The organism is Shinella sumterensis (genome assembly GCF_004514425.2).
Classification (GTDB): Bacteria; Pseudomonadota; Alphaproteobacteria; order Rhizobiales; family Rhizobiaceae; genus Shinella; species Shinella sumterensis.
The window spans coordinates 1-57,671 of the sequence record NZ_MYFN02000011.1 but is presented as its reverse complement, the minus strand read 5'-3'; the positions used below and the strand labels follow the sequence as shown (position 1 = coordinate 57,671).

General features: G+C 62.6%; 48 protein-coding genes and 2 pseudogenes (1 of these 50 running past the window's edge). 22 read left to right on the top strand and 28 right to left on the bottom strand.

The features are described from left to right. The 3 genes from B5M41_RS19050 to B5M41_RS19040 form a co-directional block, all read left to right on the top strand. Window positions 1-454, top strand: partial view of a TIGR01459 family HAD-type hydrolase gene (locus tag B5M41_RS19050; protein WP_134650109.1) — the 3' portion only. Its footprint begins 389 nt before the window's first position; 454 of the gene's 843 nt are visible here — the last part of the coding sequence; its start codon lies off the left edge, out of view; its stop codon occupies window positions 452-454. 182 nt (window positions 455-636) lie between these two features. Beyond that, window positions 637-1,305, top strand: coding sequence for a YoaK family protein (locus B5M41_RS19045; RefSeq protein ID WP_167719185.1), 669 nt, complete (start codon window positions 637-639; stop codon window positions 1,303-1,305). Between the two features lie 80 nt (window positions 1,306-1,385). Continuing rightward, window positions 1,386-1,883, top strand: coding sequence for a hypothetical protein (locus tag B5M41_RS19040; RefSeq protein ID WP_134650107.1), 498 nt, complete (start codon window positions 1,386-1,388; stop codon window positions 1,881-1,883). 62 nt (window positions 1,884-1,945) lie between these two features. Here B5M41_RS19040 and B5M41_RS19035 read toward each other — a convergent pair whose 3' ends face one another. The 6 genes from B5M41_RS19035 to B5M41_RS19010 all read right to left on the bottom strand — a co-directional run bounded on the left by B5M41_RS19035 (window position 1,946) and on the right by B5M41_RS19010 (window position 8,178). Further along, complete coding sequence (locus tag B5M41_RS19035) at window positions 1,946-4,126, bottom strand: putative bifunctional diguanylate cyclase/phosphodiesterase (protein ID WP_134650106.1); 2,181 nt, start codon at window positions 4,124-4,126, stop codon at window positions 1,946-1,948. A 244-nt stretch (window positions 4,127-4,370) separates the two neighbouring features. Next, on the bottom strand, window positions 4,371-5,372 hold the full coding sequence (locus B5M41_RS19030) for a sensor histidine kinase (protein WP_134650105.1): 1,002 nt from the start codon (window positions 5,370-5,372) through the stop codon (window positions 4,371-4,373). Between the two features lie 85 nt (window positions 5,373-5,457). Further along, entirely contained in the window at window positions 5,458-6,099 is a 642-nt protein-coding gene (locus tag B5M41_RS19025; RefSeq protein ID WP_134650104.1) for an amino acid ABC transporter permease, read from the bottom strand. Window positions 6,100-6,110: 11 nt separating this feature from the next. Further along, the gene (locus B5M41_RS19020) at window positions 6,111-6,779 is read right to left on the bottom strand and encodes an amino acid ABC transporter permease (protein WP_134650103.1); all 669 of its coding nucleotides are present in this window, start codon (window positions 6,777-6,779) and stop codon (window positions 6,111-6,113) included. Between the two features lie 22 nt (window positions 6,780-6,801). Then, complete coding sequence (gene aroQ / locus B5M41_RS19015) at window positions 6,802-7,245, bottom strand: type II 3-dehydroquinate dehydratase (protein ID WP_134650102.1); 444 nt, start codon at window positions 7,243-7,245, stop codon at window positions 6,802-6,804. 102 nt (window positions 7,246-7,347) lie between these two features. Beyond that, complete coding sequence (locus B5M41_RS19010) at window positions 7,348-8,178, bottom strand: transporter substrate-binding domain-containing protein (protein ID WP_134650101.1); 831 nt, start codon at window positions 8,176-8,178, stop codon at window positions 7,348-7,350. A 421-nt stretch (window positions 8,179-8,599) separates the two neighbouring features. On the opposite strand from B5M41_RS19010, the gene B5M41_RS19005 reads away from it, so the two are divergent. From B5M41_RS19005 to B5M41_RS27160, 3 genes are all read left to right on the top strand, one after another. Next, window positions 8,600-9,274 carry a GntR family transcriptional regulator gene (locus B5M41_RS19005; protein WP_134650100.1) on the top strand — a complete coding sequence of 225 codons (675 nt, stop codon included), beginning with the start codon at window positions 8,600-8,602 and terminating at the stop codon, window positions 9,272-9,274. Between the two features lie 2 nt (window positions 9,275-9,276). Next, window positions 9,277-9,978, top strand: coding sequence for a GntR family transcriptional regulator (locus B5M41_RS19000; protein WP_134650099.1), 702 nt, complete (start codon window positions 9,277-9,279; stop codon window positions 9,976-9,978). Window positions 9,979-10,367: 389 nt separating this feature from the next. Beyond that, a complete protein-coding gene (locus B5M41_RS27160; protein ID WP_413713183.1) occupies window positions 10,368-10,589 on the top strand; it encodes a hypothetical protein in 222 nt (73 codons plus the stop codon). Here the strand turns inward: B5M41_RS27160 and treZ are convergent. Together treZ and B5M41_RS18985 are read right to left on the bottom strand one after the other, a co-directional pair. After that, window positions 10,567-12,591: a malto-oligosyltrehalose trehalohydrolase gene (treZ, locus tag B5M41_RS18990; RefSeq protein WP_134650098.1), complete on the bottom strand. Its 2,025-nt coding sequence runs from the start codon at window positions 12,589-12,591 to the stop codon at window positions 10,567-10,569. The two genes, B5M41_RS27160 and treZ, sit on opposite strands and share 23 nt — an antisense overlap. Before the next feature lie 200 nt (window positions 12,592-12,791). Further along, complete coding sequence (locus B5M41_RS18985) at window positions 12,792-13,493, bottom strand: GntR family transcriptional regulator (protein ID WP_167719181.1); 702 nt, start codon at window positions 13,491-13,493, stop codon at window positions 12,792-12,794. Between the two features lie 124 nt (window positions 13,494-13,617). On the opposite strand from B5M41_RS18985, the gene B5M41_RS18980 reads away from it, so the two are divergent. From B5M41_RS18980 to B5M41_RS18950, 7 genes are all read left to right on the top strand, one after another. Next, entirely contained in the window at window positions 13,618-15,132 is a 1,515-nt protein-coding gene (locus tag B5M41_RS18980; RefSeq protein ID WP_134650096.1) for an aldehyde dehydrogenase family protein, read from the top strand. A 123-nt stretch (window positions 15,133-15,255) separates the two neighbouring features. Further along, a complete protein-coding gene (locus B5M41_RS18975) occupies window positions 15,256-16,206 on the top strand; it encodes a sugar ABC transporter substrate-binding protein (protein ID WP_134650095.1) in 951 nt (316 codons plus the stop codon). Between the two features lie 68 nt (window positions 16,207-16,274). Next, on the top strand, window positions 16,275-17,294 hold the full coding sequence (locus tag B5M41_RS18970) for an ABC transporter permease (protein WP_134650094.1): 1,020 nt from the start codon (window positions 16,275-16,277) through the stop codon (window positions 17,292-17,294). Further along, window positions 17,294-18,025: an ATP-binding cassette domain-containing protein gene (locus tag B5M41_RS18965; RefSeq protein WP_134650093.1), complete on the top strand. Its 732-nt coding sequence runs from the start codon at window positions 17,294-17,296 to the stop codon at window positions 18,023-18,025. Before B5M41_RS18970 ends, B5M41_RS18965 begins: the two co-directional genes overlap by 1 nt. 31 nt (window positions 18,026-18,056) lie before the next feature. After that, window positions 18,057-18,899, top strand: coding sequence for a 5-dehydro-4-deoxy-D-glucuronate isomerase (gene kduI, locus B5M41_RS18960; RefSeq protein WP_134650092.1), 843 nt, complete (start codon window positions 18,057-18,059; stop codon window positions 18,897-18,899). Next, on the top strand, window positions 18,896-19,651 hold the full coding sequence (gene kduD / locus B5M41_RS18955; RefSeq protein ID WP_134650091.1) for a 2-dehydro-3-deoxy-D-gluconate 5-dehydrogenase KduD: 756 nt from the start codon (window positions 18,896-18,898) through the stop codon (window positions 19,649-19,651). Before kduI ends, kduD begins: the two co-directional genes overlap by 4 nt. A gap of 9 nt (window positions 19,652-19,660) precedes the next feature. Further along, window positions 19,661-19,987, top strand: coding sequence for a cupin domain-containing protein (locus tag B5M41_RS18950; protein WP_134650090.1), 327 nt, complete (start codon window positions 19,661-19,663; stop codon window positions 19,985-19,987). A 47-nt stretch (window positions 19,988-20,034) separates the two neighbouring features. Here the strand turns inward: B5M41_RS18950 and B5M41_RS18945 are convergent, their stop codons facing one another. After that, on the bottom strand, window positions 20,035-20,859 hold the full coding sequence (locus B5M41_RS18945; protein ID WP_134650089.1) for an alpha/beta fold hydrolase: 825 nt from the start codon (window positions 20,857-20,859) through the stop codon (window positions 20,035-20,037). Window positions 20,860-20,969: 110 nt separating this feature from the next. Next, entirely contained in the window at window positions 20,970-22,658 is a 1,689-nt protein-coding gene (locus B5M41_RS18940; RefSeq protein WP_134650088.1) for a GMC family oxidoreductase, read from the bottom strand. 160 nt (window positions 22,659-22,818) lie between these two features. Between B5M41_RS18940 and B5M41_RS18935 the strand changes: the two genes are divergently transcribed. The 3 genes from B5M41_RS18935 (at window position 22,819) to ggt (ending at window position 26,317) form a co-directional block, all read left to right on the top strand. Next, on the top strand, window positions 22,819-23,745 hold the full coding sequence (locus tag B5M41_RS18935; RefSeq protein ID WP_134650087.1) for a LysR family transcriptional regulator: 927 nt from the start codon (window positions 22,819-22,821) through the stop codon (window positions 23,743-23,745). 216 nt (window positions 23,746-23,961) lie between these two features. Beyond that, window positions 23,962-24,636 (top strand): GntR family transcriptional regulator, encoded by a 675-nt coding sequence (locus tag B5M41_RS18930; protein ID WP_134650086.1) that lies wholly within the window; start codon window positions 23,962-23,964, stop codon window positions 24,634-24,636. 88 nt (window positions 24,637-24,724) lie between these two features. Beyond that, the gene (ggt, locus tag B5M41_RS18925; RefSeq protein WP_134650085.1) at window positions 24,725-26,317 is read left to right on the top strand and encodes a gamma-glutamyltransferase; all 1,593 of its coding nucleotides are present in this window, start codon (window positions 24,725-24,727) and stop codon (window positions 26,315-26,317) included. A 94-nt stretch (window positions 26,318-26,411) separates the two neighbouring features. Here the strand turns inward: ggt and B5M41_RS18920 are convergent, their stop codons facing one another. Beyond that, window positions 26,412-27,350 carry an AraC family transcriptional regulator gene (locus B5M41_RS18920; protein ID WP_134650084.1) on the bottom strand — a complete coding sequence of 313 codons (939 nt, stop codon included), beginning with the start codon at window positions 27,348-27,350 and terminating at the stop codon, window positions 26,412-26,414. A gap of 107 nt (window positions 27,351-27,457) precedes the next feature. Between B5M41_RS18920 and B5M41_RS18915 the strand changes: the two genes are divergently transcribed. Beyond that, the gene (locus B5M41_RS18915; protein ID WP_134650083.1) at window positions 27,458-28,654 is read left to right on the top strand and encodes an MFS transporter; all 1,197 of its coding nucleotides are present in this window, start codon (window positions 27,458-27,460) and stop codon (window positions 28,652-28,654) included. Window positions 28,655-28,757: 103 nt separating this feature from the next. Here the strand turns inward: B5M41_RS18915 and B5M41_RS18910 are convergent, their stop codons facing one another. The 3 genes from B5M41_RS18910 to alr all read right to left on the bottom strand — a co-directional run bounded on the left by B5M41_RS18910 (window position 28,758) and on the right by alr (window position 31,739). After that, window positions 28,758-29,183: a hypothetical protein gene (locus B5M41_RS18910; RefSeq protein WP_134650082.1), complete on the bottom strand. Its 426-nt coding sequence runs from the start codon at window positions 29,181-29,183 to the stop codon at window positions 28,758-28,760. 154 nt (window positions 29,184-29,337) lie between these two features. Then, window positions 29,338-30,588: a D-amino acid dehydrogenase gene (locus B5M41_RS18905; RefSeq protein ID WP_134650081.1), complete on the bottom strand. Its 1,251-nt coding sequence runs from the start codon at window positions 30,586-30,588 to the stop codon at window positions 29,338-29,340. Between the two features lie 26 nt (window positions 30,589-30,614). Continuing rightward, window positions 30,615-31,739, bottom strand: a complete 1,125-nt coding sequence (gene alr, locus B5M41_RS18900; protein WP_134650080.1) for an alanine racemase — start codon at window positions 31,737-31,739, stop codon at window positions 30,615-30,617. 126 nt (window positions 31,740-31,865) lie between these two features. On the opposite strand from alr, the gene B5M41_RS18895 reads away from it, so the two are divergent. Then, complete coding sequence (locus B5M41_RS18895; protein ID WP_134650079.1) at window positions 31,866-32,330, top strand: Lrp/AsnC family transcriptional regulator; 465 nt, start codon at window positions 31,866-31,868, stop codon at window positions 32,328-32,330. Between the two features lie 46 nt (window positions 32,331-32,376). On the opposite strand, the gene B5M41_RS18890 is transcribed toward B5M41_RS18895, so the two are convergent. Beyond that, a complete protein-coding gene (locus B5M41_RS18890) occupies window positions 32,377-32,961 on the bottom strand; it encodes a tyrosine phosphatase family protein (RefSeq protein ID WP_134650078.1) in 585 nt (194 codons plus the stop codon). 219 nt (window positions 32,962-33,180) lie between these two features. Between B5M41_RS18890 and B5M41_RS18885 the strand changes: the two genes are divergently transcribed. After that, entirely contained in the window at window positions 33,181-33,792 is a 612-nt protein-coding gene (locus tag B5M41_RS18885) for a TerC family protein (protein WP_134650077.1), read from the top strand. 46 nt (window positions 33,793-33,838) lie between these two features. Here the strand turns inward: B5M41_RS18885 and B5M41_RS18880 are convergent, their stop codons facing one another. From B5M41_RS18880 to B5M41_RS18870, 3 genes are all read right to left on the bottom strand, one after another. After that, window positions 33,839-37,039 (bottom strand): efflux RND transporter permease subunit, encoded by a 3,201-nt coding sequence (locus tag B5M41_RS18880; RefSeq protein ID WP_134650076.1) that lies wholly within the window; start codon window positions 37,037-37,039, stop codon window positions 33,839-33,841. Between the two features lie 121 nt (window positions 37,040-37,160). After that, entirely contained in the window at window positions 37,161-38,351 is a 1,191-nt protein-coding gene (locus B5M41_RS18875) for an efflux RND transporter periplasmic adaptor subunit (RefSeq protein WP_134652516.1), read from the bottom strand. Window positions 38,352-38,398: 47 nt separating this feature from the next. After that, a complete protein-coding gene (locus tag B5M41_RS18870) occupies window positions 38,399-39,190 on the bottom strand; it encodes an alpha/beta hydrolase fold domain-containing protein (protein WP_134652514.1) in 792 nt (263 codons plus the stop codon). Window positions 39,191-39,333: 143 nt separating this feature from the next. On the opposite strand from B5M41_RS18870, the gene B5M41_RS18865 reads away from it, so the two are divergent. Then, window positions 39,334-40,248 (top strand): LysR family transcriptional regulator, encoded by a 915-nt coding sequence (locus B5M41_RS18865; protein ID WP_134652512.1) that lies wholly within the window; start codon window positions 39,334-39,336, stop codon window positions 40,246-40,248. A gap of 25 nt (window positions 40,249-40,273) precedes the next feature. On the opposite strand, the gene B5M41_RS18860 is transcribed toward B5M41_RS18865, so the two are convergent. From B5M41_RS18860 to B5M41_RS18845, 4 genes are all read right to left on the bottom strand, one after another. After that, entirely contained in the window at window positions 40,274-40,720 is a 447-nt protein-coding gene (locus B5M41_RS18860; RefSeq protein WP_134652510.1) for a VOC family protein, read from the bottom strand. Window positions 40,721-40,822: 102 nt separating this feature from the next. After that, complete coding sequence (locus B5M41_RS18855) at window positions 40,823-42,187, bottom strand: virulence factor family protein (RefSeq protein ID WP_134652508.1); 1,365 nt, start codon at window positions 42,185-42,187, stop codon at window positions 40,823-40,825. Further along, window positions 42,184-44,781, bottom strand: coding sequence for a bifunctional lysylphosphatidylglycerol flippase/synthetase MprF (gene mprF, locus B5M41_RS18850; protein WP_134652506.1), 2,598 nt, complete (start codon window positions 44,779-44,781; stop codon window positions 42,184-42,186). Before mprF ends, B5M41_RS18855 begins: the two co-directional genes overlap by 4 nt. A 978-nt stretch (window positions 44,782-45,759) precedes the next feature. Further along, window positions 45,760-46,428, bottom strand: a complete 669-nt coding sequence (locus B5M41_RS18845) for a ZinT family metal-binding protein (RefSeq protein ID WP_134652504.1) — start codon at window positions 46,426-46,428, stop codon at window positions 45,760-45,762. Between the two features lie 229 nt (window positions 46,429-46,657). On the opposite strand from B5M41_RS18845, the gene B5M41_RS18840 reads away from it, so the two are divergent. Then, window positions 46,658-46,966, top strand: coding sequence for a hypothetical protein (locus B5M41_RS18840; protein ID WP_134652502.1), 309 nt, complete (start codon window positions 46,658-46,660; stop codon window positions 46,964-46,966). Window positions 46,967-47,126: 160 nt separating this feature from the next. Beyond that, window positions 47,127-48,149 (top strand): LLM class flavin-dependent oxidoreductase, encoded by a 1,023-nt coding sequence (locus B5M41_RS18835; RefSeq protein ID WP_134652500.1) that lies wholly within the window; start codon window positions 47,127-47,129, stop codon window positions 48,147-48,149. Window positions 48,150-48,218: 69 nt separating this feature from the next. Here the strand turns inward: B5M41_RS18835 and repC are convergent, their stop codons facing one another. The 6 genes and pseudogenes from repC to B5M41_RS18805 form a co-directional block, all read right to left on the bottom strand. Beyond that, the gene (repC, locus tag B5M41_RS18830; protein ID WP_230640231.1) at window positions 48,219-49,430 is read right to left on the bottom strand and encodes a plasmid replication protein RepC; all 1,212 of its coding nucleotides are present in this window, start codon (window positions 49,428-49,430) and stop codon (window positions 48,219-48,221) included. A gap of 309 nt (window positions 49,431-49,739) precedes the next feature. Further along, on the bottom strand, window positions 49,740-50,825 hold the full coding sequence (gene repB, locus B5M41_RS18825; RefSeq protein ID WP_134652496.1) for a plasmid partitioning protein RepB: 1,086 nt from the start codon (window positions 50,823-50,825) through the stop codon (window positions 49,740-49,742). Beyond that, a complete protein-coding gene (gene repA, locus B5M41_RS18820) occupies window positions 50,825-52,054 on the bottom strand; it encodes a plasmid partitioning protein RepA (RefSeq protein WP_230640225.1) in 1,230 nt (409 codons plus the stop codon). The genes repB and repA overlap by 1 nt, the downstream gene beginning before the upstream one ends. Window positions 52,055-53,377: 1,323 nt before the next feature. Beyond that, window positions 53,378-55,210 (bottom strand): methyl-accepting chemotaxis protein, encoded by a 1,833-nt coding sequence (locus B5M41_RS18815; protein ID WP_134652492.1) that lies wholly within the window; start codon window positions 55,208-55,210, stop codon window positions 53,378-53,380. Window positions 55,211-56,357: 1,147 nt separating this feature from the next. Beyond that, window positions 56,358-57,272: pseudogene (locus B5M41_RS18810) on the bottom strand (site-specific integrase); the annotation flags it as partial. Window positions 57,273-57,475: 203 nt separating this feature from the next. After that, window positions 57,476-57,671 (bottom strand): annotated as a pseudogene (locus B5M41_RS18805) (IS6 family transposase); the annotation flags it as partial.

Below are 57,671 nucleotides of genomic sequence, written 5' to 3'. Positions count from 1 at the left end.
TGCGGATATCGTGATCATCTCGGGAAGCGAAGCGGAGCGCATTCCGCTGTCGGCCTATCGCGACCGGCTGAGGCCTGCGGCGGAGCGGGGCATCCCCTGCTACTGCACCAACCCCGACCGGCATAAGCTCGTGAAAGGCGGCGGGACCGCCCCGGGTGCCGGCAGCATCGCACTTGCCTATGAGGCGCTCGGCGGCCCGGTTCGCTGGTTCGGCAAGCCCCATCCCGCAATATACCGGCAGGCGCAATCCCTGCTTGGCAACATGGAAGCCGACCACATCGTCTGCGTCGGCGACAGCATCGAGCACGATATCGCCGGCGCCGCCGGCGCGGGACTGGCGTCGTGCCTCGTGCGAACCGGCATCCTCGCTTCCACGCCCGACAGCGCCCTTGCCCCGATCTGCGAAACGCACGGCGCGCGCCCGGACTTCGTGATGGCGCGTTTCACGATCTGAGCGCCGCCCGACGTTTGAACCGCAGGCGCTTTTAAATTCGAGAAGTCCGTCCCGCGCGACCCTTTGCTTGCCGCGGGCCTGCTTGAGCGCTACGCACGTCCTGTTATCCTGCCATTACATCGGGCCAGACGGGGACGCGAATTGCAATGCTCATTCATGAAGGCGACACGCGGACACCGGCCGTGGATCTGCTGCTGGCAACCATTCTTGCCTTCGTCGCGGGCGGCGTAAACAGCGTCGGCTTTCTGGCGTACGGCTACTTTTCCGCCAACATGACCGGCAACGTGTCCCTCGTGTCAGAGCTTCTGTCCGATTGGAAGCTGCGCGCTGCGGCTGCGTTTTTCACCATCGTCCTGATGTTCATTACGGGCGCCTTCCTGGCCTCCCTGTTCATTCAGATGGGCAAGCGCCACCGGCTCAAGACGGTTTACGCCCTGACCCTGGGTTTCGAGGGCGCCATCCTGATGCTCGTCGGGATCTACGTCTCGGTGCTGCCCGACACCGTCAACGGCTTCACCATCGTCAGCCTGCTTGCGCTATCCATGGGCATCCAGAACGCGGCCTCGACGCGCATATCGGGCGCCCGGGTGCGGACGACACATGTGTCGGGACTTGCAACCGATATCGGCGTCGGCCTCGCGCTGTTGTGGGGTGCGAAGGGAGATGTCCAGCGCGAGGAGATCGCCACGCGCCTTCGGCTTCACGCGGCGACGATTCTGGCCTTCGCTATCGGCGGGGTCGCCGGCGCGCTGATGTATACCAGCTTCCAGGGGCTCGCATTCTGCCTCCTTGCCGCCTTGCTGTTCGCGTTGTGCGCGATCTACTCGAGCGGCATTGTCGCGGCTGACTGAACGGTGCTCACAAATGCGTTTGCCATGTGCGAAGGCCATGGTAGGCAGGCCGCACCTGAGAGTAGAGCCGGATGGTGGCCATGACAGTTTCGTTTTATGCCGACTATATTGCGGAGTTGCGCACGCTTTTTGCGGAACTGAACAACGAGAGCGACCTCTTCCAGACCTTCGATGTGCATATCGAACTGATCGCCGCCGGAAGCCTTGTGGTCTATGAAACGAAGCGGCGAAAAGGCCAGACCGACACCCTCTTTTACGGCCGCCCGGCTGAGGCGACAGCCAACCGCCAGATTTCGCGGGAAACAGCGTCGGCCGCGATCACGCACTTCCTCTCGCTCGGTCAATTCATCGCCTTGACCGGCCAGACACGGCAGCTCCTCGAAATGCAGTATCCGCACTGTGCCGTCAATTTTTCCTATCGCAAGAAAGGGCAGCCGGCCGGACGTTCCATGTTGATGGTGTTCGTGGGCTTCAATGACGATGCGGACGCGTCCGCTTATGCCGCTTCCGCCAACGATCCGGCGGCCTTCGTTTCCGCACGGCCATATCACACGTCAAAGGCCTATGAATGGACGTGAGCGGGGCTCGCCGGGGCGAACTCTGCTTCGATATCCCATACGCCTTCCAGGCGTAGGGACGCTCAGGCGCGAATGCCCGATACCTTTTGATCGCCCGCGGCAAGCGTGATGGCGGTCGAGCGTGGCAGAGGTTTCGACAACAGGAAACCCTGCAGATGGTCACAGCCGAAATCCTGCAATGCGCTTCGCTGCTCGTCTGTTTCCACGCCCTCTGCCGTCACCAGCAGCCCCTTCGCTTTCGCCATGCTGATCATGGCGGAGACAACGGCCCTGCTGGCTCCTTGATGCATCTCGCCGATGAACGATTTGTCGATCTTAATGCGGTCGACCTCGATGCGTTGTATGCGGGAGAACGTCGAGTAACCGGTTCCGAAATCGTCGATCGCAAACCGGACGCCAGCCGAGCGCAGGGTCGATATCGTCGTTTCCAGCTCGCTCTTCTCCGGCGCCATGGCACTTTCCGTCAATTCGATTTCCAGCCTGTTCGGCTGGACCTGCCATCTGGCGAGGATGCCGAGAACGCGCAGGGCATAACCGGGCGAGGCTAGCTCGAGAGCCGACGCATTGACCGCGATGTGAATACCGGGAACTTCCGCAAGCATCCGGCACGCATCCTCAAGAACGAGCGCGCTGATCTCGTGGATCAGGCCGCTTTCCTCGGCAAGGGGGATGAACTGGTCAGGGCTGACATAACCCAATGTCGGATGCTTCCACCGTGCAAGCGCCTCAAGCGAACTCAAGGCACCGGTGTCGGCTGCATAAACGGGCTGGTAGAACGTTTCCAGCTGCGAATGGGTTTGAAGGGCGAGGCGCAGGTCCGCTTCCAATGCCCTTCGATTGCTCAGCAGCTCATCCATGTGGCTGCCGAAGATGGCGTGCGTATTTCTGCCCGCCGCTTTGGCGTGATACAGGGCTATGTCCGCTTTTCGGGTCAGCTCGACGGGATCGCAAGGCCCCGTTGTCACGGCAGCGCCGACACTGGCGCCGATCGCGATCTGGACGGTGTCGATTTCAAACGGCGCCCTGACCGCGGCCACGATGTTCCTGGCGATCTCGTCTACATTCAGCGCGTCGGCATCGCTCAGAAGTATGTTGAATTCGTCACCGCCGACACGCGCGATCAGCGACTTCGGCAACAGGTCCCGCATGCGAGCCGCTGCCATCATGATCAGCCTGTCGCCAACGGGATGGCCAAAGGTGTCATTGACCGTCTTGAACCGATCGAGATCGACAAAGAGAATGCAGTGGCGCTGATCCGCGGCCGCGTTGGCCAGCGTGGATGCGAGCCTGATGGCAAAGAAGTTCCTGTTGGCCAGTCCCGTCAGGGCGTCGTGCGATGCCTGATGTTCCAGTTCCGCGCGGCTTGCGGCCAGACGGACCGAGCGGCGGAACAGGGCATGACCGGCAAGGCTCGCGCCTGTAAACAAGGTCACGAATGCCAGCACGAGAGCGGGAGCGGTGGCGCGAAGAACGTAGTTTCCGGGTTGAAAGGGCTCCCAGCGAAAGAACCCCACAGGCGCGCCGTCGCGCGATGTCACCGGAATAAAGGTGGCGTTTCGTTCGCTCGGCTCATCTCGCGTGAAGCGAAGGTTGGTGAACGCGTATTCCTGACCGATATCCGCCGGCAGGTCTCCATCCAGAAACCGGATGGCGACGTGAAGGAATTCAGCGCCGGGCGCCTGCACGACATTTCCCGTGTCCGATATGAGCGGCTTGATGCTGACGATCGCGGACCGGTTCCCGATGCGCGCCAGATCCGACTCCCCGATTGAAAGGACCTGAGCGCTCGTGCCCTGCGTATCGCCGCGCGCGAGACGGGCCTGCAGTTTGGTCGCAAGCGGAAGGTAGGCGTCGCGGAACTGCTGCGCGTCAGGCGACCCTTCGCGATCTTCAATGAACTGATAAACGAGCGATAAATCAGGCGACAGCAGCAGGGATGCATCATGGCCAAAATAGGTGTGCATCCAGGATCCGAGGTTGGCGTCGATCCAGGCCATGTCGCCACGTTGGCTTTTGCCCACGGCGTCGTCCCAGACTGTGACGCTTTCCTGATCATGGGCAATCGCCGACTGTAGCTTCGTCACGGCACGCGTGATGAAACCCCGCTGGCGTGATGAAGCCCCCTCGTCCGCCTTGCCCGCCGCCCAGGTCAGTGTCAGGAACAGGATGCCGCAGATTGCGAGCGACGCGCTGGCCGGCAAGATCCATTTCAACAGAGATGAAGACTGGAACTTTAGGGTCATCGCCAGGTCCTGATTGTCTCTGGGATATTAGAGCAATCGAACTTAAGCCGATGGCAAGGAATGCGGTTAAGCAGCGGTTAAAACCGAAGCTGGGTCGTAGCTGCTTACAGTTCAGCGCGCCGCCTGAGCCATATGGTGATCTGCGGCGCAGCAACGCCGCCCGGCGGTGGTAAGAGCTCTTGGGCCGGACGGCGCCGTCACTGATTTTTCCCCAAGAAGATGCTTGCGAGGCGTTCTTGGCACTTCAGGTTGAAAGATGACTGCCCTTCATGCGGAGTGTCACGACAACGCCGCCATCGACCCAGTTGTAATTGATCGATCCACCGAGCTGCCCCGAGATCGTTCGCTGCAAGAGCTTGCTTCCGTAGCCTTCCATCGATTGTGGCGAGCGAGCATCCGCACCGCCATGTTCACTCCAGACGATCTCGACATCGTCCTCGACGAGCGCACCGGAGATATCGAGCAATCCCTTGTCATTCGACAATGCGCCGTATTTCAGCGAATTCGTTGCAAGCTCATGGATGACGAGCGCAAGGCTCGTGGCGGACTTTTCTCCCAAGCCCATGCGCGGAACGGCCACCCGGATGCGGCCGGCAAATGCGCCCACGTCGTCGTAGGGCGCCAACAGCACCGTGAAGAGGTCGCCCAGCAAGGCTGCTTCTCCCTGACCATCCGGCAGGGGGCGCACCAGTTCGTGGGCGCGCCCGAGCGCCGTCAGCCGCTGTGTCAGCTGCTTGGCCATCTCCTCCTTCGTGTCGGTCGACCGCGACGTGATATTCGTGAGGCCTGCTGCCAGCGCGAGCAGGTTCTTGACGCGATGGCTCATCTCGCCGGCAAGAAGCTCATGGCCCTCCTCGGCCTGCTTGCGTCCTGTGACATCGAGGAAGATGCCCGTCATTTTCTGGGTTGTGGCATCGCCCTCGTTGCCCTCGCCGCGGGCGGAAATCCATCGGACGTCGGAAGCGTTCGTCAGAATGCGAAAGTCGATTTCGAACGGGCCATCAACCGCCCGGGTCGCGACGAACGCCGCCCTCACGCGGTCCCGGTCGGCGGGATGGACCTTGGCGGAAAGATGTTCGAAGGTCAGGTCCGTCTCGTGAGAGATATCCCAGAGTTCGTACGCCTTGGCATCCATGACGAATGTGTCGTCATCGACGATCCAGGTCCACAGCGCCACTCCTGCCGACTTGATAGCACGCCTGAGTTCCTCAGCGCTCCACTCAGGCTGCGACTTGGCTTGGCTCATTGATCATCTCTTCCATTAGACGCGAAAACTGGCCTCGCCCCAAAATTAGCGGGTTGGTGCGCGTTATCAATGGCTGAGAGCCGGTCTAGCGGCTGGCGGTCAGGAACTTGCGCTCGAGATGGGCGCCATAGATCGTCAGCGGGCAGCACATCAGGAAGTAAAGCGCTCCGACGATGCCGAAGACGGTCAATGGCTGGAAGATCTGGTTCGAGATGATGTTTCCGGCACGGGTGAGTTCAGTGAAGCCGACGATCGAAGCGAGCGACGTTCCCTTGATGAGCTGCACCAGGAAGCCGATCGTGGCCGGCAGCGAAATCCGTATCGCCTGGGGAAGCACGACGTCCTTCATACGCGAGACATAACCGAGGCCAAGCGCCTTTGCCGCCTCCGTCTGTCCGCGCGGGACGGCCTCGATCGAGCCGCGCCAGATTTCTCCCAGGAAGGCGCTGGCGTGAAGCGTCAGGCCGACCGAGACCGCAGCCCAAGCATCCATCTGGATACCAATCAGGGCAAGGCCGTAATACACCACGAAAAGCTGCATCAGGAGCGGCGTGCCCTGGAAAACCGCGATATAGCCGGCCGTCAGACGCTCGACGATGGCGACGCCGGACGTGCGCAGCAAGGCCACCATCAGCCCGGCAACACAGCCGCACACGAAGGCGACCGCAGACAGCGCAACCGTCCATTTCAGGCCTGTCAGAAGAAAGAGGAATTCTTCGCGTCCCATTCGGTTTCCTCCTATCTGAGCGGATAGCTGAAGTAGCGGGCGGAGAAGAACGCGAAGATGCGCATCATCACCCAGGAAATGACGAGATAGAACGCCGTCACGGTGAAATAGACCTCGAAGCTGCGGAAGCTGTCGGACTCGATCCGCTGCGATACCGATGTCAGTTCGTAAGCCGAGATGGCGGACGCGATGCTCGTCGTCAGCGTCAGCAGGATGAACTGGCTCGTCAGCGAGGGATAGATCGTCCTCAACGCGGGCTTGAGGATGATCAGGCGGAAGACCTGGGCCTTGTGCAGCCCGAGCGCCAGTCCCGCCTCCGTCTGTCCCTTCGAAATGGATTGCACCCCGCCCCGGATGATCTCGATGGCATAGGCGCCGCCGTTGATGCCGAGCGCGATGATGGCGGTCGGCGTCGGATCGAGCCGGATACCCGCCAGCGGCAGCGCGAAGTAGATGAAGAAGATCTGCACCAGGAACGGCGTGTTGCGGATCAGTTCGACGAAGCCGATCACCAGCCAACGCAGCGGTTTGAACTGTGACTGTCGCAGGATGACGCCGCCGATCCCGATGACGATCGCCAAGAGCATGCCGCAGATGGCCAGCGTGAATGTCCCGAGGCAGGCCGAGAGAAGGTTGGGAAGGCCGTCGAGGACCGGGGTGAAATCAAGCGTGTAATTCATGACATCTCCTGCGGCGCACCCTTCAGGACGGCGTTGCCAGACCTGCCATGGCCTCGATGGCCAACTCGTATCCGGCCGCCCCGAAACCGAGCATGACCCCGGTCGCGGTGCGGGAAATCAGGGAATTGTGATAGATGCTCTCGCGCGCATGCACATTGGATATGTGCAGTTCGATCTTCGGGCCGTCGAAAGTCTTCAAGGCGTCAAGAAGAGCGATGGATGTGAATGTATAGGCCGCCGGATTGATGATGATGCCGCACGCATCCTTGCGCGCCTGGTGGACGAATTCCACCAGTTCACCCTCAAAATTCGTCTGGCGGAAATCGACCGCAAACCCGAGGGAGGCGGCTTTCGCGTCGCATCTGGCCTTGATGTCCCGCAGGGTCGTGGTGCCATAGATGGAAGGCTCCCGCTCACCCAGAAGGTTGAGATTGGGGCCGTTCAGGACAAAGATCGTCTTGGTCATGGACATACTCCAGGCAGCATCGGCGCACGGATGAACGGCGCCGATGCCCGCACCTTGGCCGGGTGCCGCCTCGCGGATTCAGGCTTTACGAAGAGCGGAAGCTCAGTTCGCGGTGAACGGAATGCCTTCGAGGCTGGTCGGGAATTCCGGCACCGGAACCTTCATCCACTTGTCGTAGATCGTCTTCAGCTCGCCATTGGCCTTGATCTTGTCGATGAACGCGTTCACTGCGGCATTCAGCTCTTTCTCGCCCAGGCGCGTGCATGCGCCATTGTACAGCTTCTGGAATTCCAGCTTGTTTTCGAACTTGCCGGGAACGGCCTTCTCGACACGGTCAAGATAGAAGATGTTGCCGCCAAGCGCGTCTGTCTGGCCGGAGATCAGCGCCTGGACACTCGCCGCGTCGCCGTCATAACGCCGGATGGTGGCGGTGGACGGCGCATTCTTCGTCACTTGCGTGTCCTGAGCCGCTCCCTTTGCGACGCTGATGGTCAAGCCGGCCATATCCTCGTTCGACTTGATGGATTTGTCCTTGGGGCCGATCAGGACGATGGCGTTCGCGTTGTATGGCTGGCTGAACTGCACGGCCTTGGCGCGATCCGGCAGCATGGCCATCGTCGCGAACAGGATGTCGACACGCCCGGAGGTCAATGCGGGAATACGATTGTTCACCTCGAGCGGAACGAATTCCACCTCGACGCCGAGCTCCTTGGCGAACAGGGCGCCCATATCCGCATCGAAACCGTCCTGTTTGCCGGCGCTGGTGACGAAGCCCCATGGCGGGTTATCGCCCTGAATGCCGACGACCAACTTGCCCCTTGCCTTGATTTCCTCAGGCGTGATCGCCGAAGCGGGTTGCGAAAATGATACCGCGGCGACAATTGCCGCAGCGCCCAGCAGGGCATGGCGCCGGTTCAACTTGAACTCAAACATAGGTTCTCCTCCTCTGATAGCGCAAAAGGCCGTCCAGCTCTCCTCCAGCTGGCACTGTAGCAAAGCTGACATAAGGCTATTTTCAAATCAACTGAGTTTTTCTAAAATCTCCGATAAAACATGTTTCAGCGTTTGCTTGTAAAATTGCGATATGAACCTTCTCGTCACGAAGGAAAGGAACAGGAACACCAATGGCAATGGGGTGAGTCCGGGGGGCACGTGTCCCCAAAAAGCGGGTGATCAAGCTCGATATGGCAGAATGGAGATCTTGAACGACATCTCAACCTGTCGATGGTTACCCCAGGCCGGGACGACATGTGAGACAGACAGCCCGCCGCCGGCCTCACCCGACTGCTTCAGACAGGTTTCAATCACCCGACAGAATATGTATGAGGAATTAGAAAATCTCCGAGATGCGTCCATGTACTCTGATCTAGCGACCGAAACCATTGCCGAAAGCAGCTACAAGCGCATTCGGGCCGATATCATTTTCGGACGCCTTGCTCCCGGCCAGAAGCTGAAGCTTGAAAAGCTCAAGGAAGCCTACGACACGAGCGTCAGCACGCTGAGGGAAATCCTGAGCCGCCTTGCCTCGGAAGGATTGGTCGTTGCCGAAGGCCAGCGCGGTTTTCACGTGGCGCCGATGTCGTCAACCGACCTGAAGGAGATTGCCGCTCTGCGCCTGCTGCTGGAAACGCACGCGCTGGAGCAATCCTTCGACCGGGGCGACGTCGACTGGGAGGCCCGGCTCGCCTCGGCCCATCACAAGCTGGCGCGCATGGAAGAGGTCATGGCAAGCGGAGACACCAGCCAGACGGAAGCCTGGAAGCGTTACGACTGGGAGTTCCATCAGGCGCTCATTTCGGCCTGCGGGTCGAGACTGCTGATGGAAACCCATGCCGCCGTCTTCGATAAATATCTCCGTTACCAGATGGTCGCCCTCTCCTATCGCGGCAAGATCGCCGAGGACGAGCACAGGCAGCTCCTCGACGCCGCCCTCAAGCGCGACCAGGAGACGGGGAAGAAGATCCTCGGCCTGCACATTCAGGGCGGCGTGGAACATGCATTGGCGGGGAAGTCGCCCCTTCGGGATTGATCATGCGGGAAGAACGCTCAGGCGAACATGAACGGATAAACGACAGCGAAACCGTCAGCGATGCGGTCTTCCGCCGGTTGCGACATGATATCATTATGGGAATCCTGCTGCCCGGCTCGAAGATCAAGCTTGAAAAGGCGCGCGAGCGATACTCGATCAGCATTTCCTCACTGCGCGAAATCCTTTCCAGGTTATCGGCAGAAAACCTCGTGCTTGCGGAAGGGCAGCGTGGTTTCGAGGTCAGCCCCGTGTCCAGGCAGGAACTGACGGAGCTGGCCGACCTGCGCACCGTGTTGGAATGCCATGCCATCGGTCTTTCCTTCGCCGCCGGCGATCTGGAATGGGAAGGCTCGATCGTTGCGGCCCACCATCGGCTGGCCGCCGTGGAGCGCAGGCTTCTTGCGGGAGATGTCGCCCGAACCATCGACTGGGTCCGATGCGATTGGGAATTCCACCGGGCGATCGTTGCCGCAAGCAATTCGGCGACACTTCTGCAGAGCCTGTCGTCCGTGTTCGACCGATTTCTTCGGTATCATATGCTCGCCGGAAGTTTCCGGGGCAAAGCGGTCGTCGATGATCACAAGTTGCTGTTCGAACGCGCGCTCGCACGCGATGCCGATGGCGCAAAAGAGATCATAACCAGCCACGTGCAGAAGGGTATCGACCACATAATGAAGGACCCGAAGTTCCTTTCAGGCCGGTGAGTTTCGCGCGTTGAGTTCCTGGGGCAGGAGCGACAAGCCCGGTAGCCCGGTGCGCAACTGCATGGTGCCGCCGATCACCGCATCAGCACAGTCTCCAGCCACTCTCAAATCGACAGCAGTCTGGAACAGTTTAGCGTGTTCGAGGTTAGCGAAGGCCGGTCCTGAAGTCCCGGCCGGCAAGCCGGCGCTCTCCTTGTGAACCGCCGGCTCCAGTAAGCGGCTGCTCGTTTTATTCGTGCTCCCAGCGAGCAGCCGCTCAAGGTCACCCGTTTGGTTGCGATGAGGCCCCCATGGAAATGCCACCCGAGCAAGGTTCCGGTTGAGTGGCCTCGGCCCACAACAGGAAGCCATACGGTGAGACAGACGCGAGCGGCGGTGAAGGAGTATCGATGCAAGATAGACATCATCAGACAGGTCATTGGACGCATCGGCATCCCTATGCCGCCTTCGCCGTCAATATGCTCTACATGGCGTTCACCATGGTGGCGCCGATGGGGATTCTCATGTTGGCCACAATGAGCGGCATGTATCCGAACCGGACAGCGAACGTTCTTCTCATTGCCGGATTCTTCGTTCTGTTACCTATCGCTATCGGTCGTCGGGAGCGCTGACCGGTGCTGATCGTTCACCGGCTCCGGCGATATCCAACCGGCACCCGTTGGAAATCTGGCTCTGCCATGCGACGAGCCGTTCGCGATCCGGCATTGCCCGCCGCTCGGCCACCACAGGCGCGAACCACAGCACGGTATCGGCGCCGAGCGTCCAGCGCCCTTGAAGGTCGACCGGGCGTATTCCGCCGCCGCCGTAGACAAGGTTCTCGCTTGACCAGACGAGTGCCCATTGCATGCCCTCCGGGGGAGCGTGCAACGGATCCGCTATGCTGTCGACCGCGATATCCGGCCCCAGATTGACCACCATAAGGCGTTCGTCTTTCGGATCGCGCGAAAAATGTCGGAGCAGGAACGCAGAGGGTTCGAGAACGCTGCCATCCACGCGGCCACATGTGCCCTGCGCGAGAACATAGGATTGGCGACGCAACGCGATCAGGTCCCTGTGAAGCGCGACGATGTGGGTATTCGTCTTGTATTGCGACCAGTCGAGCTTCGAGCGCTCGAATGTCGCGCGGTCGGCCGGCGCCGGCATCCAGCGGGCGAACGCATCATCGCTCAGGCTGGGAAACTGCTTGAGGAACTCGATCCGGCCCTCACGAACCGTCTCGGCAAGACCGCCGGCCTGGTCTGCGAAATAGAAGAATGGACTGGAGGCCCCAAACTCCTGTCCCTGGAACAGCAGAGGCGTCTGCGGTCCCAGAAGCAGGAGCGCGGTGATCGCTCTCACTCTCGCGGGCGAGGCCAGCCTGTCCATACGGCAGCCGCTTCCGGAATTTGCGATCTGATCGTGGTTCTGCAGGAAGTGGACGAAGGTCTCCGGCGCGAGGTCAAGGCCGGGCTGCCCGCGCGGCGCATCCTGCCAGTCGTAGCGCTGCCCCTGGAACAGATAGCCGTATTTCGCAGAGGACACGAACTCCTGCGCCCTGCCGCGGTGGTCATGGTAATAGGCCTCGCTTCTGCCCGTCAGCGCGACCATTGCAGAATGATGGAAGTCATCGTTCCAGAGCGCATCCAGTCCATAACCGGATTGGCCGTGCGGTCGCACGAGGCGCGTATCTTGCGGCTCGTTTTCAGCAACGAGGTAGATCGACCTGCTCCTTGCCGCCGCACGCGCCTCCCGCGCGACAAGAGCCATGATGTGCTCATCGCTTGCGTCGTTCAGCGCCTGTGTCGCATCGAGCCGCAGCCCGTCAAAATGATATTCATCGATCCAGTAAGCGGCATTTTTGGCGAAGAACGCGCGCACGCCGGCACTGTTCTCGCCGTCGAAATTAACCGAGCAACCCCACTCATTCCAGTAGCGTTCGGTAAAGTAATCCGGTGAGAAGGCCTTGAACCGCCCGCCGGCGCCGAGGTGGTTATAGACGACGTCGAGGATCACGCCCAATTCGAGCCTGTGCGCCGTATCGATGAAGGACCGGAGCTCATCGGGTGTGCCATAGAGCCGGGTGGGGGCATAGGGCAGAACCCCGTCGTAGCCCCAACCGAAGGCTCCGTAGAATTCGTTCAGCGGCATGACCTCGATGCAGGTGATACCGATGTCCTTGAGGATGCCGAGGCGCTCTGTGGCGGCCGCATAGGTGCCTTCCTGCGTGAAGGTCCCGATATGCATCTCGTAGAGAACCTGGCCTTGAGCCTTGAGGCCCCGCCATCCATCGTCCGTCCACGCGAACCGTTGCGGATCCACGACCGCCGAATATCCGTCGGGCCCTTCGGGCTGATAGCGGGAAGCCGGGTCGGCCACCGGTTCCGCCTCGCTTCCAAGACGCAGCCGATAGAGCGTGCCGGGACCGATGCCGTCGAGATCGATGCGGAAATACCCGCCCGGCTCGGCAAGCATCGCATGCATGCGCCCGTCGGCCAGAAGAATGCTGACGCTATCCTGCGCGAGCGCCCAGACACGGAAGGATACGCCAGCGCCCAGACACTCGGCTCCGACCGGATAACGCCGTTCCGGCCGTGGAGAAAAATTGGTGGTAGGGACATCGTCTGACGCGGGCATGGATCGTTCCAAGACCAGGATTGCGGCGCACGGATCGAAATATCAGCGCCGTCTGATACAAACCGCGGCTTCTTGCCTTTGTTCCCTCGTTCAATCCTGGACGGACACCCGGTATCGCGCCCGCATCGCTGACCCCGTCACATAGACGCCAGCGCGGCGAGCTGCTTCGCCATGTCCTGACCGCGGTCCAGCCGGGCCGCTCACTCGAAGAGATCGGGATTGTCGGCCTCGATCTGCGGCAGGTCGGCGAGGATGCCATTAAGATGACCGCGCATGGCGGCCTCGGCCGCATCGGCGTTGCGCGTGTCGATGGCGTTTATGATCGCCTCGTGCTCGGCAATCAGCCGGACCATGGAATCGGGATGGCGGAGCTGAAGATTGCAGACCCTGTCCATATGCGCCTTGATGTCGGATATGGCGCTCCAGGCAAGGCCGCAACCGGCACCCTCGGCGATCGCGATGTGGAACTGCTCATCCTCGCGGCGGAAGGCATTGTGGTCGTGCGCCGCCATTGCGGCCTTCTGGCGGTCGAGGACCGTATCGATCTTGCGGCGGGTCCAGCTGTCGAAGGCCTCGCTTGCGCGGCGGGCGACGGCGGTCTCTATCGCTTCTCTCACGAAGCGTGCCTCCATCATCTTACGCGCCGAAATCCGTACGACGACCGTGCCGCGATTGGGGCGGATATCCACCAGCTTCGATTTGCCAAGCGCGATCAGTGCCTCGCGCACGGGCTGACGTGAAACACCCATGCGTGTGGCGATTTCCTGTTCGGACAGGCGCATGCCCGGGGTGAGTTCAAGCTGGATGATGGATTCGCGCAGATCTCGTTCCACCTGCGCTGCGGCGGTTTCACCGGTGTCGATCTTCAGGGATTCAAGGTTCACGTCTTTTCCCGCCGTCATGCGTTGACATCCATTTTGAGCCACCATACAGTACCATACAATTCATGCGCAACAGAAATCCGGTGGCCTTAAAACCGGATCAACAGGGAGGGGCTGGCGCGCTGCCGCCGGCCGGAAGACGATATTGCTGTCCAATTTCATAGCACCCGATTCCCGTGACCCGCGGCTGAACAGTAAAGCCCGCTATCAGATGCTTGTCGATGGCAAGTCCGTCGATGCGGCATCCGGCAAGACGATCGAACGCGTGAGCCCGGGCCACGCGGGCGCAGTCGTCGGTATCTGGCCGGAAGCCTCGGCGGATGACGTGCGGCTGGCGGTTGCCGCCGCACGCCGTGCCTTTGATACCGGCCCGTGGCCGCGCATGTCGGGCGCCGAGCGCTCGCGCCTGATGTTCAAGGTGGCGGACCTCATCCTTGCGCATCAGGAAGAACTGGCGCTGGCCGAGAGCCTGGAGGTCGGCAAGCCGATCAATCAGGCGCGCGGCGAAATCGGCTTCTGCGCCGACCTCTGGTCGTATGCCGCAGGTCAGGCGCGGGCGCTGGAAGGCCAGAGCCACAACAATATCGGCGATGACCGTCTTGGCCTTGTGCTGCGCGAACCGGTCGGCGTCGTCGGCATCATCACACCGTGGAATTTCCCCTTCATCATTGCTTCCGAGCGCGTGCCGTGGGCGATTGGCGCAGGTTGCACGGTGGTGCTGAAACCATCGGAATTCACCTCCGGTACATCGATCCGCATGGCGGAACTGGCACGCGAGGCCGGCATCCCGGACGGCGTGTTCAACGTCGTCACCGGCTACGGCGATCCAGCCGGCCAGGTGCTGGCGGAAGACCCTGATATCGACATGGTGGCCTTCACCGGTTCCGTGCGTGTCGGCACCAAACTCGGCGAGATCGCGGCGCGCAGTGTCAAGCGCGTCGGGCTGGAACTCGGCGGCAAGGGGCCACAGATCGTCTTTGCCGATGCGGACCTCGAAGCCGCCGCCGACGGCATCGCGTACGGCGTTTATCACAATGCCGGCCAGTGCTGCATTTCCGGCAGCCGTCTGCTGGTCGAGGAAAGCGTCCGCGACGCGCTGATGGAACGCCTGCTCGAGATCTCGCGCAAGGTCACCTTCGGCGATCCGCTGAACGAGCGCACCAAGATCGGCGCGATGATATCGGAGGCACATGCGCAGAAGGTGCATTCCTATGTCGAGGCCGGCGTCGCCTCCGGTGCGAAACTTCTGCTCGGTGGCGAACGGGTCGGCAGGGAGGCCGGTCTCTATTACGCACCGACGGTTTTCGCGGGGGTTACGCCGGACATGTCGATCGCCCGCGAGGAAATTTTCGGGCCGGTGCTTTCGACGCTGACCTTCAAGACGGCGGATGAGGCCGTGGCGATGGCAAACGCCACCGAATTCGGCCTGTCGGCCTCTGTCTGGTCCACCAATCTCGAAAACGCGCTGCAAAGCATCCGCCGTATCCGCGCCGGCCGCTGCTGGATCAACAGCGTCATCGACGGCACACCGGAAATGCCGATCGGCGGCTACAAGAAGAGCGGCCTGGGGCGCGAGCTCGGCCGCTACGGCTTCGACGAATATTCGCAGTTCAAGGGCGTGCATGTCACGCTCGGGCGCCCGGCGCCCTGGTTCGGTTAGCAGGGCCGCATCCTGCGGTCATGAGGAGGAAAACCTCGGCTGGCGAAATCTTTGGTCGGAGCCCGCCAGCCGAGACTTGGGTCTTTTGGACCCGCATTGCACATCCAAAGGGAGGATACGCAAATGAAGTTGACCAGGTTGAAAGCCGCGGCAATGGCCGCCGGCGTTGCCACCATGATGGCATCGACGGCGCTCGCCGCAGACGTCAAGGCCACGATGATCATCTACCTCGATCCAAGTGTCCAGTTCTTTAATCCCGTGGTGAAGGGCGCACAAGACGCCGCCAGCCAGTTCGGCGTCGATCTCGACGTGCAATATGCCAACAACGATCCGGTGCGCCAGAACGACCTGATCGAAAGCGCGACCGCCAGCGGCGTCGATGGAATCGCGGTGGCGATCTCCTCTTCCGACGCGTTTGACGAAAGCATCTGCGCAGCCACAAAGGCCGGAATCATCGTGATCGGCTTCAACAATGACGACCTCGATGGCGCCAAGGGCAATTGCCGGCAGGCCTATGTCGGCATGGATGAGTTCGCTTCGGGCTACGAGCTCGGCAATCGCATGATCAAGGAGTTCGGCCTTAAGTCCGGCGACGTCGTCTTCAACCCGCGCGAAATCCCGGAGGCGAGCTTCGCCGTGGCGCGTGGCGGCGGTATCGAGAAGGCGATGACGGAGGCCGGCATCAAGGTCGAGACGGTGCGTGCCGGTCTCGACCCGGCCGAAGCGCAGAACATCATCGCGCAGTTCCTGATCGCCAATCCGAACGTGAAGGCGCTGTTCGGCACGGGCTCGGTCACCTCGACGGTCGGTGCGGGCGCCATCAAGGATGCCGGTGTCAACATCCCGTTCGGCGGCTTCGATCTCGCCGTCGAGATCGTCAATGCAGTCGAGTCCGGTGCGATGTTCGCGACCATGGACCAGCAGCCCTACCTTCAGGGCTACTATCCGATCGCCCAGATCGCGCTTGCCAAGAAGTACGGCCTGACGCCGACGGACGTCGACACCGGACAGGGCGCCTTCCTCGACAAGTCGCGCATCAGCTCGGTCAAGCCGCTCATCGGCAGCTACCGCTAACCGGATGTTGCGGGAGCCTGTCGAAGACCCCGGCCGGCTCCCCACGCCCCAAAATCGAGTGCCAGACCGTGACACCTATCCTTGCTGACAACGCCGTGCACCGCTCGCGCACGCAAAGACAATCCGTTCTCAAGCAGATCATGGCGATGCCCGCCGGAGCGATCTTCCTCGTCTTCATGACGTTGCAGATCGTCTGTATCGCCGGTGCGCTGCTTTATCCGAACGAGTTTCGCTATCTTTCACCGCAGAACCTGACGATCCTCATGAAGGCAATCCCCGTGCTTGGCTGCCTGGCGCTCGGCGCCGGCGTGCTGATGATCGCGGGTGAATTCGACCTGTCCATCGGCTCCGTCTACACCTTTACCGCCGTGCTTATGGCGAGCTTGGTCGGGGCCGGCGTCAGCGCCTTTCTTGCCGCCCCGCTCGGCATCGTCACCGGCCTGCTGATCGGGCTGCTCAACGGCCAGATCACGATCCGCTTCGGATTGCCGTCCTTTATCGTGACGCTCGGCGGCCTGCTGTTCTGGCGCGGCGCGGTGCTTCTCTACAATGGTGCGGTGCAGGTGCGTTTCGATCCCGAGCCGGTCTTCACCAGCCTGTTTTCCGGCACGCTGTTCGGCATCAATGCCGCCTTCATCTGGATCGTGCTGTTGGTGGTCGGCTTTCATTTTCTGCTGCATCGCCACCGCTTCGGCAACCACGTGTTCGCGACGGGCGGAAATCGCGCTGCGGCCGAGGCCATCGGCATCAATACCAGGCGCGTGAAACTGATTGCCTTTGCCGTCGCCGGCGGCATGGCGGCCATGGCCGGCATCCTCGCCACCGCACGCGTCGGCAGCGTCCAGCCGGGCCAAGGTGCCGGTCTCGAACTCCAGGCGATTGCCGCCTGCGTTATCGGCGGGCTTTCGCTGCGCGGCGGTCGTGGCTCGATCATCGGCATCTTTCTTGGTGTGCTGCTCATTCACACCATCACGGATGTTCTGCTTCTCCTGCGGGCGCCCGGCTTCTATCTCGACATGTTCATCGCGACGCTGATCGTGCTGGCCGCCATCTTCAATCATCTCATCGAGCGGCGAGGCGTGGCGTGATGTCCAATCTTCTCGAACTGCACAACATCTCCAAGAGCTTCGGCGCGCTGACGGCGCTGCGTAACCTCAGCTTCCACATTGGCGAGGGCGAGGTGGTCGGGCTGCTCGGCGACAACGGCGCGGGCAAGTCGACGACGGTCAATCTGATTTCCGGCATCCACAAGCCGACCGAGGGCTATCTCAGCGTCGACGGAAAGAAGACGCTCTTCACCTGCCGGTCCGATTCCGCCGATGCCGGCATCGAGACGATCTACCAGCACACCGCCCTGGTCGACAGTCTCTCGATCACCCGCAATATCTTCATGGGGCGCGAACTGACGGACCGTTTCGGTCTTCTCCGGCAGTCCGAAATGCGGGAAATCACCATGGAGGTCCTGCAGAACGCCGTGCATATCTCGGGCATCGACAGCCCGGACACCCTGGTCGGCAATCTCTCCGGCGGCCAGAAGCAGGCGGTCGCCATCGCGCGTGCCGTGCACTTCAAGAAGCGCATCCTGCTGCTTGACGAGCCAACCTCCGCACTCTCCGTGCGCGAAACCGAGGCGCTGTTGAACCAGGTGTTGAAGCTCAAGGCCGAGAACGTTTCGAGCGTCCTTGTGACGCACAATATCTATCACGCCTATCAGGTCTGTGACCGGTTCGTGATCATGAGCCACGGCACCAAGGTCTTCGATGTCGACAAGGCCGACACGACGATCAACCAGCTCACCGAATATGTCGTGCTCAACTGATGTTCATTCCCGAAAGAAAGAGGCAGACGCCGTGACACTCTCCGTATCCACTCGCCAGGTCGTCGGGCCTGAAGACGCCGCAAGGCGCAACACCCAGGGTCTGCGCGATGGCTTCGTCATCGAATCGATGTTCCATCCGGGCCGGATCAATCTCACCTATAGCCATCTCGACCGTATGATCGTCGGTGGCGTGGTGCCAGCCGGTGGCACGCTCACAATCGACCGTGTCGCCGAGACCGGCACTGACCAGTTTCTCGAACGCCGCGAGGCCGCGATCCTCAATATCGGTGGCGCGGGAACGATCAGCGTGGGCGGAAAGGACTACGCGCTCGGCTTTCAGGAAGCCATCTATGTGGGCAAGGGCTCGGGCGCGCTTAGCTTTGCGAGCGATAACGAGGCCGAGCCGGCGCTGTTCTATGTCCTGAGCGCGCCGGCCCACCGCGTCTGCCCGACCGTGCATATCACCCGCGACATGGCGAAGAAGGTGCATCTGGGTTCGGCGGAGGAATGCAACCACCGCACCATCAACCAGTATGTTCATCCCGATGTCTGCGAAAGCTGCCAGCTGGTGGTCGGGCTCACGACATTCGAGCCGGGTTCGGTGTGGAACACCATGCCGGCGCATGTGCACGACCGGCGCATGGAGGTCTATCTCTATTTCGGCATGCAGGAGGCAACGCGCATTTTCCATTTCATGGGCGAACCGGGCGAAACGCGCCATGTCGTTCTGAAGAACCACGAAGCGGTGCTATCGCCGGGCTGGTCGATCCATTCGGGCGCGGGGACCGGACGCTACGCCTTCATCTGGGCGATGGCCGGCGATAACATCAGCTTCACCGACATGGACAAGGTACCGATGGAAGCCCTGCGATGAACCCGTTCGATCTCTCCGGCCGATGGGCCATCGTCACCGGTGCGAATACCGGCATCGGGCAGGCCATCTCCATAGGGCTGGCGAAGGCCGGTGCGGATATCGTCGGTGTCGGCCGCTCCGCCATGACGGATACGGAAGCGGCGGTGAAGGCAGCAGGACGGACATTTGTCGCCGTATCGGCCGATCTTTCGCAGATCGGCAGTGCCGCAAGCGTCATGGCCGCCGCGCTGCAAGCCGGCGCGGCGCCGGATATTCTGGTCAACAATGCCGGCATCATCCGGCGTGCCGACTCGCTCGACTTTACCGAGGAGGACTGGGACGCGGTCCTCGACACCAATCTCAAATCCGTCTTCTTTCTTTGCCAGGCGTTTGCAAAGGCGGCGCTTGCCGCTGAACGCAAGGCCAAGATCATCAATATCGCCTCGATGCTGTCCTTTCAGGGAGGCATTCGCGTGCCGTCTTACACCGCGGCGAAGAGTGGTCTCGCCGGAATCACCAAGCTTCTGGCGAACGAATGGGCCGCGCGCGGCATCAACGTGAACGCCATCGCGCCCGGTTATGTCGAGACCAACAACACGGCGGCGCTGCGCGCGGATGCCGATCGCAACGCCGATATCCTGAAGCGGATACCCGCCGGCCGATGGGCGCGGCCGGAAGACATGGTGGGCGCCGCGGTCTTTCTTGCGAGTGCCGCATCCGATTACGTCCATGGAACCATCCTGCCGATCGATGGCGGCTGGCTTGCGCGATGAGAGGCTGAAATGTCCTTCTATTCCCTGCCCCAGCATACGACCTGGATCGAAGTCGCACCTGGAAATCGCCGCGCGGTCTTGAGCGAGCGTCCGGAAATGATGCTCGTCGCCTTCAGCTTCGAGGCAGGTGCGATCGGCGCGCCGCATTCCCACCCGCATACGCAGGTCAGCTATGTCGCCGAGGGCACGTTCGACGTCACCGTAGACGGCGCCACGGCGCGGCTAGGCGCGGGAAGCAGCTTCATCGTCGCCCCGAACCTCGTTCACGGCGTCGTCGCGGTGACGAAAGGCCTGCTGATCGACACATTCACACCGCGACGAGACGATTTCCTGTAACGCCGGCGGGCCGCCGCGATACCGAGGTTTCACGGCAGCCCGTCAGGTCACGGCTTGCCGAGGAACTCGATCAGATCACGATTGAGGCGATCCGGCGCGGTCGCGAAGAGACCGTGCGGTTCGCCTTCGTACTCAATCAGTTGCGCCCCGGAAATACCCTTCGCGGCAGCGCGGCCGGCGGGATCGATCGGTACAGTCTTGTCCGACGTGCCGTGAATAATAAGCGTCGGGACTGTGAAGGACTTGAGATCCGGCCGGAAGTCCGTGCGCCCGAATGCGTCGATGCAGTCGATCGTGGCCTTGGGGCTCGCCATCACGGCGAGGATGAACGACCAGTCCAGAACGCCTTGGCTGACGGGTTTGCTGACAAGGCCGACACCGTAGAATGTCTTGGCAAAGCTCTGAAGGAAGGCAAAGCGGTCTTCGCGCACCTGCTTCTTCATGTCGGCGAAAACACTGGAGTCGACACCGTCAGGGTTGGTGGAGTCCTTGAGAAGGTAAGGCACGACGGAGGCAATCAAAACGGCCTTGGAAACGCGACCTGCGCCATGACGCGTCAGATACCGGGCGATCTCCCCGCCCCCCATGGAAAAGCCGACCAGATGCGCCTTGTCGATGTCGAGGCCCTCCAGGACGGCGCCGAGATCGTCAGCGAAGACGTCATAGTTGTACGTGTCCGCCGGATGTCCGGACTGGCCGAAGCCGCGGCGATCATAGGTGATGACACGGTAGCCGGCCTCGAGAAGTGCCAGAGACTGGTACTCGAACATATCGCCTGTCAGCGGCCAGCCATGGATCAGCACCACGGGATGGCCCGATCCGATATCCTTCACATGAAGCTGCGTGCCGTCCTTTGCCTCGATATAAGCCATTCCTGAATCCTCGGTTTCGTGGAATGACCAAACGAAGGCAGCCGGGCGATCGTTCCCCGTGAAAGTGACGCGGATCGCGGGATCGATGTCATAGCGGTCCTCGGCTGTTTCTACGCGCGCGCGTCGGCGACGATCCAGCCGGCCGCCTTTTCGGCGATCATCAGCGTCGGCGCGTTGGTATTGCCGCTGGTGATCTTCGGCATGATGCCTGCATCGACGACCCGCAGGCCCTCGATACCGCGCACTTTCAGCCGGCTGTCCACCACCGCCATCGGATCGTCGTCGCGCCCCATCTTCGTCGTTCCGACGGGATGGAAAATGGTGTTGGCGATATCGCCCGCGAGGCGCGCCAGTTCCTCGTCGCTCTGGAACTGCACGCCGGGCTTCCATTCCTGCGGCTGATATTTCGCGAGCGCCGGCTGCGACACGATCTTGCGCACCTGCCGCAGGCTCTCGGCGGCAATTTTGCGATCGGCTTCCGTGCTGAGATAGTTCGGCGCAATGGCCGGGGCATCCGACGCCTTGTCGGAGCGGATGCGCACGCTTCCGACGCTGGTCGGGTTGAGATTGCACACGCTCGCGGTGAAGGCAGGTACGTCGTGCAAAGGCTCGCCGAAGGCGTCGAGGCTGAGCGGCTGGACGTGATATTCCAGGTTGGCGTGGGCCTGGCTGTCGTCCGACCGCGTGAAGGCACCAAGCTGCGAGGGAGACATGCTCATGGGACCGCTGCGCTTCAACGCATATTCGAGCCCGATCATCGCTTTGCCGACCAAGCTGTTGGCGAGAGTGTTGAGCGTCCTGGCATTGCCGACCTTGAAGACCGCGCGGATCTGCAGATGGTCCTGAAGGTTTTCTCCGACACCCGGCAGATCGTGCACAACCGGGACGCCATGACGCTTCAGCAGTCCGGCCGGACCGATACCCGACAGTTGCAGGATTTGCGGCGAGCCGATCGCGCCGGCGGAAAGAATGACTTCCCGGCGCGCCCGGACCTCCACGCGCTGCCCCTGGCGCTGGACCACGGCACCGGCGCATCGCGTGCCGCCGGATGCCCCGGTCTCAAGGACCAGCCGTTCGACATGGGCTTGTGTCCAGATCGTCAGGTTCGGACGGTTGCACGCCGGGCGCAGGAAAGCTTTCGACGTGTTCCAGCGCCAGCCGGAGCGCTGGTTGACCTCGAAATAGCCGACGCCTTCATTGTCGCCGCTGTTGAAATCGTCCGAGCGTGGAATGCCCGCCTCGACTGCGGCCTCGGCGAAAGATTCCAGGATATCCCATTTGAGCCGCTGCTTCTCGATCCGCCATTCGCCACCATGGCCGTGCATCTCGGAAAACCGGCTGTTGTCGCCAGTCTTCGGGTCCGCGCCTTTGTCCAGCCGGTAGTGATCTTCATGCGCCTTGAAATCGGGCAGGCAGTTCTGCCAGGACCAGACGTCATCACCAGTGGCCGCCGCCCAACCGTCGAAGTCGCGTGCCTGACCGCGCATATAGATCATGCCGTTGATCGAGGAGCAGCCACCGAGCGTCTTGCCACGCGGATAGCGCAGCGATCGCCCGTTCAGGCCGGCATCCGGCTCGGTTTTATAAAGCCAGTCGGTACGCGGATTGCCGATGCAGTAGAGATAGCCGACCGGGATGTGAATCCAGGGATAGTCGTCCTTGCGGCCGGCTTCCAGCAGCAGCACGCGCAGCGCGGGATCGCGGCTGAGGCGGTTGGCAAGCAGGCAGCCGGCGGAACCGCCGCCGACGATGATATAATCGAATGCATGATCGGACGGCGGGGACGGTGCGCGTGTCATCGGGCCACCCACCCCTTCCGGCGGACCGGCCTATGGACACAATATTCGCTGTCACCTTCAATCATTTCAGCCGTCTCCTCGTTTCCACATCAGGAAATTGCGGAGAAATGAAACGGAAATCCAATGACAAATCACATGATGCATTATAAGTGAAACTAATATGCTTCATACGGTCGATCTGAAAACATTGAGGGCATTCGTGACCGTCGCACGGGCCGGAAACGTCACGCGCGCCGCCGAGGAACTGTACGTCACCCAGCCCGCCGTGACGCTGCAGTTGAAGCGCCTCGCCAGGGAGACCGGGCTCACCTTGTTCCGGCGGACGTCGACCGGATTGGAAATGACGCAGGAAGGCGCCCTGCTTGCCGCCAAGGCGGAGCAGGTCCTCGCGGCACTCACGGACTTCGGGCAGACGGCCGGACATTTGGCGACCCGTGTGCGCGGAAAGCTCAGGATCGGCACGATCATCGACCCGGAATTTACCCGCCTGGGTGCGTTTCTGAACGCGCTGATCGAAAGCGGCCCGGGTATCGAGACGACGCTACGGCATGGCATGAGCGGAGATGTGGCGGAAGGCCTGCGGCGGAACGAGCTGGACGCCGGTTTCTATCTTGGCGATCCCAGAGATCACGACCCATCGTCGGACATGTCGGCAGAGGGTGCTGCACCCTTGTTTCACGCGCGCGAACTGGCTCAACTGACCTATCGCGTCGTCGCGCCACCATCCCTTGCCGGCTTCGTAAGGGAGGCTGACTGGACGCAGCTTGCATCCCTCCCCTGGATCGGAACGCCGCAAGCTTCCGTGCACAGCCGGTTGCTGACGCGCCTGTTCACCAATCTCGGCCTTCGGCAAAACATCGTCGCCGAAGTCGACCAGGAGGCATCGATGGTTGCCATGGTGCGGACCGGGATCGGTTTGAGCCTTTGTCGAGAGTCGATTGCCCTTCATGAGCAACAATCCCATGGCCTTGTCATCGCTGAAAACGTCAGGATCTCGACGAAACTGAGCTTCCTTTGCCTGGAGGCCCGCACGAAAGACCCCGCGATATCGGCCGCATTGGACGCAATCCGGCGGGTGTGGGGCTGACCGCGACGGCGCTTGGGCAGCAATTTCCGACATTCGCATCCGGCTGGAAGGGAGCTTCCGGCGAACGGCGCACATGTAAATCCCGGGGTGTTCCGCGTCGAAGCCCTACGGCGGCGCTACCGGCGGGATGAATCGCCAAGCTTCCACGCGACCATCTTGACGACATTTCGGTGCGGTGATTGGATAAGTGGATACAAAAATCCATGATGTGTTTCCATGACCTTCCTGAGCGCCTCTTTAGAGCAAAGCCCGTCCACAGCCGAAGAAGAAGCTTATCTCTACCTCCAGAGGGGCCTCAGGCTTTGCCGCTACAAGCCGGGTGATCGCCTGATACCGGAGGAAATCGCGGCTGAGATCGGCATGAGCCGGATGCCCGTGCGTGAAGCTTTCCGCCGTCTGGCTGCGGAAGGGCTTGTGACGCTTCGCCCGAACCGTGGATGCATTGTGGCGGGTCTCACGCTCGACGAGATCTACGAGACGTTCGAGATCAGGTCCGTTCTCGAGGGCCTGGCGGTGCGCCTGGCAGTGCCGAAAATGGACGCCGACGCCTTTCTCGATCTGGAACGGCTTTTGGATCGCATGGAACGCGCCGGCCAGACGGGCAGCAGCGACTGGGTCGTCCGGCACCAGGAGTTCCATGCACTCATCTACACGCTAAGCGGTCGGCCAAACCTGATCCGAAAGATCAACGCGCTGCATGTCGTGATCGAGCCCTACATGCGCTTCTGGTTCGACTATGTCGACAAGCCGCTGTCGGCGCGCGAGGAACATGAGCGCTTGATCCGTGCATTCGCACAGGGCGATGCGCTTCACGCAGATCAGATCATGCAGGAGCACATTCTCGGCACGGCGCCCTTGCTGGCCGAATTTGCAAGTCCCGTCCGGCGCTGAGCGTCGTGCGTCTACATGTACGAAGATGGTGAAACATCCGGCAAGGTGAAACGCGACGCGCCCCCGCCAACGAGGAGATAACGTAAGAATGCGCAACTTCGAGAAGCCGACACGCTCGGTTGCCGTTGCCCGCCATGCGATGGCGGCGACATCGCACCCCTCCGCAACGCTCGTCGCGCTGCAGATCCTGGCGGCCGGGGGCAATGCGATGGATGCGGCGATTGCGGCATCTGCCGTGCAATGCGTCGTCGAGCCGGGCTCGACCGGCATCGGCGGCGATTGCTTCGTGCTGTACGCAGCCGGCGGCTCCGACAAGGTCGTCGCCTATAACGGCTCCGGCCGCACGCCAGCGGCGTTGACGCTCGACTGGTTCACCGAACGCGGGCTTGCCGAAGTGCCGCGGCACTCGCCCTCGGCGGTGACCGTTCCAGGCGCCATCGATGCATGGACGAGGCTGCATGCCGATCACGGCCGCATGCCCTTCGCCGACGTCCTGGCGCCGGCCATCCGCTTTGCCGAGGAAGGCTATGGTATAAGCCCGCGGGTTCATCACGACTGGCAGCTGGAGGAGGAGCTGCTCTCCTCGGAGCCGACCGCGGCGCGCATCTTTCTGCCGAAGGGGCGAGCGCCCGGGATCGGCGAGGTACACCATCAGCCGGAACTTGCCGCGACGTTGAAGCGCATCGCGGCCGAGGGGCGTGACGGTTTCTACACGGGGGCGGTTGCGGAAGACATCGTGTCCTATCTGCGTTCTCTCGGCGGGCTGCACACGCTGGAGGATTTCGCCGCTGCGCAGGGCGACTATGTGACGCCCGTCACAACGGATTTTCGAGGCCATACCATCCACGAATGCCCGCCGAACGGCCAGGGCATCATCGCGTTGCTGATCCTCAACGTCCTCTCGCGCTTCGACGCCAAGGGCGATCCGCAGTCGCCCGACAGGCTCCATCTGGAAATCGAGGCGACACGGCTTGCCTATGCGGCGCGCGACGCCTGGATTGCGGACCCGGAGAAAGCGCACGTGCCCGTCGAGGAGCTGCTGTCGGACGCCCTCGCCGACCGGCTCGCCGGCATGATCGACCTGAAGCGCGCGATGACGGACCTGCCGGCCTTCGACATGCCGCTGCACCGTGACACGGTCTATATTTCCGTGGTGGACCGCGACCGCAACGCCGTCAGCTTCATCAACTCGGTCTTCGACAGCTTCGGCACCGGCCTTGTCGCGCCGCGGTCCGGTGTGGTGCTGCACAATCGTGGTCAGAGTTTCTCCCTGAAGCCGGGCCATCCCAATGTGGTGGCGCCTGGCAAGAGGCCGCTGCATACCATCATCCCCGGCATGGTCACGCGCGGCGGCCGGGTGGAAATGCCCTTCGGCGTCATGGGCGGCTACTATCAGGCGATGGGCCACGCCCATCTCATCTCCAAGGTCTTCGACTATGGCATGGACCTGCAGGAGGCGATCGACCTTCCGCGTCTCATTCCAAAGTCCGAAGGCACGCTCGTTGAAGCCGAACACACGCTGCCGGCGGCCACCGCAAGCGAACTCGAACGACGCGGCTTCTCGCTCGTTCCGGCCGAAGGACCGATCGGCGGGGCACAGGCAATCCGCATCGATTGGGAGAACGGCACGCTGATCGGCGGCTCGGAATCGCGCAAGGACGGCATCGCGCTGGGTCTGTAGGAACGCCGTGCCAAAGGCAGGATTCCGCGGTTCAGTCTATGCCTTTTGCAGGGAGCTGAAGACGTCCTACGGAGCCGCCGCGCCAGACGTGGTTTCAGCGCAGGACGGCATCGCCCATGGCAGGCTTGCTGCGATAATGGCTGGGTGGCGCTCCCATCATTTTGCGGAAGGCGCGGCTGAAGGAGGCCTCGGAATCGTAACCGAGACGATTGGCGACGGAGGCGACGCGCTGCCCCTCCTTCAGCCATTGATGCGCCTGATGCATGCGCATGCTTGCGATGTAACGCGCCGGCGTCTCGCCCACCACATCGACGAAACGCTGGGCAAAGCCGGAGCGCGACGCACCCATGAGTTTTGCCAGCTCGGCAATCGTCCAGCCGCGAGCCGGCTCCAGATGGATGGCGGCAAGGACACGGCCGATGTCCGGATTGCGCACCGCGGCCAGCCAACCCGTCGCTGTGCCGCAGCCATGTTCGACCCAGGTGCGAATGATCGTTGCCGTCAACACGTCGGCCAACCGCGCCAGAATGCCGCCGGAGCCGACGCGGTTCATCTCAACCTCTCGCATCATGGCGTCGAGAAGCGGTGGGATGGACGGCTCGCTCGATGAGAGGTCGCTGGTGCGCATGACCGAAGGCATAAGCTGCAGGAGCGGATGCATCCGGTCCACATTGAAGCGCATGACGGCAAAGAACAGGAGATTGTTCTTGTCGCTGCACGGACATTGCAGATCGATGATGCCGTCGCAAAGCTGGCGTTTCGGCAGGTCGTTGACAGGGACAGGCGGAACGCCCGGCTTGCTGGCCAGCACATGGGCATCGCCCTTCGGCAACAGGACCGCATCGCCGGCAGCAAGTTCCATCCACTCGCCATCCGGTGTCTGGAGATAGGCGGAGCCGGCGGCAAGAAAATGAAACCGGGCAGGTTCCTGCGAAGGATAGGCCGTTGCCCAAGGCGCCGAAGGCTGGCATCGGCCGTATTCCACACCGTCCAGGCGCAGGCCGCGCAAAATTTCGCTCAAGGCATCACTCAAGGCACACTCCGCAATTTGGAGAAACGGCATAGTTTTATGGATTTCTTAGCATAGAAACTCCGATCCGTCACGCCTACCTTTTTGCCACCTTCATTGGAGATGGAAAAATGGATTTTGTATCAACGCCCTCGCACACGAGCGGTGACGAGCGGGCGGCCCGTTGGGGAGCCGTGCTGTCCCTGTCGCTTGGCGTCTTCGGCCTGGTGACGGCGGAATTCCTGCCGGCGAGCCTTCTGACGCCGATGTCGGCGGACCTCGGTGTCAGCATCGGCGCGGCCGGACAATCCGTCACCACGACGGCCGTCGTCGGCGCATTCGCGGGACCGGCGATCGTCATCGGCACGGGGCGCTTCGACAGGCGCACCGTTCTGCTGGCGCTGACCGGCCTGCTCGTCATATCGAGCCTGATCGCAGGCTTTGCCTCCAGCCTGTTTGTCCTGCTGGTCGCGCGCGTCCTGCTGGGGATCGCACTCGGCGGCTTCTGGGCCATGTCACTGGCACTCGCCATGCGGCTCGTGCCCGACCGGCTGATGCCGCGCGCCATGGCGATCGTGATGTCCGGCGTATCGCTGGCCACCGTCTGCGCGGCACCGCTCGGCGCCTGGATCGGCGCCACCCTCGGCTGGCGGTATGCCTTTCTTCTGGCAGCCGCTGTCGGGGTCGTTACCTTCATCGCGCAGCTGCTGACCGTGCCGCCGCTGCCGCCGAAGGGGACGACGAGCCTCGGCACGATCCTGCGCGTCATCAAGCGGCCCGCCGTGCGGCTCGGGCTTGCCACCATCCTGCTGGTCGTTACCGGACACTTTGCCGGCTTCACCTACATCCGCCCCTACCTCGAACTCGTGCCGCACTTCGGCGTCGAAATGATCACCGCCATCCTGCTTGCCTTCGGCATTGGCGGCTTCTTCGGCAACATTGCCGGCGGCTTCATCGCCGAGCGCAGCACACGTCTGTCGATCACGCTTGCGGCAAGCGGCGTTGCGGTGACAGCGCTGATACTTGCCTTGTTCGGCGTATCACCGGTCATCGCTGCCGTCGCTACGGCGGCCTGGGGTTTCGCATTCGGCGCCCTGCCGGTCAGCGTCCAGTCCTTCATCAGCCGTGCTGCCGGTGACGAGGCGGAAGGCGCTGGTGCGGCAACCCTGACGACCTTCCAGATCGCCATCTCGACGGGGGCGATCCTCGGCGGCCTGATCGTCGAACTGCAAGGCCCTGCCGGCGTATTTCTCTTCTCGGCACTTGCCGCGCTGCTCGGCGCCTCGCTGGTCACCGTCTCTCGCAAGATGCTGGTTCAGGTCGGCTGAAACAACAAACGATATCCAGCTTCCGAGCCCGGCTTGAAAAGGCGCCGGGTTCGGATTGGCATTCGAGGGGCGTGGTTCAGACGATCACAGTCCCTGCCCGTCTTCACACCGCCGAGGCGTAAACGGCGCGAAGAAGGCTATCCCCATACCGTGCAAAGCACAGCTGGGCCCAATCGCCGATCAGCCGTTCTTCGGGTGTGACAGCGCGTCGGTACTCGACCGTCCTTACGACGCCCCCATCGTCTGCCTTGACGTCCGCAAGGGTCTTCTTCGGAGTTGCGTCGGAGAAATAAAGATACATGTACGCGAACACGATGAGGTGCCGCTTGCCCAGCGCGTTTGCGCGCCCGTCTATTGTCTTTACGGCGCGTTGCACGGCGTCGAAATCGGCAATCCTGACCGCGCGCTCAAGACGAACGAAGCCCAAAAAGAGGTGTTTGTTCTCAATCGCAACCCGCCCGTCCGGCGTCCGATCAACGCCATGGCTAATCAGCTTTCGCTTCACGAATATGTAGATCGAGCCCTGCATCACGCATGCTTACACCGCAAGAACGCGCGTCGCCAGCATCACTCGCCTCGATCCGCCCGCGTCATGGCGAGCAGCGCGCGTACGCGGTTCATCTTGGGTTCGTGGATCGACGCCGCCACCCGCGCCGGAAAGTGTGGTGGCGGCGTCGGCACCGTCAGGCGTAGCGCGCGACGGCGAGGTCGGTGGCGTCGATCTCCGGCTTTTTGCCGGAGACGAGATCGGCGATCACACGGGCCGAGCCGGAGCTCATCGTCCATCCGAGCGTGCCGTGGCCCGTGTTGAGGTAGAGGCCGGCGACCTTCGTCGGGCCGATGACGGGCGTGCCATCGGGGGTCATTGGGCGCAAACCCGACCAGAAGCTCGCCTTGGAAACGTCTCCGCCGGGGAAGAGATCGGTGACGGAATGCTGCAGCGTCAGGCGGCGCGGCTCACCGAGATCGTTGGTATAGCCAGAGATTTCCGCCATGCCGCCCACACGGATGCGGTCGCCGAGCCGCGTGATGGCGATCTTGTAGGTCTCGTCCATCACCGTGGAGACCGGCGCGCGCGTCTCGTCGGTGATCGGGATGGTCAGCGAATAGCCCTTGACCGGATAGACCGGCAGGCGGATGCCGTGCGGGCGCACGAGCAGGGGAGAGAAGCTGCCGAGCGCCACGACAACCGCATCGGCCTCGATGCGGCCATGCGCGGTAACGACGCCGGTCACGCGTCCCGCCTCCACATCGAGCCCGCGGATGATGCTGCCATAGTTGAAGCGAACGCCGAGTGCGGCGGCCTTGGCAGCAAGCGCATTGGCGAACTTGAAGCAGTCGCCGGTCTCGTCCTTCGGTGTCAGCAGTCCGCCCACGATCTTTTCGCGGACATGCCCGAGCGCCGGCTCGACGCGGATGCAGCCTGCGGGGTCGAGCACCTCATAGGGAATGCCATCGGCGGCGAGCGCCTTGACGTCCTTCGCCGACGCGTCGAGCTGGGCTTGCGTGCGGAAGAGCTGCAGCGTGCCCTGCATGCGCTCGTCATAGGAGATGCCCGTCTCCTCGCGCAGTGCGGCAAGCGCGACGCGGCTGTAATCGGCAAGGCGCAGCATGCGGCTCTTGTTGAGCGCGTAGCGGGCGGACGTGCAGTTGCGCAGCATCTGCGCCATCCAGGACAGCATGGCCATGTCGACCTTGGGGCGCAGGATAAGCGGTGCATGCTGCATGAACAGCCATTTCATCGCCTTCATCGGGATGCCCGGCGCGGCCCAGGGCGAGCAGTAGCCGAAGGAGACCTCGCCGGCATTGGCGAAACTGGTCTCGAGTGCCGGGCCGGGCTGGCGGTCGACGACCGTCACGTCGTGACCGGCGCGCGCAAGCTGGTAGGCGGATGTGACACCGACGATGCCGGCGCCGAGAACGATGACTTTCATGATGCCCTCGAAGGAAAGAGACGGTGTCAGCGATAGATGCGCTGGTAGCGGTTTCCGAGACCGGTCAGGATCTCGTAGGAAATGGTACCGGCGTCGCGGGCCACATCCTCCAGCGTCTGGTTGGGGCCGAGCAGTTCGACACGGCTGCCGAGCGTGAGGCGGCCCTGCGGCAGTGCGGAGATGTCGATGGTGATGCTGTCCATCGAGACGCGCCCCACGATGGGCAGCCGCATCCCGTCGCAATAGACGGCGCCGCGGCCCGAGAGACTGCGCGGCAGGCCATCCGCATAACCGGCGGCGATGGTGGCAAGACGCGTCTCGCCCGTCACGACATGGGTGCCGCTGTAGCCGACGCGCGCGCCGGCCTGCACCGTGCGGGTCTGCACGACCGCTACGTCGAGGCTGACGACGGGTTCCATCGGGTTCGCCCGGCCGGAAACGGGCGCACCGCCGTAAAGCGCGATACCGGGGCGGGCGAGCACGCCGTGATAGGGCTGGCCGAGGAAGATGCCGCCGGAATTGGCAAAGCACAGGTCGAATTGCGGGAAGGCGGCGGCGACGGCCTGCATCTCGGCAAGCTGGCTGGCATTCTGCGCGCTCTCGGCGTCGTCGGCGCTGGCAAGATGGCTCATCACGAACAGCATGGCGATCCCCGCTTCGGCTTTCACCAGAGCCGCGAGCACTTCGCGCTCCTCCGGCGGCACGCCGAGGCGCGACATGCCGGTGTCGAACTGGAGGACGGCGGGAAGGATGCGGCCCGCAGCCTTCGCCGCGTCGGCCCATCGCCGCCACTGCTCGAGCGAGTTGATGACAGGCACGATGCCGTGGCGGGCGCAGGCGCTTTCATTGCCGGGCAAGAGGCCGTTCAGGACGAAGATGCGGGCATCACCTGCCAGCAGAGGACGCAGCCGCAGCGCCTCGACGAACTGGGCGACGAAAAAGTGGCGGCAGCCTTCCGCATAGAGCCGAGGCGCGACCCGGTCGGCGCCGAGCCCATATGCGTCGGCCTTGACCACTGCCGCCGCGCCCGCCGGGGCGACGTCGCCCGCAAGCCGCGCGTAATTGCGGGCAAGCGCGGCCAGATCGATGGTGAGATAGCCGGAGGCGCCGTCGATCTCCGCGCTGATGTCTCGTGATGTCATGCCGTCCATACCCGTCCCCCGAGCTTTTTTCGAAGCCTAGTGAAACGATCGCAGAATTTCCGGTCGATCTGCGCTTGATTGTTGCGTGCGTGCATGATTGTTGGAAGGAACGGTGACTTTTCGGAACAATCTGCCATGGCCGCTCTTGATACGATCGATCGCAATATCCTGCGGCTTCTCCGGCTCGATGCCCGCATGAGCAACGCAGCACTCGCTGCCGAGGTCGGGCTGTCGCCCTCCGCCTGCCTGCGGCGCATCCGGCTGATGGAAAAGGCCGGCGTCATCAGGGGCTACACGGCGCTTGTCGATACCGGAAACGCCGAGGCGACCATCGCCGTCATCATCAATATCACGCTGGAGCGCCAGACGGAGGATCATCTGGATCGCTTCGAGGCAGCGGTGCGCCGCCACCCGGAAATCCGCGAATGTTTCCTGATGACGGGTGGTTCGGACTATCTCCTGCGCGTCGAGGTGGCCAATGCCGGCGACTTCGAGCGCATTCACAAGGAAATCCTGTCTGCGCTGCCCGGTGTTCAGCGCATCCATTCCAGCTTCTCGATCCGCAACGTGCTGGCCACGCGCCCACGGGGCCGGCGCTGAGGCATTTCCGGCCGAAGCGGGATCGCCTCGACTCATGGCGAGATGATCAGTCCGTGAGCGCCATGCGCAACTCCGCCTCCCGGCCGAGCATGGTCATCCATTCCGTATATTTCGGCTGGACGCGAAGCTGCCGTCCGTAGTGACGGCGCAGGGCGGCTGTCAGATCGCCGCCGCGGCCGAGCTGCTCGTCGGCAAAGCTGATCATCTGCGAATTCGGCCAGGCCTGCGGCCGGATCTCGACGAGCCGCCGGAACAGGTCCTCCGCTTCCTCATCCGGGTTCGCCTGCGCCATCAGGGTCAGCATGGCGGCCGTGGAGCGCGATATGCCCATATGGCAATGAACGAGGAGGTGGCTCTGCGCATCCTGTTCCTGCCGGGCGAGGAAATCGCTGCCGAAAGCGAGCACGGCCGCGACGTGATCGGGGTGTGGCATCACCCGGTCGGGTATCGCGGATATGATGTCGTGGAAGCGCAGCGTCGTGCGATGATGCTGCGCATAGCTCGCAAAAGCTTCAAGCTCCGGCAGATCGGGGTCGACGATGGACAGGACATGGGTGACGGCACGGTCGCGCTGCCCGGGCAGTTCATCGATGCCGCACACCGTCAGCACGGGTGAAAAGATCATGTCCATAGCCGTATCCTCGCAAATTCCTGCCGTGACCGACAAAGCGTCGGAGGACGATAGATAGTAAAATGCGGGCTGCGCGACAACGGAGCGTTTTGCCGATGAACGGCAATCTGCATGTCGCGGCCACGACCATCTTGCAAAATGCCGGTCCGGGGCGCACTGATCCGTCTTGCCCGGGCAGGGATGGCCCGGTGGCGAACCGCGACATTTGAGGTATGACGCATGGAAATTCTGACGGCAGCCGGGCTGACGGCGCTTTTGCAGGTGATTGCAATCGATCTCGTGCTGGCGGGGGACAACGCCGTGGTGATCGGTCTGGCGGCGGCGGGGCTTGATCCCGCCCAGCGCAAGAAGGCCATTCTCGTCGGCATCATCGCAGCGACGGTGCTGCGCATCATCTTCGCCACCGTGGCGGTGCATCTTCTGGCCATCATCGGCCTGCTTCTGGCCGGCGGGCTTCTTCTCCTGTGGGTCTGCTGGAAGATGTGGCGCGAACTGCGCAGCGGCCACACGGATGCCGAAGGCCTGCCGGCCGAAGGCGCGCCGAAGAAGACGTTCTTTCAGGCGGCGACGCAGATCGTCGTTGCGGATGTCTCGATGTCGCTGGACAATGTGCTGGCCGTCGCGGGTGCGGCCCGTGAACATCCAAGCGTTCTGATCGTCGGCCTTGCGCTCTCCATCGCGCTGATGGGCATTGCCGCCAACGTCATCGCCCGCCTGCTCAACAAGCATCGCTGGATCGCCTATGTCGGCCTGGCCATCATCCTCTATGTCTCGCTCGACATGATCTATCGCGGCGCGATCGAGGTGCTGCCCTACGTTCCGATCGACTGAGGCGGACGCAAAAAGGCCGGGATGAACCCGGCCTTTTCGTTTGCGCTCAGTGCTGGACCGCGGGCGTTCCTTCCGGTTCGTCCCCGGACATGGTCGATCGTCCGTGCTGGACAAGCGGGCGATTGCCCGCGATCCGGCGCAGCAGCACGTAGAAGACCGGCGTCATGAAGATGCCGAAGAAGGTGACGCCGATCATGCCGCAGAACACGGCAAGGCCCATGGCGGCGCGCATCTCCGCGCCCGCGCCGGTCGACAGGACCAGCGGCACGACACCCATGATGAAGGCCATGGACGTCATGAGGATCGGGCGAAGGCGAAGGCGGCTCGCCTCGATGGCCGCCTGCACCGGGGTTCGGCCCTCGAATTCCAGCTCGCGGGCGAATTCCACGATGAGGATGGCGTTCTTCGCCGATAGCCCCACCAGCACGACAAGGCCGATCTGGGTGAAGACGTTGTTGTCGCCGCCCGTGTACCAGACCCCGGCAAGCGCCGCGAGTACGCCCATCGGCACGATCATGATGATGGCGATCGGCAATGTCAGGCTCTCATACTGCGCTGCGAGCACGAGATAAACGAGCAGCAGCGCCAGCGGGAAGACGACGATGCTCGAATTGCCGGCCAGGATCTGCTGGTAGGTCAGGTCCGTCCATTCGAAGTCGATGCCCGCGGGAAGCGTTTCCGCCGCGATCTTCTCGATGGCAGCCTGCGCCTGGCCCGAGGAGAAGCCCGGCGCGGGTCCGCCGTTGATGTCGGCGGCGAGGAAGCCGTTGTACCGCGTCGTGCGTTCGGGCCCCGTCGTCGCGTCCACCTTCAGGAGGGCCGACAGCGGGATCATCTCGCCCGACTGCGACCGCACCTTCAACTGGCCGATATCTTCCGGCTTGGCGCGGAAGGCGGAATCCGCCTGTACGCGTACGCTGTAGGTCCGGCCGAAGGCGTTGAAGTCGTTGACATAGAGCGAGCCGAGATAGATCTGCAGCGTCTCGAACACATCCGTCACCCGCACGCCGAGCTGCTGGGCCTTGGCCCGGTCGAGATCGGCATAGAGCTGCGGCACGTTGATCTGGAAGCTGGAGAACAGGCCCGCCAGCTCCGGCGTCTGGTATGCCTTGCCGAGGAAGGCCTGCGTCGCTTCGTTCAGGGCCGCATAGCCGAGGCCTGCACGGTCCTCGATCTGCAGCTTGAAGCCGCCCGTCGTGCCGAGACCGTTGACCGGCGGCGGCGGGAACATGGCGATGAAGGCGTCCTGGATGCCGGCGAATTTCTGGTTCAGCTGCATGGCGATGGCGCCGCCGGAAAGATCCGGCGTCTTGCGCTTGTCGAAATCATCGAGAACCGCAAACACGATGCCGGAGTTCGAGCCGATGGTGAAGCCGTTGATCGACAGGCCCGGGAAGGCGATGGCATGCGCCACGCCCGGCTGTTCCAGCGCAATCGCGCTCATTCTCTTGATGACGTCTTCCGTGCGGTCGAGCGTCGCGCCGTCGGGCAACTGGGCGAAGCCGACGAGATACTGCTTGTCCTGCGCCGGCACGAAGCCGCCGGGCACGGCGTTGAACACGGTGTAGGTCGCGCCGACGAGGGCGAGATAGACCAGCATGACCACCGACTTGCGGTTCACCAGCGCGCCAACGCCGCGGCCATAGCCGTTGCCGGCCGCACCGAATGCCCGGTTGAAGCCGCGGAAGAACCAGCCGAACAGGCCGTCCATCACACGGGTCAGCCAATCCTTGGGCGCATGGTGATCCTTCAGGAGCAGCGCCGCAAGAGCGGGTGACAGCGTCAGCGAGTTGATGGCCGAGATGACCGTGGAGATGGCGATGGTCAGCGCGAACTGGCGGTAGAACTGGCCGGACAGGCCGCTGATGAACGCCAGCGGCACGAAGACGGCAACGAGCACCAGCGCAATCGCGATGATCGGGCCGGATACCTCGCGCATCGCCCGGTAGGTGGCGTCGCGCGGGCTCAGGCCGTTTTCGATGTTTCGCTCGACATTCTCGACGACGACGATCGCGTCGTCCACCACGATGCCGATCGCGAGAACCAGGCCGAACAGCGTCAGCGCGTTCACCGAAAAACCGAAGGCATACATGACGGCGAAGGTGCCGATGATCGAGACGGGTACGGCGAGCAGCGGGATGATCGAGGCGCGCCAGGTCTGGAGGAACAGAATGACGACGAGCACGACGAGCGCGATGGCCTCCAGCAGCGTATCCACGACCTTGTCGATGGAGGCACGCACGAATTCCGTCGTGTCGTAGACGATCTCGTACTTCACGCCGTCGGGCATGGCGAGCTGGAGCTGGTCCATCGTGGCACGCACGCTGTCGGCGATCTCGATGGCGTTGGACCCCGGCGCCTGAAGCACGGCGACGGCGACGGCCGGCTGCCCGTCGAGCAGCGAGCGCAACGTATAGTCGGCGGCACCGAGTTCGACGCGCGCGACATCCCTCAGGCGGGTGATCTGTCCCTCAGGCCCGGCCTTGACGATGATGTTGCCGAATTCCTCCGGGGTGCGCAGGCGGCCCTGGGCATTGACGTTGAGCTGGAGGTTGACGTCATTTGGCGTCGGGGAAGCGCCGATAATGCCGGCGGCCGCCTGCACATTCTGTTCGCGGATGGCGTTGCTGATATCGCTCGCAGCCAGCGCATGCTCAGCGGCCTTCTGCGGATCGATCCACACGCGCATCGCATAGTCGCCGGCGCCGAAAACCTGCACCTGCCCGACGCCCTCGATGCGCGCGAGCCGGTCCTTGATGTTCAGCGTGGCGTAGTTGCGCAGATAGGTCACATCATAGCGGTCGGTCGTCGAGACGAGGTTCACCACCATGATGAAGTCGGGCGAGCTCTTGACCGTGGTCACGCCGAGCGACCGGACCTCCGCGGGCAGGCGCGGCTCGGCCTGCGAAACGCGGTTCTGGACGAGCTGCTGGGCCTTGTCGGGATCGGTGCCGAGCTTGAAGGTGACCGTCAGCGTCAGCACGCCATCCGACGTCGCCTGGCTGTTCATGTACAGCATGTCCTCCACACCGTTGATCTGCTCTTCAAGCGGCGTGGCGACGGTTTCGGCGATGACGACGGGGTTTGCGCCCGGATAGACGGCGCGCACCACGATCGATGGCGGAACGACTTCCGGATACTCGGAAATCGGCAGGGCGCGCATGCCGATCAGGCCTGCGACCACGATGAGGATCGATAGAACCCCGGCAAAGACCGGGCGATCCACGAAGAAACGGGAGATGTTCATTTTGCACCCTCTCCAGGATGAATTCGGACGAACAAGCCTACCCGGCGGGCAAGGCACCGCCGGCGGACATGGATTTGCATGCAATCGAGGCGGGGCCTTTACGTCGCCCCGCCGGCCGCCGTTACTTCACGGCGGCGACGTTTTCCTGCACCTGCGGGTCGACCACGACACCAGGGCGCACGCGCTGCAGGCCGTTGACGACCACCTTGTCGCCATTGGAAAGGCCGCTTTCGACGATACGCTCGTTGCCCGACAGGCTGCCGAGCACGACCGGCCGGTAGGCGACCTTGTTTTCCTTGTCGACGACGAAGACGAACTTCTTGTCCTGGTCGGTTCCGACGGCCTTCTCGCTGACGAGGATCTTGCTCTCGGCCTTCGGCTCGCCCATGCGGATGCGCACGAACTGGCCGGGGATCAGCCGGTTGCCCGGATTGTCGAAGACGGCGCGCACGGCGATCGTGCCGCTGGCCGCGTCCACCTCGTTGCCGATGAGCTGGAGCTTGCCGTGAATGGGCGTGCCCTCATCGGCGAGCGTACCGACCTCTACCGGGATCTGCTCGATCGGCGGCAATGCGCCTTCGGAGGCAGGCAGAGCGGCGAGCGCGGCCGAGACCGTTTCCTCGCTGACATTGAAGCTGGCATAGATCGGATCGACGGAGACGAGCGTCGTCAGCGCCGGGGAGGCCGAGCCGCCCGCCACGAGGTTGCCCGTGGTGATCTCCACCTTGCCGACGCGGCCGGCGACCGGGGCGCGCACATTCGTGTAGCTGAGTTCCAGCTCAGCGGCATCGAGCGTGGCGCGCGCGGTGGTCAGCGCCGCTTCGGCCTCTGCCACCGCGTTCAGGCGCTGGTCGATGTCGCTTTGCGAGATGCTGTTGCTCTGGGCGAGGCGTTCACCGCGATCAAGCTGGGTCTTGGCAAGCTTCACCCGGGCCTCGGCGGACGCGAACTGGCCCTTTGCCTGCGTCACCGCGGTCTGGAAGGGTTGTGGATCGATGGTGAAGAGCAGGTCGCCGGCCTTCACCAGCGCCCCCTCGCGGAAGTGAACCGACTGGATGGCGCCCGAAACGCGCGAGCGAACCTGCACGCGATCGATGGCCTCCAGGCGGCCGGAGAATTCCTGCCATGTCACCACGTCGCGGTTCTCGACCACGGTAACGGTGACCGGTACCGCGGGAACCTCCGCGGCGGCGGTCGCCTCGGCCTTGGCGGCGGTGGCGGGAAGTTGGAAGATCAGGGCTGCGGCAGAAGCAGACACAGCCAGTCCCAGGCCGGCGCCCGTAAGGGCCCAGCGTTTGCGCTTCGATATCATTGTTTTCTCCAGTGCGGCTTGGGTCCGCGTTATATTTTCAATTCAAATCAGGCAGTGCTTATCGTGTGAACGAAACCGGCAAACTGGTCGGCGACGACGCCTGCCCAGTGCTCGGCCCCATTGGGTGTCCCGCTATAGATCGTTGGCCAGCCTGTTCCCGCGGGAAGGACATGCTGCTGTACTTTGACATCGGCCGCACGCAGGCTTGCGGCATAGCCCAGGCCCTCGTCGAGAAGCGGATCGTCTTCGGACGATATGATGAGCGCCGGTGCAAGGCCCGACAGGCGCGAGCACATGGACGGCGCGGCATAGGGATGGCAGACGCCACCGCTGAGATAGTGGTTCCAGCCGTCGGTCCAGCGGTCGTGCATGCCGATGGCGTCCGCCTTGCGGAAGGACGGCGTGGCCATGAAGGGATCGAGCAGCGGCGACAGCAGAACCTGGCCGTCCAGTTCGTCGGCGAAGTGGTCGCGCGCCTTCAGCGCAACGCCGGCCGCGACGTTGCCGCCGGCTTCCTCGCCGCCGATCAGGAGAAGCGACTTTCGGTCGCCAAGGCCCGCGCGCTTCTTGGCCAGATAGGAGAAGATGGAAAAGCCGGCTTCGAGCGGCCTGGGGAAGACGCCACCCTCGTTATAGTTCGGCACGGCGACGATGGCGCCGGTGCCGGCAATGCATTCGGCGAGCGGGCAATGGGTGAGGCCTGACTGCGTGAACGCACCGCCGTGGAAATACAACAGGACCGGTGCACCCTTGGCGTAGTCGGCTCCCTGATAGACGCGCACCGACACGGGGCCGGAGGCCACCTTGTCGAACGTCATATCCTTGATTTCCACCGGCATCGATTTTGTCCTGCAGCCCCGTTTGAAATAGGAGGGGCCCTCACCATTTATATCGTTAGTCATTGCACCCAGATAAGTGTGGTAAAATCGATTTCACTGTTCGATAACTCGAACAATCATAGCTTCCATAGCGGGAATGTTCCATGGATCAGCTTTCTGCGATGCGCGTTTTCCTTCGCGTCGTCGAGATGGGAAATTTCACCCGGGCGGCGGACGCCATGGGCATGCCCAAGGCCACCGTCAGCAATCTCATTCATAATCTGGAAGCGCATCTTCAAACCAAGTTGCTGAACCGCACGACCCGGCGCGTCATGGTGACCACGGATGGTGCGCTCTACTACGAACGGGCCAACCAGATCATCACCGAGATCGATGAGCTGGACGGCAGCCTTTCGCATTCCCGCACCAATCCAAGCGGCCGGCTGCGCGTGGAAATGTCCGGCGCCTTCGCGGATCTGGTCGTCATTCCGGCATTGAAGGATTTTCACGAGGCCTATCCCGATATCAGCATCGACCTGGGGGTCGGCGACCGGCCGGTGGATTATCTCGCGGAGAATGTCGACTGCGCGCTCAGGGCCGGCGCGCCGGGCAACACGTCGCTCATCGCACGGCGGGTCGGCGAGGTCGACCTGCTCGCCTGCGCGGCACCGGACTACATCGCGGCCTTCGGCACGCCGCAGCATCCGTCGGAGCTTGAGGCGGACCATCGCCTGGTGAACTACTTTTTCGCGCAGAACAACCGCATCATGCCCTTCGTGCTGACGCGGGGCGAGGAAAAGATGGAGATCAACGGCCGCTACACCGTATCGACCAACGATGCCCGCAGCTATTCCGCAGCCGCGCTTTCGGGATTGGGCATTGCCCTCCTCGCCCGCTTCATGGCGCGCGGGGCACTGGAAGACGGCCGGCTGGTTCCTGTGCTGACCGATTGGCAGGTCGAGCGCCTTCAGCTCTACATCGTTTATCCGCCCAACCGGCACCTGAGCAACAAGGTCCGGGTCTTCGTGGACTGGCTCGTGCGGCTCCTGGCGCGTTCGCAGCTGGCCCCGCCCGATTGAGCCTTTCGGTCGGCGCCGCGCGACCCTAACCCTGCCGCGGTTTCCAATCGGCCGACGGAATCGTATTGATCATCCACGGCACGCCGAACTTGTCGGTCAGGGAGCCAAACCCGGGGGACCAGAAGGTTTCTTCAAAAGGCATGCCCGGCCGTCCGCCGTCACAAAGCGCGTCATACCAGCGTTTCGCCTCGGCCTTGTCCGTTGTATGCAGGGTGACGTCGAAGCCGTTCTTGGGCTTGTCCACATTCGGCGCCCAGGCAACGTCCATGTCGGCGCCCATCAATGCCTGATCGCCGACTTGAAGCCAGCAATGCATCAGCCAGTCCTTGTACTTTTCGTCGCTGATGGGCATGTCCGGCGGCGCGGCACTATAGGGCATGGCAGCCGTGATGGTACCGCCGAGAACGTCGGCATAGAACTCGAAGGCTTCCCGGCACTGGCCCTGGAAACTCAGGCTGGTCACGATCTTCATGACGCTATCCCTCCTCCCTGGAGTGAGGCGTCACTATCCTCCCGATCGACATGGAGGTCAACCTGACGGCATCCCGGCACGCTCGCGGACACGCGGGGAAGCCTATTGCGCGCCAGCCGCCAGCCGCTTCTTCAGCCCGTCGATGATGCGGCCGGCAAGGGCCTCGTAGTCACCGTCGAAATGGTGGCCGCCCTCGATCGAGATGGCTTCCACGCCCGAAGCCTTCAGTGTCGGGCACGGATCGTCGTCCTCCTCGCTGCCGTAGATGCATTGCACCATCTTCGGATCGATCTTGGCGATGTCCTTGACGGGATCGCCGCCTGCGCCCTCCCCGGCCACGCCGAGCCAGCCTGTCACCGATATCTCGTAGTCCACCTGGTGCGACAGCGCCATCAGCGTCAGCTGCGGCACGCGCTTGCGGTCGTCGGCGGAGAGCAGGTTGTAGGTCGCCGGCAGCACATCTGCACCGAAGGAATAGCCGACGAGCAGCACATGCTTGACGTCCCATTCCTTGCTGAAGGCATCGATGATGCGCGAAAGATCGTCCGCCGTTTCCTGCGGCTTTCGCTCCGACCAGAAGTAGCGCAGCGAATCCACGCCGACGACGGGAATACCGCGCTCTTGCAGCGCGCCGGCCACCTGCTTGTCGATGTCGCGCCATCCGCCGTCGCCGGAATAGACCACCGCCATGGTGTCATAGGCCGGCGTCGCCTTCAGAACGCTGAGCGGCAGGCCAAGGGGCGTCTCGGTACCACCGGCCGCGTCGACGCGGTCGGCCAGAGCCTGGGAAAGGACATCGGCGGCGCTCGCCGTCTCGTCACGCACCTCGATATCGGGATGCGACGTCTGCAGCGTCGCCACATGGTCGCGGCCGGCCTGCGGGGCATCGGCGGTGAACAGCACCGTCACCGGCGCCGGCAACGGCCCGTCCGTCAGGCCATAGAGCGTGCGGTCGCCGGCCTTTGTCTTGCTGGCGGGAGTGCAGAGCACCTTGTCCAGCGCGATGCCGGCTTCCGGATCGACGGCGATCGCCTGGTCGAGCGTGGCGGCGGGGCTCTGGGCGATCATGGCGAGCGCCAGGGCACCCCCCTCCCCGATGCCGGCGACAATGGGCGGATTGTACTGCGTCGCCCCGCCGGCGCGCTGCATCTGGTGGGCGAGCGCTTCCACGTCGGAGATCATGTACACGCAGTCGCCGGTATCGGCCGAAAGCGTCTTGAGATAGGCCGGCAGGTCGATGCCGACGACGGCCGCCCCCTTAGCGGCCAGGTCCGCGGCCTGCTTGTCTTCCTGCGCGCCCCAGCCGTCCTTGCCGGAGATCAGGAACACGCTCGCCTCCGGCGCGCCATCGGGCATGGTGATATGATCGCCGGGGATCATGCCCGTATCGAAGTCCTGCGCCATGGCTGCGCATGGCAGGAGGCCGGCGAGCAGCGCGGCGGCTGTAAGACGGGACAGAACCTTCATTTCGAGATTACTCCTTTGACGCCGCCGCCGATCAGAAAGGTCACGTCCATCAGGGCCAGCACTGCCCCGGTACCGTTGGAGACCGCAAGATAGCGCGGTTCCCAGCGGGGATGAAACTTCGATTTGAAAGCCCGCAAGCCCTTGAAATTGTAGAACCGCTCGCCGTGTTCGAAGAGCGCGCCCCCGACGCGGTCCCAAACCGGTGCCGCCTCGCGCCGCGCCATGCCCGACAACGGCGCCATGCCGAGGTTGAACCGGGCATATTTTTCGTTGCGCAGATAGTCGAGAATGCTGGCAAAAAGGAAGTCCATCGTACCCTTGGGGGCGTCGGGCGCAAAGCGCATCAAATCGACCGTCGCCTCGGCTTTCGTATCCGTCACCATGAGCGTGGCGAAGGCCACGATGCGCTCGGCGAGCCGCACGACGGCAACGGGCTGGGACAGCACGTAATCGTCGGCGAAGGCCCCCAGCGAGAAGGTCTTTTCCTTGGCGTTGTGATGGTCCAGCCATCCATCCGAGACGGTACGAAGATCGTCCAGGATCGAGGCGACCTCGCCCGGCGGGACGACGCTGAACGTCAGGCCATCGCGCAGGCCCCGGTTATAGGACTGGCGCAGATTGGCGAAACGGCTGCCCTTGAGCTCGAACTCCGCGAGGTCGATGGTGGCGAGCTCGCCGAGCTTGAAGGCCCGCAGGCCGACATCCGCGCAGGCACCGAGCAAGGCCGGCGAAATCTGGTAGAAGGCGGCGCGTCCCCCGCCTGCCCGCGCCGCGCCGACGAATTGCCAGACGAGTTCGGGGAACTCCTCTTCGGCACCGATGGGATCGGCGAGCGCAATCCAGGAGCGGCCATGGATGCCGTACATGATATAGGAACGTCCCGAGGGCGAGAACATCAGCCGCTTGTCGCCCATGCGCACCAGATTGGCATCCGCCACATCCTGCTGCATCGTCACGGCGACGGCCTGCTTCAGTTCCTCCGGCGTCGGCCCCTCCGTTCGGTAATGCGCAGGCCGGAGCAGACTGGACAGCGCCAGCGTCGACGCGGCGATGGCAAGGCCGAGCAGCGCACGCAATCCGCGTGGCGCCTCTTCCGAGAATTCGAACTGCCACCACAGGTCATGCGCATAGTTCGTGTCGCGATAGACGAAGAGCAGGATGAAGGTGGCCGTCACGATGATGACGGCGATGGCCATCAGCCAGGATGGACCAAGCGCCTGGCGCAGCAGCGAACTGTGCCGGTCGAAGGCGCGCGCATTGGCAAGCAGCGCGACAATGAACAGCGCCAGGAGTGCCGCCTCGAACACGGCGATGGCCTTCAGGAAGGCGAAGGCGAAGGCGATAGCGGCGCCTGCGAGCGCCACCCACCACGCGCCGTCGAGCCGCTGGCCGAGCCCGCGCGCGGCAACGATCAGAAGCAGGCCGATCAGGCTCGAGAGGAAATGCGCGCCTTCGACGATCGGCAACGGCAGGTAGCCCGACAGCAAGTCCAGATCGGTGTCGGGCGTCGGCACCACGCTCGAGAAGATCAGCATCGCACCGAGCAGCAGCGACAGCGTGGCGATCAGCGCAGGGGCAAGCTTTCCGGCAAGCTGGGCCGCCTCGGCGACGCCGGGCCGCAGCGCCAGCTGGCGCATTTCGGTCAGGAGCAGGAGAAGCGTGGCCAAAAGCAGCGGCAGCACATAGTAGATCAGCCGGTAGAGCACGAGACTACCGAGCAGTTGATCGATGCCGATGGCGTTGGACAGGCCCGCCATGATGACGGCTTCGAAGACCCCCAGCCCGGCGGGAACATGGCTGAGTACGCCGAAACCGATCGCGACCGCATAGATCGCGAGGAAGGTCGGCCAGCCGACATGGGTTTCGGGCAGGAGCACATAGAGCACGGATGCGGCGGCGGCGATATCGAGTGCGGAGACGAGGAACTGGCGCGATGCAGTGCCGCTATCGGGCAGGCGAAGCCGAAAGCCCTTCATGGTGAGCACCCGGCCGTTGCGGCCGACATAGAAGACGGCGGCAAGCCCGGCCACCACTGCGCCGGCAATGACGCGCAACCAGAGCGCATCGACGCCGATGATGCCGGCGACGCGCGGCGCCACGGCAAGCGTGGCAAGGGCGCTGACGCCAAGCAGCCCGAGTCCGAAGGACAGCGTGACGAAGGCGATGATGCGGGCGATCTCGCCCGGCGTGAGCCCGAGCCTGGAATAGGCGCGGAAGCGGATCGCCCCGCCGCTGAGCGGGCCGAACCCTACCGTATTGCCGACTGCATAGGCCATGAAGGCGGTGACGGCGACGGAGGGGAACGGCGCCTTGCGCCCCACATGGTCCAGCGCGTTGACGTCGTAGAGGATGAGCGCAAAGAAGCTGAGGCCGGTGAACAGCGCCGCAAGCGCGATGGCGCTCCATGAGGTCGCCGAAAGCGCGGCGAGCACCTCGTCGTAGCGGACCTCCGCGGTCAGGTGGTACAGCGCGAACGCAACGAGCGCGAAAACGAAAAGGCTGGCCGCGCCGAGAATATAAAGTCTGTATGTAAGGAACAGCACAACGAGCCGGGACGACGTGTCCTCGGAAACCACACCTGTTTTATCCGACATGCTCAAGCCCGCGCTAATGTTACGGCGCCGCATCCTAGCCGCGTCTGTGGCAAATATCGGGCTGATTTTTCGCAATCGTGCGACAATGCCGGAGCAACGCGGCCTGTGCATGGCTGCATTGCACAATAAATGTTTTCCATCTGGTCAAAAAAGGGGCATAGTGCACCCAGCTGATGCACATGGCGGCTTTTTTCCTCCCAGTGCCGCCGCAGCAGCTGTTCCCCTCTGGAGGTTTTTTTGAACCTTCACACTTCATGGGCCGCGCAACTCGCCGGCCCATTTTTTTTGAGCTGATAGTCCCTGCCCTCGACGGCGGCATATTCAGGGCCCGGCGGGAAAGCCGGCAGCCGGCCTAGGCGGGCGCGAAGCGGGCAAGATCATCCAGCGGTTTCAAGGCAATGCCGGGCGCGAAGGGCGGCCAGCCCGCCGCGCGCACTATCCAGCGGGCAGGCAGCCCGCAAATGTTGTCACGGAAACGGCTGAACCGACGGGCAAATCGTTGTCCGCCAGCTCAAGCCATATGTGCGGATTTTTCGGTTTTTCCGCCAATAACCGCACGGCATGTCGGCGATAGACAATGTCCGATAATCTCGCATCATCGTCATTATACTCTCTAATGAAGAGAAATGCGCCGCAATTGCCACGTCGCCCCCGCCACCGCCGAAGGGGGGCGGCCCTGCCCAAGGATTCCATTGCCATGATGGATGCGATCGACAAGGTCCCGTTAGGGAAAAAAGCGGACGCCCCTTGTTCCGCCATTGATGGCCCGGGGCGCGTTTTGTGAGTTTGCCACGTGGTGGGGGCAGTCTTTGCGAGAAATCCGCTGTAGGACGGCGGCCAGCCATGATTTTGCCCGGGAGCCGCCCCGCTCAACCCGCTCCTGACGCAATCCAACCTGAGTAGCTCGATCGAGCTGGATACCGCGTCAGGCGGCGCGGTATCCCAAGACAAAGTCCCGGCCGGCAGGCCGCGCTCGGCTCAATGGGCGAGCATTTCCTCGAGGATCTGCTTGCCGTCGAGATTGGCCGGATAGTAGGTCGGCCAGTTCGTCAGTTCCTTCAGCACCGCAGCGCGGTCGTCGCCCCAGTAGAGATGGTAGTGGCCGGCCTTTTCAGGGGCGATGATGTGGTCGCTGAACTGGATGAAGGCGGGTGCTGCCTCGTCCCCCGCCACCTTCTTGAAAATGAAGCGAACGCCGCGATTGCCCTTCTTGTAGGTCAGGATCTCGTGGCCGTCGGTTTCATAATCGCCGTTGACGGCCGTCTCGCCGCGGAAGAAGGTAACCTTCGACCCGGCAATCAGGATGCGATCGACATCGGTCTTGTAGCCGACGTCGTAGTAGGCCCGGTAATCGGCCGCACTCTTGTCGCCATGCTTGGCCTTGTCCGCCATCACGGGGTCGAGTGTTCCGTCGACGAGATAGGGATAGACGGATTGCCAGTCGCCTTCCCAGTCCGAAAGCGGACGTGCCTTTACCTGGTCGTCCGCGAAATAACCCTCATGGACCTTCTTCTGCGCCTCGTCGGCATGGCTGTGGCTGTGGCTGTGTTTATGCTCCGATGCGGCATGGGCGCTGACCAGCCCCGTAAGCCCGAGCGCCGTGGATATCGCCGCCACATAGCTGAGTTTTTTCAACACCTTGGTCATTGCCTTTTCCTTCCATTGTCTATTCCGGCGCTAACGTCCGAGTCGAAACGTAATAACGTAACGTATCTCGATTAACTCGGCTCGAAGACGCTTTCAAGCGCAAAACGCCTCGAATTTTCACCCGTCCGCCACCAGCGCGCATCAGGCTGGCGCTAGCTTGGTCGGGATAATTGCGTGCAGGCTGCGGTTGTGCGGCAGCTTCCGGTTGGTGCGTGAAGAGAGAAACGAGATGAGCGAGATCCAGAACAAGGCTGTTGCCCTTGCCACGCAGAACGAAGGCGACCTCGCATCGCAATCAGCCGCCGGACGAGCCCTTCCCTATCTCGAGAGCGCGCTCAACCTGTATTTCGCTCTGGGCGGCGATCAGGCGCAGGCCGTGGTTCTTGCCGGAGCTGAGCGGTCGCAAACACGCTGCGTGGACGTCTCCGTGGCCGATGTGATGGTGGAAATCGCCGTCGCCAGCCATCTGAGCGATATCGACATGATCCAGGCCACCTATAATCGCCTCGACCTCGAGCTGCTGCCCCGCGACAGGTAGGCAAACCCCGTCCGACCGGCGTATCTGGCGGCAACGAACGCCATCCGCCTCAACCGGTGAACGCACCGTTCTCACTGCCGGCCTTTTCAAGCGGGCGGCGAGCCTCCATCTTGCGCATCAACTTCCCATAAACGGACGCATGGTTTCGAGGCGGACTTACATGAAGAAAATCGGCTTTCTTTCCTTCGGTCACTGGACCCCTTCCCCGCAGTCGCAGACCCGGTCTGCGGGCGACACGTTGCTGCAATCGATCGATCTGGCGGTTGCGGCGGAGGAGCTGGGCGCCGACGGCGCCTATTACCGGGTGCATCACTTCGCGCGGCAGCTCGCCTCGCCCTTTCCGCTGCTGGCAGCCGTCGGTGCGCGGACCAAGAGCATCGAGATCGGCACGGCCGTCATCGATATGCGCTACGAAAACCCGCTCTACATGGCGGAAGACGCCGGCGCGGCCGATCTCATTTCGCAGGGTCGGCTTCAGCTTGGCATCAGCCGCGGCTCGCCTGAGCAGGTCATCGATGGCTGGCGCCATTTCGGTTATGCGCCGGCGGAGGGCATGAACGATGCCGATATGGGTCGCCAGCACACGGAAGTCTTCCTGGAGGTGCTGAAGGGCGAAGGCTTTGCCCAGCCCAATCCGCGCCCGATGTTTCCCAACCCGCCGGGCCTGCTGCGACTTGAACCGCACTCGGAAGGCTTGCGTGAGCGCATCTGGTGGGGCGCCGGCTCCGATGCCACCGCCGTGTGGGCCGCCAAGCTCGGCATGAACCTGCAAAGCTCCACGCTCAAGAACGACGAAACCGGTGAACCCTTCCATGTCCAGCAGGCCAAGCAGATCCGGGCCTATCGCGAGGCCTGGAAGGAGGCCGGCCACACACGCACGCCACGCGTTTCGGTCAGCCGCAGCATCTTCGCCCTGGTCGATGACCGGGACCGCGCCTATTTCGGCCGCGGCGGCAAGGAAGAGGATTCCGTCGGTTTCATCGACGACAAGACGCGGGCGATCTTCGGGCGATCCTATGCCGACGAGCCTGACAGGCTGATCGCACAGCTTGCCGCCGACGAAGGCATTCAGGAGGCCGATACGCTGCTTCTGACCGTGCCGAACCAGCTTGGTGTGGATTACAACGCGCATGTCATCGAATCCATCCTGAAACATGTCGCTCCGGCGCTTGGTTGGCGCTGACACTGCATCGGGCGGGGGCAAATACCGCCATCCGCCCGGTCGTCCGGAGGTTTTTCCCGCGTCCGTCCATCATGCCCGTGACCGTTCCAGCGCCTGGAGCATCGGATAGATGCTGAAGGCCGCACGCTGGGCCTTTTCCGTCAGGTTTCGCAGATAGCCTCCGGGCGAGCGGACGGCCTCGCCCCGTTCCAGCAGCACCGTGATCACCACGGCCGCCGTCTGTTCACCCATCGCCGCTTTCGCCTTGCGCCAGGCATCGGGCGTGATGCCGAGCATCGACCGTGCGAGGTCCGCAGCAGCCAGGAAATCGTTCCATGACCGGATGCCATCCTTCGTGTAATCGGCAATCTGCGGGCAAATCCGCGTCAATCTGTCGAGACTGATCGCCATCTTCTGCTCCGGCACCGTCAAATTTGAGATCGTGACGCTGCCATCAGTGTTTTCCTGGCCGTTCAGTTCAAATGAGTGATCTGTATTTGTATTCTGAATATGCTGCTCATTTTGAAGCTCATTGCCGCTCATTTCTCGTTCGGAAAGGCTTGAAAGATAAGCATTTTCCACTTCGGCACGCAGGGTGATCAGTTTATCGCGCCGCCATGCCAGGAGATCGCGTCGCATGCGGCGGCCGAGGCCGGTGGTCATCGTTGCCAATCGGGCCTTGAAATCGAGCCAGTCGCCCGCCCTGCCCTCTTCCAATGCGCAGGCGATGATCTTGGTGATATCGCGCTGGTGCAGCGTCACCTCGCTCCGCAGCGCCCTGATTGCTCTTTCCTCGGCGCGTGCGGCTTCTGCCGCTTCCAGTATCTCTGTGGCCCGGAGCGCGAGCGGCGCAAGGTCGAAACCGAAGGCGTCCTCTATCACGCCGTTGTCGTCGCGCCGGCAGAAGCGCTTTCCGTTGGCGCTGTCGCGGCGGAAGATCATGCCGGCCTCGACCAGTGCTGCCAGGTGGCGTCGGATCGTCGCCGGCGAAATGCCGCGCGTGCGCACCGACAGTTCGCGATTTGACGGGAAGACAATGATCGGTGCCGAACCGTCGAGCTCCCGTGTGGTGGTAAAGGAGACGAGGGCTTCAAGCACGCTGATTGCGCGATCTCCGATGCCATAGGCCGCGCGTGCCTCGGTCAGGGCGCGCATCAGCTGCCACTTGTCGGCCCGGCCGGTATCGTTGCCGCCCTCGCCAGCCCGCAGTTTTTCCTGCCGACCGGCCGTCTCGCGCTGTCTCTGGAACTGGCGCGCAGTTATCCGTCCGCCGCCAAAAGGCGTCGTTGCAATATGCTCCATCATTCGGGTCCCCTTTTCCGAGGCAAGGAGGTCCCGTCGACGCCATCCATCCGTCCTGTCGCATGATCGAGCGGGGATTCCGCTCCTGAGACAGGCCATTTGGCAGACGAAGTTTCACATTCGCACGACGCTAGCGTCGCACGACTCTTGACTTTGACTGTAGGAAGTGATTCTCTCGAATTGCTACATAGAAGAGGGCTTCCGAAATGGTGACGTTTTGGGGGCCTTTTTTCTTGTCTCTGCGCTTCCTTTCGCTGGTTTCTCAGACGTTCTCCAACCGCTCACGCGGCCGAATCACAACAATATCCGTCAGGTCTTTCCCGCCTTCGCGTCTTTGCGCGCGGCTAGAAAGTCTGCGTAATCGTCCTTCATGCGTGCTGTTAAGGCCTCGATGAAGGCGGGATCGACTTCCGGGGCAAAGGCAATGCGCACGGCCTTGCCCTTTCGTTCGACATGGGCGAGTACGCCGCCGTCGGGACGGATAATCGCCTCGGTCGCTGGCGCCGCCTTGGGCGCGCGCCGCATCAGCCGGTCGAACAGCATCTGAAAACGCTCGTCGCTCGTCGCCGACCGGAAACGCTCGGAATGGACCTCGTCCTCCGATTTCTCGATCTCCGCGCCATTGCCGTTCTCGAAAAGCGCGCCAAGCGCCATCCAGCGCTCACGGCCGGCCTTCGGCGCCGGACCGATCTCGCGCACGAAGCGGAAGGGCACGGCGTCTGCGACCTGGAGCAGGCGTGACAGCTCGCTCTTCTGCACCGCCAAGGCATCGCAGACGAGCTTGCGCTCGAAACCGCGCCGAACGAGCGTATGCGCAAACAGCGCGCGCTCGATGAAGCTCAGGTTACGGCGTTCGGCATTTTCCTTGCCCTGTGCCAGAACAAGTTCGTCGTCGCTCAGTGTCTTGACGATCGCCTTTACGGGCTGGCCGAGGCGGCGAGCGGCGCGCAGGCGGCGGTGACCATAGGCTACCTGATATCGGTCGCCTTCGCCTGTGTCGGCGCTTCCGGTGGGCGAGGGCCGCACGAGGATCGGAACCTGCTGTCCGCTCTCGCGGATGCTGTCGACAAGTGCGAGGAAATCCGGATCGTCACGCTCCTCGTCGCTCAGGCGGTCGTTGACGAAGGAGACGTCGATCTTGTCGGTATCGAGTGAAACGATGCGTTCGCCGTCCTGCAGCGCCTGTCGAAGCGCCCGTGCCTCCTCCGCCTCGCGGGTAATCGAGGTCAGCGAGAGGCCCATCGCCTTGACGGCACCGGATGACGTCCGCACGGGGGCGGCGGCCGGCTCGTTTGCCGTCGGCGCGGCTTTCGTTTCGGGTGCCGCCTCTCCGGCCGGCAGGATATCGCCTCCGAACAGCGCCTTGATGGAGTTCTTTCGATCGCGGCCGGCCATCACGTGCGTCCCCATGCGGTATGAATAAGCTGTTCGATCTCGTTGTTGACGGCGTCCAGCGCATCCATCGCGCGGTCGTAGGTGCCGCGCGAGAAGTTCTCGCGGCCGACTTCGTAGAGCGTCTGCTTCGTCAGGCCGGCATCCGAGACGGCGGTGGATTTCAGCATCGGTGCCGTCAGAACGCGGCTGCCGAACAGCGAGCGGAGAAAGCCCGCGATCTGCGCCTGCGGCGCGTCATGCGGCTCATAACGTGTCACGAGGTAGCGCAGGAAATCGAAATTGAGCTGCCCGCCCGCCTCACGCACCACACCCAGCAGATCCGCCGTCATGAAGAGGAACTGGCTCATGGAAGCGACATCCAGCATCTGCGGATGCACCGTCACGATGACGGACGTCGAGGCGCAGAGTGCAGACAGCGTCAGATAACCGAGCTGCGGTGGGCAATCGATGACGACGACGTCATAGTTGTCGGCCACCGTGGCAAGGGCCGCCTGGACGCGTGTGAAAAAGAAGCCATGCGCGTCGCCGGGGCGACGCTCGGCGAGCGCGCGGGGCGTAGCATGCTCGAACTCCTGGAGTTCGAGATTGCCGGGGACCAGGTCCAGATTATGGAAGTAGGTCTTGCGGATGATGGCCGAAAGCGGTCGCGCCTCGTCATCGTAGCGGATTGCACCATAGATCGTGTCGTTGCCAACCAGATCAAGTTCCGGCTGGTAGCCGAAGAGTGCGGAAAGCGAAGCCTGCGGATCGAGATCGATCGCCAGCACGCGATGGCCGGTCATGGCCAGGTGCTGGGCGAGGTGGACGGCCGATGTCGTCTTGCCCGAGCCGCCCTTGAAGTTGGTCACGGAGATGATCTGGAGATGCTCGCCGCGCGCCTCGTCACGCCATTTCAGATAGGAGCGGGCCTTGGCGATATTGCCCTTGGCGCGTGCCTGCTCGGCGAGGTGATGGCGAAGCGCATCGATATCGGAGAGCGAATACATGCGACGGCCACCGGGACCGGTGGCGAGTTCCGGTCCTTCTCCCGCCAGCGAAATCTGCCGAAGATAACCGTCGGACACGCCGATCAGCCGCGCGGCTTCTCCTGAGGTGAAGCTGCGCAAGGACTTTCGCGACGTCGGCGAGAACAACCGGTCGCGCATCGACTGGAGCTGCGTGGAGAGTGCCTGCGCATCTTCTGCAATGGTTTCGTCCGCCGGGCGAAGCGGCTCTTTATGTTCTTCCATGGCGGTATCCGAAGGCAAGGCCATCAAAGTCTCCGATTGTTATCCGGTCGAACCAGCGCCTCATGCGCAACCGACCGTGATGCTATTATCGTCCGATTCTCGGCACCGTGGATATGCGGCAGCCTGAGAATCTACAGATACGTCTAGCAGTTACGGCGAACTAACAATCCTTCGCCTTATTCCGTAGGAACGGTGGGCCAAGCTCTGAGTCGCGTCAAGCCTTTACGAGAAAGAAAAACGGCGGTTGACGAGGATGGAAATGCTGGAAAATGAATCGTTTGCGGGGATTTTTGGCGACGGGGTTGGCGCGAGTTGACAGCTGTCAACGAGTGACCCAGGAGCACGTGAGCCGTTCGGCGTGGACCTGTTCAGAACGGTCGATGGAGTCGGCTCGTCGTTTGGCCGCTTCCACGCATGTACCAGAGCCACCACAAGAGAACATATTCCGACGCGACCCTATGCGCACCGTGGTCCGTCTCTTTTGCTATGGAAATCCTCTGACTGAGACGTGCTCGCTCGTGAGCAAGGAAACTCGGCTCGGACGTCACGCGTGACGCGAGAGCCTCCGCCGATATAAACAGGTGCCACCCCGAGATGTGGTTGGCGAGTGGCCTGTTGACAGCTGTCAACAGCGACAGTGACGCTCATCGGAGCGTGCCGGTGCGTGTGTCGTACCAGTCATCCATCTGCCAGCCATTTAGCGCGCTCGTTGCCTCAACCTTCGCCGCAAATTGGTCGTGCCGCGAAAGCGGTCGCATGTGGATGACCCAAGCGTGCCAACCACCGAATATCTCGGCGCGCAGCGGCGACATGCCTGGACCGGTCAAAACCACGACCCAACCGGACATCGCCACGGGACCTCGTCGCGATGGCGCTCAAATTTCCGGACTGGGCTGCGATCTGGTTCAAGTGGGGTGTTAGACGGCATCGACTTGGGTCGGCTCGATATCTGCGGCGAGCTGGTTCTCGCGTCCCACGCCCTTGCTCATCGACAGGTTCTCAACATTTCAGCAAGTGCTGGGGGGAGGGTAGGGGCGGCGGCGGGCACTCTCGTCAAACCGCCTTTGACGATGTCTTCGTTGAGCTCTAGGCGAGTGCGAATGATCGTGAGCGCGACCGCTCGCTGTTTCCGTTATCCAACATCGGGGGCCTTGCGGCGCGTCTGCGGGCTTTTGCGAAAGGGGTCTGCCGATTGGCAAACAGGTCCCGCAGGACGGTCGGTTCGGGCGCAGGCGCAGAGATCGAAACGTCTTTTTGCCGTTGGAGGGTTTGCCTCAAAGATATCGCGCCGCTTGGCGCGATATCCACTCGATTGCAGAAAGACTATGCGGCTCGCATCGCCCGAAGGCCATGCTCCGAGCCCTTTGAGCCACCAAGATTGAATTGCGCCAGGAGTTGGTTGAGCGCAGCGGCTTCCCGGGCAAGGCCATGGCTGGCCGCCGTCGACTGCTCGACCATCGCCGCGTTCTGCTGCGTGCCCTGGTCCATCACGTTCACGGCGGTGTTGATCTCCTGAAGGCCGGTCGCCTGTTCCCGGGACGATTCCACGATGGCGTTCACGTGCAGGCTTATCTCCCGGACTTCCGCCACGATCGTCTCGAGCGAAACGCCGGTCTGCTTGACGAGCTCGACGCCCGTTTGAACCTGCGAGCCGGACGCCGCGATCAACGCCTTGATCTCCTTGGCGGCGTTCGCCGAGCGTTGGGCAAGCTCCCGAACCTCCTGCGCAACCACCGCAAAGCCTTTCCCCGCCTCGCCGGCGCGCGCCGCTTCCACGCCCGCATTCAATGCCAAGAGATTGGTCTGGAACGCGATTTCATCGATGACGGAGATGATGTTGCCCATCTCACCCGCAGATTTCTCAATCGCCATCATCGCTTCGACAGCATTCTGCATCAAGGCACCGGACTGTTCCGCGCCTGTTCGTGCCTTCGATACGAGGCGGCCTGCATCGTCCGCACGCTTGGCCGAATCCTTGACCGTCGTAGTGATCTGCTCCAGAGCTGCTGCGGTTTCCTCGACGGAGGCGGCCTGTTGTTCGGTACGTCTTGAAAGATCGTCGGCCGCCGCGCGGATCTCATTCGCACCGGCGTCGATCCCTTCCGCATTCTGCCCGACCGAGCGAAGCACGGAGTGAAGCTTCTCCACGGAACTGTTGAAGTTCGAGCGCAGTTCGTCGAGCGTGCCGGTAAAGGGCGTCAGGATGCGGTGGGAGACGTTGCCATTGGCGAGAGCTTCCAACCCGTCGCGCAGCGAATCGACGGCAAACTTGGTGTTGGCGGCGTCGGCGGCCTTCTGTTTTTCCCGCTCCAGTCTCTCATGTTCCGAAAGCGCCCGATCGGCGTCACTCTGCTTTTCCAGGCGATCCTTTTCGATGGCGTTATCCCGGAAAACGGAGACGGCCGAAGCCATGCTTCCGAGCTCGTCCCGGCGGTCGACACCGGGCACAGCCTCATCCACCTGCCCGGAGGCAAGCGACATCATCCTGAGGCGAAGCCGTTCGATCGGATTGGAAATCTCGCGCTTCGTGACGATCACGGCGAGAAGCAGCAGGGACGAAAAAACAGCGGCCAGTGCCAGAAGGGTATACAGGATCGTGTTGTTGGTTTTCTCGGAAAGGACTGCGGCCTTCTCCTTGAGCCTGTCGCTCGTATTGTTGATCCATGCGCGCATCGCCTTGATCGTCTCAGCAGCCTTTTCATCGGCCTGGACGAGAAGGGCTTTGGCTTCCTCGTTACGGTCGGCGGATCCCGCAGCGACGGCTTTATCCGTGATCTCGATGACACTGTTGGATTGCGCCTGGAGAGATGCCAGCGCCTCGCGGTCTGCCGGCATCAACGTCCTCGCGTTATCGATCAGATCGTTGAGCCGCGTCTTGCTGGCCGCGTAGTCGCCCTCCGCTCGTTTCATGCCTTCGGTTCCGGCGTCATAGAGAAACACTTGATAGGCGTCATAAACGATCGAAACGAGACGCTGGCTGGCAATGGCCATGTCTATCTCGGCGTTCCCGTCATTGGTGACGAAATCCGAATACTCGGTGTCCGCAGACTTGAATTTTCCCGAGACATAGAGCGTTCCGCCGATGCCGATAAGACAGGCGGGAAGGACGAGGGACAGGACCTTTGTTCTGATCCGCAGGTTTTGCAAGAGCGACATAGTATTTTCCGTAGAGGGAGTGGAACAAACGCTAAGACAGGGGGTGAACATGATCGTTCGCGTTATGGACCGAATACAATCGGCGCGCCTCTACCCCGGGATCTGCCACTTAATACTTTAGAAGAAAGCTTAAGGTCCTGTTAAGCTTATTGTGAGTTGCGTTCGCTGCGCGTTCTGGCGCAAAAATACAACCTCTATTCTGCGTCACATCGAACTTCCCTGGAATCGCAGCATTTAAAAGTTGCGTTCACTTCGCTCAGTTCGCCCCGAAGGTATGGGGCCTACGGAAAAGCAAACGCCGAGTGCGTGGTGAGACAAGTCCAGGCGGTCATGGGGAAACTGGCTTCCGGCGAACCTCGGCCGATCTCCACCTCCCGCCACGCGGTATCGCTGCGAAGCGTCGCAAGCGCCCCCTTGTCGGAGATCTTCATCTGCGAGCATGCTGCCGTGCCAGCCGATGAGCGACCGTGGCGCGCGATTTGTAGATCACGCAGGGCACTGCGCTCCAACGTCTTAGGCAGGGCGTTCAGATTTTAAGACAGGTCCGCCGTCTTCTGGTGCGGCGGGGCGGTTTGCGAGAAGTGGATGACGGCCAGTGGGAGCGTCGCGCGGCTGACCGGCTTGGGCATGGCGCTCGGAACGTAAACAGTGCGGCCGTTCGATGGTCGGAGCCGTATTGGACCGAGGCGTTACGCGCCCTGATGATGCCGCCTCGCTGTTCGCAACCAAACTAGCAAGGCATAGTCCCGGCAATCAAAAAGTAAAAACGTCGAATTTTTCGACCCTCACAGATGGCCGTACAGAGGATTTCTCGCATGAGAATGACCCGTGACATGGAAAACGCAAAAAACGCGTCCTGGGCCATCTGCGGCCGAAAGAGAGGTGGTTGGCTTTTTCCGCCTAACGGCCAGTCGATCTCCTCTCCAGTATGGAATGCTGATCCTCAGGCAGGGTCTTTCTTCGGGGCAGCGGGGTTAAGTGGCTATTGCGGGAAAGCGGCGGCGATGATGGCCATCGAGCGATCCCTACAGCCACAAGGCCGTTTGTATATGTCGCCAAGGGTTAAGTCCGTCACTCATCGGTCGGACACGGCGTTGGGCTTGCCGTCGCGCGCTTCAGGTATTCGGTCCCCTTGTCGATTTCAGACGGCTGAGGCGGGTCCGGCGCGCAAGGAGTGCCCGGCGAACTTCGCGCCACGCTCCGTTTCGGACAGGTCACCCCGCACGCCGGCGGCCAGCGCCGTCTTCTTGACCAGGCGGGCTACCTCCTGGTCGTTCAACCGGTCCGGTCCGACGTCCTTGCCCCGGCCGGTCACGCGACGGAAAAGCGGCCCTCTCGCCAGCCTGGCGAACCGGATCCATGCATTCACGGCGGCAACAGGGCAGCTAGCCTCCGACGAGCCGCGGCCGATCTCCACCTCGCGCCAGCCGGTCTTGCCGCGCAGCGTAACAAGCATGCCCTTGTCAGAGATCTCGACCCAGCCGCGGCCGTCTTGCGTTTGGTCGCGACCGAGATCGAGCCCCGTGATTTCCGAGCGCCGCAGGCCGCCAGCAAAGCCGATGAGCAGCATGGCGCGGTCGCGCAGGCCGCGGAGCGTGCCGCGCTCCAGCGTCTCGATCATGGCGACCAACTCGTCGGGCAGGACCGCCTCCTTCTGGCGCGGCGGAGCGGCTCGGGTGTTGCGGATGTCGGCCATGACACTGGCAATCGCCGGGTCACTGCGGTCAAGCGGCAGACCTGCCTGGGAGTAACTCGAGGAGAGCGCTGAGAGCCGCCGCTCGATCGTCGAGACCGTATTGGGCTTGCCGCCCCGCGCACCGGCACCGTTGCTGCTGCCGGAGGCACAAGCTCTTATGTAGAGCGCGACAACGGCGGGATCGGGCGGCATGAGCGGAAGACCCTGCCGCCGGCACCACGAGGAAAAATGCTTCCAGTCGGCAGCGTACGCGCGTCGTGTATTGGCGGAACTCGCCGCCTCTGCACGACCGACAACCGCGCTGTGAGGCGGTGCTGAACTGTCCTTGGGATGATTTTCGACGCTTTGTTCAACGATACGGGGCATTGCTCTATTAAGGAGCATAATGACGAGAATGCAAGATTATCGGACGTCTTTATTAGGCGATACCCAGTGCGGTTATTGGGGAGAAGCACCGGCTTAAGCGCACATAAATCTTGGAATTTTCGTATCAGATCCTGCGTATAGGAGGCCCAAGGGCGATGTCACGTTGTTTCATCAATGATGAAGCAAGGTGTGTGTCTGAGAAATCAGGCACTCGCGCCGGTCACGGCTTTCCACTGGGCTATAGCGCGGATCCGATGAATGTGGGTGGCCAGAGCTGAGCGTTTTTGATGCGGTGCGACGAAGAGATTTCGAACTGCCGAAAAGATCGATACGAAGCGTTGTAAGCCGCCGACTGATCGAAATCTCTGCATCATCCGTTCTCGTTTTCGCAATGGTACG

What these genes read in the sequence shown, in the direction of transcription:
- B5M41_RS19040 (WP_134650107.1), top strand. Translation starts at nt 1,386, where the DNA reads ATGACAGTTTCGTTTTATGCCGACTATATTGCGGAGTTGCGCACGCTT.
- B5M41_RS19035 (WP_134650106.1), bottom strand. Translation starts at nt 4,126, where the DNA reads ATGACCCTAAAGTTCCAGTCTTCATCTCTGTTGAAATGGATCTTGCCG.
- B5M41_RS19030 (WP_134650105.1), bottom strand. Translation starts at nt 5,372, where the DNA reads ATGAGCCAAGCCAAGTCGCAGCCTGAGTGGAGCGCTGAGGAACTCAGG.
- B5M41_RS19025 (WP_134650104.1), bottom strand. Translation starts at nt 6,099, where the DNA reads ATGGGACGCGAAGAATTCCTCTTTCTTCTGACAGGCCTGAAATGGACG.
- B5M41_RS19020 (WP_134650103.1), bottom strand. Translation starts at nt 6,779, where the DNA reads ATGAATTACACGCTTGATTTCACCCCGGTCCTCGACGGCCTTCCCAAC.
- aroQ (WP_134650102.1), bottom strand. Translation starts at nt 7,245, where the DNA reads ATGACCAAGACGATCTTTGTCCTGAACGGCCCCAATCTCAACCTTCTG.
- B5M41_RS19010 (WP_134650101.1), bottom strand. Translation starts at nt 8,178, where the DNA reads ATGTTTGAGTTCAAGTTGAACCGGCGCCATGCCCTGCTGGGCGCTGCG.
- B5M41_RS19005 (WP_134650100.1), top strand. Translation starts at nt 8,600, where the DNA reads ATGTACTCTGATCTAGCGACCGAAACCATTGCCGAAAGCAGCTACAAG.
- B5M41_RS19000 (WP_134650099.1), top strand. Translation starts at nt 9,277, where the DNA reads ATGCGGGAAGAACGCTCAGGCGAACATGAACGGATAAACGACAGCGAA.
- B5M41_RS27160 (WP_413713183.1), top strand. Translation starts at nt 10,368, where the DNA reads ATGCAAGATAGACATCATCAGACAGGTCATTGGACGCATCGGCATCCC.
- treZ (WP_134650098.1), bottom strand. Translation starts at nt 12,591, where the DNA reads ATGCCCGCGTCAGACGATGTCCCTACCACCAATTTTTCTCCACGGCCG.
- B5M41_RS18985 (WP_167719181.1), bottom strand. Translation starts at nt 13,493, where the DNA reads ATGACGGCGGGAAAAGACGTGAACCTTGAATCCCTGAAGATCGACACC.
- B5M41_RS18975 (WP_134650095.1), top strand. Translation starts at nt 15,256, where the DNA reads ATGAAGTTGACCAGGTTGAAAGCCGCGGCAATGGCCGCCGGCGTTGCC.
- B5M41_RS18965 (WP_134650093.1), top strand. Translation starts at nt 17,294, where the DNA reads ATGTCCAATCTTCTCGAACTGCACAACATCTCCAAGAGCTTCGGCGCG.
- kduD (WP_134650091.1), top strand. Translation starts at nt 18,896, where the DNA reads ATGAACCCGTTCGATCTCTCCGGCCGATGGGCCATCGTCACCGGTGCG.
- B5M41_RS18950 (WP_134650090.1), top strand. Translation starts at nt 19,661, where the DNA reads ATGTCCTTCTATTCCCTGCCCCAGCATACGACCTGGATCGAAGTCGCA.
- B5M41_RS18945 (WP_134650089.1), bottom strand. Translation starts at nt 20,859, where the DNA reads ATGGCTTATATCGAGGCAAAGGACGGCACGCAGCTTCATGTGAAGGAT.
- B5M41_RS18940 (WP_134650088.1), bottom strand. Translation starts at nt 22,658, where the DNA reads ATGACACGCGCACCGTCCCCGCCGTCCGATCATGCATTCGATTATATC.
- B5M41_RS18935 (WP_134650087.1), top strand. Translation starts at nt 22,819, where the DNA reads ATGCTTCATACGGTCGATCTGAAAACATTGAGGGCATTCGTGACCGTC.
- B5M41_RS18930 (WP_134650086.1), top strand. Translation starts at nt 23,962, where the DNA reads ATGACCTTCCTGAGCGCCTCTTTAGAGCAAAGCCCGTCCACAGCCGAA.
- ggt (WP_134650085.1), top strand. Translation starts at nt 24,725, where the DNA reads ATGCGCAACTTCGAGAAGCCGACACGCTCGGTTGCCGTTGCCCGCCAT.
- B5M41_RS18915 (WP_134650083.1), top strand. Translation starts at nt 27,458, where the DNA reads ATGGATTTTGTATCAACGCCCTCGCACACGAGCGGTGACGAGCGGGCG.
- B5M41_RS18910 (WP_134650082.1), bottom strand. Translation starts at nt 29,183, where the DNA reads ATGCAGGGCTCGATCTACATATTCGTGAAGCGAAAGCTGATTAGCCAT.
- B5M41_RS18905 (WP_134650081.1), bottom strand. Translation starts at nt 30,588, where the DNA reads ATGAAAGTCATCGTTCTCGGCGCCGGCATCGTCGGTGTCACATCCGCC.
- alr (WP_134650080.1), bottom strand. Translation starts at nt 31,739, where the DNA reads ATGGACGGCATGACATCACGAGACATCAGCGCGGAGATCGACGGCGCC.
- B5M41_RS18895 (WP_134650079.1), top strand. Translation starts at nt 31,866, where the DNA reads ATGGCCGCTCTTGATACGATCGATCGCAATATCCTGCGGCTTCTCCGG.
- B5M41_RS18890 (WP_134650078.1), bottom strand. Translation starts at nt 32,961, where the DNA reads ATGGACATGATCTTTTCACCCGTGCTGACGGTGTGCGGCATCGATGAA.
- B5M41_RS18885 (WP_134650077.1), top strand. Translation starts at nt 33,181, where the DNA reads ATGGAAATTCTGACGGCAGCCGGGCTGACGGCGCTTTTGCAGGTGATT.
- B5M41_RS18880 (WP_134650076.1), bottom strand. Translation starts at nt 37,039, where the DNA reads ATGAACATCTCCCGTTTCTTCGTGGATCGCCCGGTCTTTGCCGGGGTT.
- B5M41_RS18875 (WP_134652516.1), bottom strand. Translation starts at nt 38,351, where the DNA reads ATGATATCGAAGCGCAAACGCTGGGCCCTTACGGGCGCCGGCCTGGGA.
- B5M41_RS18870 (WP_134652514.1), bottom strand. Translation starts at nt 39,190, where the DNA reads ATGCCGGTGGAAATCAAGGATATGACGTTCGACAAGGTGGCCTCCGGC.
- B5M41_RS18865 (WP_134652512.1), top strand. Translation starts at nt 39,334, where the DNA reads ATGGATCAGCTTTCTGCGATGCGCGTTTTCCTTCGCGTCGTCGAGATG.
- B5M41_RS18860 (WP_134652510.1), bottom strand. Translation starts at nt 40,720, where the DNA reads ATGAAGATCGTGACCAGCCTGAGTTTCCAGGGCCAGTGCCGGGAAGCC.
- B5M41_RS18855 (WP_134652508.1), bottom strand. Translation starts at nt 42,187, where the DNA reads ATGAAGGTTCTGTCCCGTCTTACAGCCGCCGCGCTGCTCGCCGGCCTC.
- mprF (WP_134652506.1), bottom strand. Translation starts at nt 44,781, where the DNA reads ATGTCGGATAAAACAGGTGTGGTTTCCGAGGACACGTCGTCCCGGCTC.
- B5M41_RS18845 (WP_134652504.1), bottom strand. Translation starts at nt 46,428, where the DNA reads ATGACCAAGGTGTTGAAAAAACTCAGCTATGTGGCGGCGATATCCACG.
- B5M41_RS18840 (WP_134652502.1), top strand. Translation starts at nt 46,658, where the DNA reads ATGAGCGAGATCCAGAACAAGGCTGTTGCCCTTGCCACGCAGAACGAA.
- B5M41_RS18835 (WP_134652500.1), top strand. Translation starts at nt 47,127, where the DNA reads ATGAAGAAAATCGGCTTTCTTTCCTTCGGTCACTGGACCCCTTCCCCG.
- repC (WP_230640231.1), bottom strand. Translation starts at nt 49,430, where the DNA reads ATGGAGCATATTGCAACGACGCCTTTTGGCGGCGGACGGATAACTGCG.
- repB (WP_134652496.1), bottom strand. Translation starts at nt 50,825, where the DNA reads ATGGCCGGCCGCGATCGAAAGAACTCCATCAAGGCGCTGTTCGGAGGC.
- repA (WP_230640225.1), bottom strand. Translation starts at nt 52,054, where the DNA reads ATGGAAGAACATAAAGAGCCGCTTCGCCCGGCGGACGAAACCATTGCA.
- B5M41_RS18815 (WP_134652492.1), bottom strand. Translation starts at nt 55,210, where the DNA reads ATGTCGCTCTTGCAAAACCTGCGGATCAGAACAAAGGTCCTGTCCCTC.